Origin of the sequence: Thiorhodospira sibirica ATCC 700588 (genome assembly GCF_000227725.2) — a bacterium.
Taxonomy (GTDB): Bacteria; Pseudomonadota; Gammaproteobacteria; order Ectothiorhodospirales; family Ectothiorhodospiraceae; genus Thiorhodospira; species Thiorhodospira sibirica.
This window is the reverse complement of record NZ_MU255057.1, coordinates 103,483-161,153: the sequence shown is the minus strand read 5'-3', so window position 1 is coordinate 161,153 and position 57,671 is coordinate 103,483. Positions and strand designations below refer to the sequence as shown.

The following is a 57,671-nucleotide window of genomic DNA, read 5'->3' as shown; positions in this document are numbered from 1 at the left end:
GCCATAACCGGCAAATTTTTCCATCAGATCGAAGATGTAATTGGCATTGTCCTGCACAACCCCGTTCGCACTGGAACCGCTGACAAATATCTCGCGCTGCTGAGCCATCTCCTCGGGCTTCTTCTTTCCCATGGCCCGGCGCAGTAAATCCGCGCCGCCGAGGCTGTAGCCGGCGAGAACCTGGGCGATTTGCATGACCTGTTCCTGATACAAAATAATCCCGTAGGTAGGCTTTAGGATCGGTTCCAGGCTGGGGTGGGGGTATTCGACCTTGGCGCGGCCGTGCTTGCGATTGATGAAGTCGTCTACCATGCCCGATTGCAGGGGGCCGGGTCGATAGAGAGCCACCAAGGCGATGATTTCTTCAAAATTATCCGGTTGCAGGCGCTTGATCAGCTCTTTCATGCCGCGTGATTCCAGCTGAAAGACGGCGGTGGTTTCCTGGCGCTTGAGCAGGGCAAAGGCCTGTTGATCGTCGAGCGGAATATCGTCGATGCGCAGGGGGGGCAGTTGGGCCTGGGTGCGCTGGGCGTTGATGGCCTGGACGGCCCAGTTGATGATGGTCAGGGTGCGCAGGCCGAGAAAGTCAAATTTGACCAGACCGATGGCCTCGACATCATCTTTGTCAAAGTGGGTGACTACGCTTTGGCCATCCGCTTCACAATACAGCGGCGAGAAATCGGTAAGCTGTGAGGGGGCAATGACCACGCCCCCGGCGTGTTTACCCGCGTTGCGCGCCACGCCTTCAAGCTTTTGCGCCAGATCAATGAGGGTGTGTACTTCTTCGTCCTGTTCATACAGGCGCTTGAGTTCTTCTTCTTGGGCCAGTGCCTTGCTTAAGGTTATGCCCAGTTCAAAGGGAATCAGCTTGGCAATGCGGTCTACAAAACCATAGGGATGTCCGAGGACGCGCCCCACATCGCGCACCACGGCCTTGGCGGCCATGGTGCCGTGGGTGATGATCTGTGAGACTTTCTCCCGGCCATAGCGCTGTGCGACATAATCAATCACCCGATCACGCCCTTCCATGCAGAAGTCGATGTCAAAATCGGGCATGGAGACGCGCTCGGGGTTTAAAAAACGCTCAAACAGCAGCTCGTAGCGTAAGGGGTCCAGATCGGTGATTTTGAGGGCATAGGCCACCAGCGAACCGGCCCCGGAGCCACGTCCCGGCCCTACCGGGATGCCGTTGTCCTTGGCCCACTGGATAAAGTCGGCGACAATCAGAAAATAGCCCGGAAAGCCCATCTGACAGATGACATCCAGCTCAATCTCCAGCCGTTCTTCATAGGCCTGGCGGGGGATCGTCTGGGTAGGGTCTTGCAGCAGGCGTTCCAGGCGCTCGCTTAACCCCTGGCGCGATTGCATGCGAAAATACTCATCCACGCTCAGCGGTGGGGGCACCGGGTAATCAGGCAGTACACTTTTGCCCAAGGTGATACTTAGATTGCAGCGGGTGGCAATCTCCAGGGTATTTTCCAGGGCCTCGGGCAGATCGGCAAACAGCGCCGCCATGTCTTCGGTGCTGCGCAGATATTGTTCTTCGCTGTAGCGGCGTGGCCGTCTCGGATCATCCAGTACATGACCTTGATGAATGCACACCCGCGCCTCATGGGCCTCAAAATCCTCCCGGTCAAGAAAGCGTACATCGTTGGTCGCCACCACCGGCAAATCCAGGGCTTGGGCCATATCCACGGCGGCCTGCAGATAGCTTTCTTCGCGAGCACGCCCGGTACGCATCAACTCCAGATAGAAGCGATCCGGGAAGCAGCGCGCCCAGTGCGCCGCCAAAGCCTCTGCCTGGGCGGACTGACTGAGCAAGGCCCGCCCAATCTCGCCGCTGCTGCCTGCAGATAAGGCAATCAAGCCCTCCGTTGTGTGACCGAGCCAATCGCGGGCAATGATTGGTATGCCGCTGTGCTGATTCTCCTGATAGGCACGACTGAGCAAGACGCTCAAATGGCGATAGCCGACCTCATTTTGGCACAGCAACACCAGCCGGGAGGGCGGCTCAGACAGACGGGCAGCGCTGACCCAGACATCGGCGCCGATCAGAGGCTTGATGCCAGCTTTAAGGGCCGCTTTATAAAATTTCACCATGCCAAACAGATTGTGCTGGTCGGTGACGGCGCAGGCCGGTTGCCCTAGCTCCTTGAGGCGTTTGCACAGCGGCCCGATGCGTACCAGGCCGTCTTGCAGGGAGAATTCGGTGTGCAGATGGAGATGAACAAAAGGTATTTTCACAGATTTTTCAGTCGGCTGCGGCATCGCCAGCGGAGGAGCAGCGATGCCATAAGATTATCGTTTCAGGTGCGGGTCAAGCGCATCGCGCAAAGATTCACCCAACAGATTATAGGCAAACACGGTCAGAAAAATCGCACCGCCGGGAAAGGCCGCCATCCACCAATTAAATGTAGAAGACTGCACCGCCTGATTGAGCATCTGCCCCCAGGACGGATCATCCACCAGCCCCAGACCCAGAAAGCTTAAGGTGGCCTCCGCCAAAATGGCAGAAGCCACACCAAAGCTGGCAGCAACCAGCACCGGCGCCATGGCATTGGGGAGCATGTGACGAAATAACACCGAATGCAGCGGCAGGCCACAGGCAATCGCCGCCTGGACATACTCCTGTCCGCGCAATTTTAAAAATTCTGCGCGCACATAACGGGCATAGCCCGACCACGAGGTGATGCCGATGATAAACATCATCATGTACAGACTGCGCCCAAAAAAGGCCACAAAGGTCAGCAGCAAAAACAGGGTGGGGATGGCCTCAAAAATCTCCACCAGACGCATCCCCAGCATGTCCACAATCCCGGAAAAATAGCCCATCAGGCCACCAATCACCACCCCAATGGACAAGGCAATGCCGGTGGCAATAAAACCAATCGCCAGGGCGATGCGGGCGGCATGAATCATGCGCGAGAGCACATCCGCGCCGTTTTCCTCGGTGCCGAACCAATGACGCCGCTCGCTGCCGGTCAACGGCCCTTCCAGACCGGTGTCGCCGTAATCGCGCAGATAATCCTTGGGTGAGTAGGGAATCGGCGCATGAATCACCCAGTCATAACGCTGCTCGGCCTGTGCCTGGCGGTATTGCTCGTAAATCACCAAGGTCGGCGGACTCACCCAAAGATGGGTGAGCGTGAGCGTTGTCACTAAAAACCCCAGCACCCACAACAGCCGCGTTTTCCAGCGGCGCAGGCTCAGAGCGATCGGCAAAGCGATCAACACACACAGCAATAAACTCCAGTCCACGGGGCCAAGATGCGCCAACATGGGGCTGTGAATCACCCCCTGCTCGGAAAGCAACAAGGGGTGCGAATTGGCCAGCAGCGGGGCAAAAACCGCCAAAACGACCAACAGCCCAATCCACAGCAAACCGATGCGCGCCCCCCAGCGGATCAAGACATCCCCCAAAATCCGCCGGGCATAGCTTTGTGGCGCGTGTCGTTGTGTGCGCTCTGCCGAGAGGGGCGCAGGCATGGTCATCAGTTTCTCCTCCGAAGGTCGCGGCGGCTTCTAGCCGTCGCTTTATCAGCGAACGCAAGCTGCGTCCGCCACACGAATCGCCAAGATGGATCGCCGAGTTGCACTCAGCAGGTTTTTAATCTGTGTCCCGACAGGCCGAGTACAACTCGGCGCTCCAATTGGGCACATAGCGGCAAACCGCTTGCCCTGCGTGCCTTGCACAGATCGGTTGTCACGCAGCAAAGCGCGTGCTAGGCTCAAATGCAAAACAACGGGCCAACATGCCCCATTCACACACACCACACCCTGACTTGTTGAGTTCATGAACGCTGCACACGATAAACTTTGGGGAGGCCGCTTTGCCGAACCTACCGACGCCTTTGTTGAAGCCTTCACCGCCTCGGTGGCCTTTGATCAACGCCTGTATCGTCACGACATCGCCGGCTCCAAAGCCCATGCGCAGATGCTGGCCAAGGTTGGCGTGCTGAGCGAGGCCGAATGTCAGGCCATTGTGCAGGGGCTGGATGCCATTTTAGCGGAAATTGAGCAGGGTCAGTTCACCTGGTCGATTGCCCGCGAAGATGTGCATATGAATATTGAGGCGCGGCTGATTGAGCGCATCGGCGAGGTCGGCAAAAAACTGCATACCGGGCGCTCGCGCAATGATCAGGTGGCCACCGATATCCGCCTGTATGTGCGCGAGGCCATTGATCTTATCCGGGCGCAGTTGCAGCGTCTGCAGCAGGGTCTGCTGGATCTGGCCGAGCGTGAGGCCGACACCATCATGCCCGGCTTTACCCATCTGCAAACGGCCCAGCCAGTGACCTTCGGGCATCATCTGCTGGCCTGGTTTGAGATGCTCAAGCGCGATGATGCGCGTCTGGCAGACTGCCGCCGTCGGGTGAATATCCTGCCGCTGGGTTCTGCAGCGCTGGCCGGTACCAGCTACCCGCTGGATCGGGCGTATGTAGCGCAGCTGCTGGGCTTTGAGGGCATTTCCGATAACTCCTTGGATGCGGTCAGTGACCGTGATTTTGCCATTGAGTTTTGCGCCGCCGGGGCTTTGATCATGACCCATTTGTCGCGCTTTTCCGAGGAATTGATTCTGTGGACCAGCGCCCAGTTTGGCTTTATTGAATTGCCCGATCGCTTCTGCACCGGCAGTTCCATCATGCCGCAAAAGAAAAACCCCGATGTGCCCGAACTGGTGCGCGGCAAAACTGGCCGGGTCAACGGCAATCTGGTGGCCCTGCTGACGCTGATGAAAGCTCAGCCGCTGGCCTACAACAAAGACAATCAGGAAGACAAAGAGCCGCTGTTTGACACCATCGACACCCTCTTGGGCTGCCTGCGCGCCTTTGCCGATATGATGCCGCATCTTCAGGTACGCCGCGAGGTCATGTACGAAGCTGCGCGACGCGGCTTTGCCACCGCCACCGATCTGGCCGATTATCTGGTGCGCAAAGGTCTGGCATTCCGCGACGCCCATGAGGTGGTTGGCCGCGCTGTGCAACACGGTGTACACAGCGGACGCGATCTGGCTGACATGAGCCTGGAGGAATTACGCGGTTTTTGTGAACGCATTGAGGCCGATGTCTTTGAGGTCCTGACCTTGGAAGGCTCGGTCGCTGCGCGTAAGCTGCACGGCGGCACTGCCCCGGCACAGGTGCGCCAGCGCATCCAGGCGGCACGCCAAGCGTAGCGACACCTTCCAGGTGTCGCTTGATATAGGCTAACGCAAGGATGCGTCCGCCACGTCCCGACCAGCCGACGGCACGTCGGCGCTCCTCAACCCCTTGAATACTGGAGGTATTGCATGTCCACCCCCCGTTTACTCGCCCTGTGTGGCAGTACCCGTAAAGCATCCCTGAACCGCAAACTGCTCCTGGTCATGGCGGAAGGTGCGCGCACCCTTGGCGCTGAGGTTGAACTGATCGAGCTGGGTGATTATTCACTGCCCGTCTATGACGAAGAACTTGAACAACAACAGGGCTTACCCGCCAACGTCACCCGCCTGCATAGCCTGTTTGCCGAGCATGATGGCCTATTGCTGACCTGCCCGGAATACAACGGCTTTTTTACGCCGCTGTTGAAAAACACTTTTGACTGGATCTCCCGCCCGCTCGCCGATGGTTCCGGGCGCTTTGGCGGTGTGCATTTACACGGCAAACCGGCGGGCGTTGGCACCGCCTCACCTGGCGGCCTGGGCGGTATCCGTGCCCTGCAACACACCCGCCACTACCTGGCCAACCTGGGCTTTATCGTCGTCCCGGAACAAATGAGCCTGGGCAACGCCACCCGCGCCTTTGATGCCGCCGGACAGCTCACTGACGAAAACCAGCGCCGCAGCGCTCACAGCGTCGGCACCGCCGTCGCCCGCCTGGCCCAAGCGCTCAGACAGTAAGGCCGAACTGGAACTTGACAGGGTGACAGGCTATGGCAATAAGGCCTTAACGTTGCTGTGTAGGGTGAATGCGTTTTGCAAAAAAAACGGGCGCATGTCGCGCCCGTAAAGACCCACCACCTTGCAGGAGTTAAGGAGAAAACAACTGCATCTGTGTCATTTATTGGTAAATTCTGGATACGCTTCCAAACCGCATTCCGAGACATCCGCGCCGAGGTGTTCTTCTTCCTGGCTGATGCGTATGCCCATGGTGACTTTGATCAGCAGCCAGAAGATCAGGCTTAGGCTAAAGACAAAGCCGATGATGGCACCAAGTCCGGCGAGCTGTCCGATCAAGGTGGCCTCCGAGTTGGAGAGCAGCACCGCCATCACGCCCCAGATCCCTGCGGTACCATGCGCAGAAATGGCACCCGCCGGATCGTCGATACGCATCCGATCCAGAGCGACAATGGATAGCACGACCAATACGCCACCGACAACGCCAATGAGCATGGCCAGCCATGGATCAGGGGTGTGCGGTGAGGCGGTGATGGATACCAGTCCGGCAATGGCACCATTGAGGCCCATGGTCAGATCGGTTTTACCAAACATCAGACGCGAGGCCAGCAGGGCAGCGACAACACCACCCGCTGCGGAGAGATTGGTGTTGACAAAGACCATCGCCACCGCGTTTGCAGAATCCACATCAGAGACTTTGAGTTCAGAGCCGCCGTTAAAGCCAAACCAGCCCATCCAGAGGATAAATACACCGAGTGTGGCCAGGGGAAGATTAGCGCCCGGTAAGGCATTGATCTGGCCGCCGGAGCCGTATTTGCCGCGTCGTGCCCCAAGCAGCAAAACCCCGGCCAGTGCTGCCATCGCACCGCTGAGGTGGACAATGCCAGAGCCGGCATAGTCGCTAAAGCCCAGGCCATCCAGGAAGCCGCCGCCCCAGCTCCAGTACGCCTGGAAAGGATAGATAAAGCCGGTCATAACAACCGCAAACAATAAAAAGGCCCACAGCTTCATGCGTTCGGCAACGGCACCGGAGACAATCGACATCGCGGTGGCGACAAAGACCACCTGGAAGAAAAAGTCGGCGGATTTGGAGTAATAGTCGTCGCCACCACTGGTGATTACGCCTTCTACGCTGTTATCCGGATCAAGGAAAAAGCCGAATCCAGGAATGAAGCTGTTGAGACCTTCGCCGTACATGATCTGATAGCCCACCAGCATGTACATGATGCAGGCGGTTGAATACAGACCGATATTTTTCGTTAAAATTTCAACGGTGCTTTTGCTGCGTACCAGACCGGCTTCCAGCATAGTAAAGCCCGCTGCCATCCACATAACCAGCACCCCGGACACCAGAAAATAAAAGGTGTCCATGGCATATGCCAGCTCAATGACTTGACCTTCCACGATACAGATCCCCCGCTACAAATTGATCGACACAGTAAATAAACAACGCCGTGGCAGCATCTTCCAGATTTGGATCGCCGAGTTGTACTCGGCTAATTTTTAATCTATGTCCCGAGCAGCCGACGGCACGTCGGCGATCCACACGGCAGACGCCACCGCCACTTACAAGGCATCTGCACCGGTTTCGCCGGTACGAATGCGAATCGCCTGCTCCAGCGGGAAGACAAAGATCTTGCCATCGCCAATTTTGCCGGTGTTGGCCGATTTGGTGATGGATTCAATCACCTGCTCCAGCAAATCGTCTTCAACGGCAACCTCAATCTTGACCTTGGGTAGAAAATCCACCACATACTCGGCCCCGCGATATAACTCGGTATGCCCTTTCTGACGCCCAAAGCCCTTGACTTCCGTCACCGTGATGCCTTGTACGCCAATCTCAGAAAGGGCCTCGCGTACATCATCAAGCTTGAAGGGCTTTATAATCGCAGTAATCAGCTTCATCAGTTCCTCCGCAATGCCTCCCGAGGTGATCGGGAGAAAATAGCAAACCGCCCGCTTGGCGGTTGTGAAGATGCCAGAAAGGCTAGAAATTCATGGTGTAGGAAACGAGAAAGCGCGGATCATCGTCATCATCGAGATCGTTTTGCACATAGGCAAAACTGAAATCACCCATGGAGGTCGCCTTGTTCAGTGATAATGACCACCAGGTATAATTGGTATCATCGGAGGGATTGGGATCAACATAGCCAATCTGTGCGCCCAAAGACATATCTGCCGCCACCGGAAATTCAGCGCCTAACTCATAAGACAGCGTCTTTTCCCAGTCGCTGTCATCGGCATTGATGACATAGGCAACCCCGGCGCTAAACTGTGAAAAACTGAGATTGAGGTAGATCTCGCCGGCGTCGGAATCATCCGCACGCGGATAGGCGTAATACACATAGCCCAGATCATAGCCAAAGCCACTGCTTAGCTCATTGGCAAAGCCAAAATAGCCGTCGATTTCGTAATCACCACCACCGCCCAGGCTGGATACCCAGGTGCCCAGATACAAACCGCTGGCATGGTTATAATCCACGCCGCCTTGCACCGCTGCATCATCGTCGGATTCACTTAAGCCGCGAAAAATGTAATTGCTGGTAATGCCGATATTGGCACTGACTTCTGCCATGGCCTGACCCGAAACCCCCAGTCCGCCAATTGCCAGGATGCTGGCTACCGCACACGCTGTTGCCGTGCGTTGATATGCTTGCATGATGATCTCCTCAAAAAGTATTTAAATGGATGCACGATGATAACCTGTCGATGGATAGCACAATACATGCCATTTTTTCAGGCACGCCACCGGGCGAAACGCCATGTCCGCTCCCCTATTCCCGGCGCAAAATGCACCATAAAGCGATACCGGCAAGCGGACTTGCACTTTTTTAGTGCAAGTTGGCGTCAAGCCTGTTTGCACCCCCTTGGCCCAGACCCGCAGCAACACGCTGTCGCCACGCTCATGGATGCGGGAATGTGCCAGCGGTGCAGATTAGGTGTAGCCCCCTGCCCTGAGCAGGGCTACAATGTAGCCACCGCTGCATGCGGTATTCCTAAACTAAAATAATTTCATGCATTAGCACGCAGGAGTGTAGGTAAATGGCAAAAATGTATATCGGTACGACGCTGACCAATTACATCATTGAGGCACAGCGTACGATCGAGGGCGCAACCGGTGAGTTTACCGGTCTGCTAAACGACATCGCAGTGGCTTGCAAAAAGATCTCCGATCTGGTGAATAAGGGCGATCTGGTCGGTATTCTGGGCACGGCGGGTTCAGAAAATGTACAAGGCGAGCAGCAAAAAAAGCTGGATGTGATCTCCAACGAGATCTTTATCGAGGCCTTGGCACATAATGGCCATGTGGCGGCGCTGGCCTCCGAGGAGATGGACGAGATTTATCACCTCCCGGCAGATTATGTGCGGGGGAAATATCTGGTGCTGTTTGATCCGCTGGATGGCTCCTCCAATATTGATGTCGATGTTTCCGTGGGTACCATTTTCTCGATTCTCAAGGCCCCGCCGGGGGTTGAAAATCCAGGCACCGAGGATTTTCTCAAGCCGGGGGTGACGCAGATTGCGGCGGGTTATTGCCTGTATGGGCCGTCTACCATGATGGTGCTGACCACCGGCTCTGGGGTGAATATGTTTACCCTGGATCGGGATTTCGGGGAATTTTTGCTGACCCACGAAAACGTCACGATTCCTGAAGACACCCAGGAATTTGCGGTTAATGCTTCCAATATGCGCTTTTGGGAGCCACCCGTGAAGCGCTACATTGATGAATGTCTGGCAGGAAAAGACGGTGTGCGTGGCAAGGATTTCAATATGCGCTGGATTGCCTCCATGGTCGCTGAGGTGCATCGCATTTTGGTGCGTGGCGGGATTTTCATGTATCCCTCTGACAGCAAACTCAAGGCCAAGGGACAAGACGGCAAACTGCGCCTGATGTATGAGGCCAACCCGATGAGCTTCATTGTTGAACAGGCCAACGGCATGGCCACCAATGGGCGCGAACGGATCATGACCCTAACTCCTCAGGATATTCATCAGCGCGTCGCCGTGGTGCTGGGTTCCAAAAACGAGGTGGAACGCCTGACCAGCTATCACCAGGCTTAAAAAAACCGCTCACCGCCCCTTCTTTCTATACAGAAGGGGCTTTTGAACGCTTAACCGGTTTCGTTTTGATAGTGGCGGCGGCGGGGGCGGTTTAGGGTTTTGCTAAAGATTTTGGAGTTGCGTTGCCAGTTGTATAGCTCACGCCGGGCTATGGGCAGGGCATCGAGGGCGTCGGCAGTAAAGCCGCGCTCTAAAAACCAGTGGGCGGTATGTGTGGTCAGGACAAACAGGCGGCTAATGCCTTGGGTCTGGGCCTGGGTTTCGAGGTGTTCGAGCAGGCGATCCCCACGTCCGCCATCGCGGTAGTCACGATGTACGGCCAGGCAGGCCAGTTCCGCTACGCCATCGCTGGCGAAGGGGTAGAGGGCGGCGCAGGCGAGTATTTTGGCGTCGCGCTCAATCACCGTAAAGCGTTCGATTTCCAGTTCCAGTTGTTCCCGCGAGCGGCGCACCAGGATGCCCTGGCTTTCCAGTGGGCCGATCAGTTCCAATATCCCGCCGATGTCTTCAATACGCGCTGGCCGCAGTTGTTCAAAAGATTCTGCGGTGATCAGTGTGCCTACGCCATCGTGGGTATACAGCTCCAGTAATACTGCCCCATCAGCACGGCGATTGAGGATGTGTACGCGGGCAATGCCGTGCATGCAGGCATTAACCGCCTGGCTGAGCTGGCGCTGCAGCAGTGGGCATTGCCCGGCTTCGCACTGGTGTAGCAGTTGCTGGGCCTGGGCAACCGTCAATTGCCCAATGAGCGCACCGTGGGCGTCTTTTAATGGGCCGCTTTCGCTAAGGAAAATCAGTTTATCGGCGTTGAGGGCGACGGCGGCGGTGGTGGCCACCTCTTCGCTGCTGAGGTTAAAGACCTCGCCGGTGGGAGAATAGCCCAGCGGAGATAACAAGACGATCTGTGCCTGTTCCAGATGACGGTTGATGCGCGTGGCGTCAATGCGGCGCACCTCGCCGGTGTGCTGATAATCCACGCCATTGCGCACCCCCAGTGGGCGGGCGATCACATGGTTGCCGCTGATGACTTCGATTTGCGCCCCGGCCATCGGGGTATTTGCCAAGCCCTGGCTCAGCAGGGCCTCAATGTCTATGCGCAGTTGGCCGACCACGGCTTTTACCACGCTCAATGCCTGAGTGTCCGTGACTCGCAGGCCATTGACATAGCGCAATGTTTGCCCGGTCTGGCGCAGTTGCTGTTCGATTTGCATGCGCGCCCCATGCACTAAGACCAGACGCACGCCAAGACTGTGGAGCATGGCGATATCATGAATCAGCGCGGGGAAGCGGGGATCCTGCAGGGCCTCGCCCTCAAAGGCGATGACCACGGTGCGCCCGCGATGGGCGTTGATGTAAGGTGCGGCGGCGCGAAACCACGCCAGCGGGGAAGAATGGGGCAAGCCGTGCTCGTTAAATCAGTGCGATAATGGGTTTAATCCAGCGCCCCGGCATCTTGCAGCAGGCGATGGATGCGCGCTGCAAGGATCTGATAACCGTCAGCATTGGGATGAATGGGGTCGGCCTTGAGCGCATTTTTCGACAGGATGTAAGCCAGCGCGCCATCTTCCAGCGGGATTGCAAATTGCCTGGCCAGATCGTGATACAGCGGCGCGGTGCGCAGACGCAACAGCGCCGGGGTTGGCACCCCCAGCAAGACCACGGCAACGCCTTGGCTGTGCGCGTACTCAATCATGGCGGCCAGATTGGCTTGCACAGCTTGGGGTTCCATCCGGCGCAACAGATCATTGCCGCCATGCGTCAGAATCAGCAGATCCGGCTGGTGTTGTGCCAACAGTTCTGGCAGACGCGCCAGCCCCTGCTCGCTCAGTTCGCCCGGTACGCCGGCATTGATCACGGTGCGCCCGGTCAATTGGGCCAGTTGCGCGGGATAGCTTTGCTCAGGTGCGGCACCGGTGCCAAAGGTCAGGCTATTGCCAAAGGCGAGCAGGGTGGCATCCCAGGAAAGGGGTGCTAACGGCGGTGGCGCCTTGCTGCAGCCCCACAGCCCGAGCAGCAGCGCAAGCACCCACAGACCGCGTAACAGCGCCCACCTCGCCGGCAGGATTTTTTGATGTGACACACCAAGCCCTCTGCGGGTTATTTCAGCAGATCTTTTAAGGCGGCAAAGGGCTGGTAGGTCACATCCGCGCCTTTTTTGCTGCTCCCGCCACCATGACCACTGGCGGCTTCCAGCAGGCGCTGATGCTCATTGTCATGACAATACAGACATAACAGCTCCCAATTGCTGCCATCTTGCGGATTATTGTCATGATTATGGTCTTTGTGATGCACGGTGAGTTCATGCAGGTTGGTCCGGCTGAACTCGCGTGAACAGCGCCCACAAATCCACGGGTACAGCTCCAGCGCCCTGGCGCGGTAGCCACGTTCCTGCTCATCGCGATAACGACGGGCATCGGCAACAACTTGATCCAGCCGGGAGGTCGCAGGTTTAGTGATTTTGCTCATGGGATGAAGATCTCAAAGAAAGTGCACAATTTAGCATGATCATGGGCTAAATTTAGCAAATTTTTAGCCGGGTTCACAGTCAGGCGGGAACGTATGGGCTGGCTTGATAACACGGCAAGACTGCGGGTGCATGGCGCACCCGCAATATTAAAGAAGGGCAAAACAAGCAATGACGTGGGTTTAAACCTCGGAATCCGCATTTTTGGCAACGGATTTGCCGGAGGCCGGAGTCTTGTTGGCGGCAGGCTGTTCTGCTTTAAGCAGTAAAAGCCCGCTGTGCCGTTTGCGGCGACGTTCATTGTGGTATGCCAGACCGGTACCCGCAGGAATCAGACGCCCGACGATAACGTTTTCTTTCAGGCCACGCAGATCGTCTTTGCCGCCACGCACAGCGGCCTCGGTCAAGACGCGCGTGGTTTCCTGGAAGGAGGCCGCAGAGATAAAGGATTCCGTCACCAGCGAGGCTTTGGTGATCCCCAACAATACCCGGTCGTACTTGCAAGGATACTGATCGTCGGCCAGTCGTGTATGTTCTTCCAGCACGCGGGCACGATCAACCTGTTCACCGGCCAAAAAGCGGGTATCGCCTGGGTCGGTGATTTCCACCTTGCGGATCATTTGCCGATTGATCACCTCGATATGCTTGTCGTTGATCTTTACCCCCTGCAGACGGTAAACATCCTGAATCTCTTTGACCAGATATTCAGCCAGGGCAGAAACCCCGAGCAGACGCACGATGTCGTGCGGATTAAGCTCACCATCGACGATGATTTCACCGCGCTCCACATGCTCACCTTCAAAGACGTTGACCTGTCGCCATTTATGGATGAGCTCTTCGTACTCTTCACCGGATTTGTCATCTTTGATGATGATGCGCTGCTTGCCTTTGGTGTCCTTGCCAAAGCTGACGGTACCGGAACGCTCGGCCAGAATCGCCGGTTCTTTGGGTTTTCTGGCCTCAAACAGGTCAGCCACTCGCGGCAAGCCCCCAGTAATATCGCGGGTTTTGGAGGAGTCTTGCGGGATACGGGCAATCACGTCACCCACTTCCACCTGCGCGCCGTCTTCCATGCGGACAATGGCATTGGCTTGCAGCGCATACTGGGCCGGGATTTCTGTCCCCGCCAGGCATAGCTCTTCGCCTTTTTCCCCGAGGAGCCTCACCGTCGGACGCAGTTCCTTACCCGCACTGGGCCGCTGTTTGGGGTCGAGAATGCGCACCGAGGTCAGGCCGGTGGTTTCGTCGGTTTCTTCCTTGACGGTGACTTCTTTGATGAAGTCGATCAGATGCACCCGTCCGGCCACCTCGGTGATAATCGGGTGACTCAAGGGGTCCCAGGTGGCGATTTCCTGACCGGCTTCAACCGTCTTGCCTTCGCTGACCATAATGACCGCGCCATAGGGCAATTTGTAGCGCTCGCGTTCGCGTCCCTGCTCGTCAATCACCCCGATTTCACCCGAACGCGATACTGCTACCAAGTGGCCGTGGCGATTGGTCACGGTTTTGATGTTGTGCAGGCGAATCTGGCCTTTGGATTTAACGTTAATATTGCTGGTTGCCGCAGTACGGCTGGCCGCGCCACCGATGTGGAAGGTGCGCATGGTCAGCTGGGTGCCCGGTTCACCGATGGATTGCGCGGCAATGACGCCCACCGCTTCGCCGATATTGACCAGATGGCCCCGCGCCAGGTCGCGCCCATAGCACATGGCGCAGATGCCATAGCGGGTTTCACAGGTGATCGCTGAGCGCACCAATACCTCATCGATACCCGCCGCTTCCATCTGATCCACGGCTTTTTCATCCAGCAGAGTGCCAGCGGTCAGCAGCGGGTCATCCATACCGATGGCATAGACATCACGGGCCAGAACGCGCCCAAGCACCCGCTCGCGCAGCGGCTCAACCACATCGCCACCTTCGATGATCGGCTTCATGACAATGCCGTGTTCCGTGCCGCAATCGGTTTCGGTGACCACCAGATCCTGCGCCACATCCACCAGACGGCGGGTCAGATACCCGGAGTTAGCGGTTTTAAGGGCGGTGTCGGCCAGACCTTTACGCGCTCCGTGGGTGGAGATGAAGTATTGCAGAACGTTGAGACCTTCGCGGAAGTTTGCCGTAATCGGGGTCTCGATGATCGAGCCGTCGGGCTTGGCCATCAGGCCGCGCATCCCCGCCAGCTGGCGAATCTGCGCACTGGAACCACGCGCGCCGGAGTCGGCCATCATATAAATGGAGTTAAAGGAGGCCTGATCAACGGAATTGCCCTGAGCGTCGATCACGGTTTCTTTTTTGAGGCGATCCATCATCGCCTTGGCAATTTCGTCGTTGGTATGCGACCAGATATCCACGACCTTGTTATAGCGTTCGCCTTTGGTGACCAAACCGGATTCGTACTGGTCCTCGATCTCTTTAACCTGTGCCTCGGCAACGGCCAGAATATCGGCCTTTTGCGGCGGAACCACCATGTCATCAATACCGAAGGAGAAGCCCGCACGGGTGGAGTAGTAAAAGCCGGTATACATCAACTGGTCGGCAAAAACGACCGTTTCTTTCAGACCCACCTGCCGATAGCAGGCGTTGATAAGACCAGAGATGGCTTTTTTGTTAAGGTCCCGATCCACCAGTTTAAACGGCAGCCCATCAGGCAAAATCTTTGACAACAAGGCGCGTCCGACGGTGGTTTCGCGGCGCACGGTCTGCTCCCGGCGCTGGCCCTGCTCATCAAGCAAGACTTCCCGGATGCGCACGGTCACGCGTGCATGCAGATCGGCCTGCTTGTTTTCATAGGCGCGATGCACCTCATCAACATCGGCAAAGCGCATCCCTTCACCTTTGGCATTGATGCGCTCGCGTGACATGTAATACAGCCCCAACACGATGTCTTGCGAAGGCACGATGATTGGGTCACCGTTGGCTGGCGAGAGCACGTTGTTTGACGACATCATCAGGGCGCGGGCTTCCAGCTGCGCTTCCAGCGACAGCGGCACATGCACGGCCATCTGGTCGCCGTCAAAGTCGGCGTTAAAGGCCGCACAGACCAAGGGATGCAGCTGAATCGCCTTGCCTTCCACCAGCACCGGTTCAAAGGCCTGAATGCCGAGGCGATGCAAGGTGGGTGCGCGGTTGAGCAGGACGGGATGTTCGCGGATCACCTCATCAAGGATATCCCAGACCTCCGGGCCTTCACGCTCGACCAGTTTTTTGGCGGCCTTGATGGTGGTGGCTTGTCCCCGGCGATGCAGTTTGCCAAAGATAAAGGGCTTGAACAGCTCCAGCGCCATCTTTTTGGGCAGGCCGCACTGATGCAGGCGCAACGTCGGGCCAACCACAATCACCGAACGCCCCGAGTAATCCACGCGCTTGCCCAGCAGGTTTTGCCGAAACCGCCCCTGCTTGCCTTTGATCATATCGGCCAAAGATTTCAGCGGGCGCTTGTTGGTGCCGGTAATCGCCCGGCCACGCCGTCCGTTATCCAGCAGGGCATCAACGGATTCCTGCAACATGCGCTTTTCATTGCGCACGATGATGTCCGGGGCATTCAGCTCCAGCAGGCGCTTGAGGCGGTTGTTGCGGTTGATCACCCGGCGATACAGATCATTGAGATCTGAGGTGGCAAAACGCCCACCGTCCAGCGGCACCAGGGGGCGCAGATCCGGCGGCAACACCGGCAATACGGTCAGGATCATCCATTCGGGCTTGTTCCCCGAATCCAGGAAGGATTCAATGATTTTAAGCCGCTTGGCAATGCGCTTAATCTTGGTTTCGGAGTTGGTCTCATTGACCTCGCCGCGCAATTTGTTGGCCTCGGCCTGCAAATCCAGGGTGCGCAACAGTTCAAAGATGGCCTCCGCGCCCATGCGCGCATCAAACTCATCGCCATAGCTTTCGATGGCTTCCAGATACTGATCATCATTGAGCAGCTGATAGCGTTCCAGCTCCGTCAGACCCGGATCAATGACCACGAAGGCCTCAAAATACAAGACCCGCTCGATATCCCGCAGGGTCATATCCAGCAACAGACCAATGCGCGAGGGCAGGCTCTTTAAAAACCAGATATGCGCAACCGGACTGGCCAGTTCGATATGCCCCATGCGTTCGCGCCGCACCTTGGTCTGGGTCACTTCCACGCCGCATTTTTCACAGACCACGCCGCGATGTTTCAGGCGCTTGTATTTACCACACAGGCATTCATAATCCTTGATCGGGCCAAAGATTTTGGCGCAAAACAAGCCGTCACGCTCGGGCTTGAAGGTGCGATAGTTAATCGTCTCGGGCTTTTTCACCTCGCCATAGGACCACGCCCGCACCATGTCCGGGGATGACAGGCCGATGCGAATGGCATCAAATTCCTCGACCTGCCCTTGCTGGGTAAACAGCTGCAAAAGATCTTTCATCAATCCTGCTCCAATTCGATGTTAATGGCGAGCGAACGGATTTCTTTCATCAACACATTGAAAGATTCCGGCAAATTGGCTTCCATGCGATGATCCCCATCAACAATGTTTTTGTACATCTTGTTGCGCCCCTGCACATCATCGGATTTGACCGTGAGCATCTCTTGCAGGGTGTAGGCGGCACCATAAGCCTCCAAGGCCCAGACTTCCATTTCCCCGAAGCGCTGACCGCCAAACTGGGCTTTACCACCGAGCGGCTGCTGGGTAACCAGGCTGTACGGACCGGTCGAGCGGGCGTGCATCTTGTCATCTACCAGGTGATTGAGCTTGAGCATGTGCATATAGCCCACCGTCACCGGGCGATCAAAGGCCTCGCCGGTGCGGCCATCATACAAGGTGCTTTGACCACTGACGGGAAGTTCAGCCATGCGCAGCAAGGTCTTGATCTCGGCCTCCGTCGCCCCGTCAAACACCGGGGTGGCAATGGGTACACCGCCGCGCAGATTCTTGCACAGGGTGAGGATTTCCTCGTCGCTCAGTGTCTCCAGATGTACCTTGTCGATATTGCCAAGGTTATAGAAGCTGTCCAAAAAGCTGCGCAATTCATCCATCTTGACCTTGGCATCGACCATGCGGGCGATTTTTTGCCCCAGTCCTTTAGCCGCCCAGCCCAAATGCACCTCCAGCACCTGCCCCACGTTCATGCGCGAAGGCACCCCGAGCGGGTTGAGCACGATGTCTACAGGGGTGCCATCTTCCAGATGCGGCATATCCTCCTCGGGCACGATCATCGAGATCACCCCCTTGTTGCCGTGGCGTCCAGCCATTTTGTCACCCGGCTGCATGCGCCGTTTGACCGCCACGTAGACCTTGACCATCTTCAAAACCCCTGGTGCCAGATCGTCACCGGTGATCAGCTTGGCCTTTTGCTCCTTGAATTTATGTTCAAAGGCTTCACGCTGCTGCTTGACCTGCTCGGCAATGGCCTCCAGCTGGGTATTGGCGTCTTCATTGCGCAGATGCACCTCAAACCAGCGTTCGCGGGGCAGATCAGCCAGATAGGACTTGGTGATTTTGGCGCCATCGGCCAGGCCATTGGGGCCACCCCCGGCGACTTTGCCCAGCAGCAGCTTTTCCACCCGGTCATAGAGGTCTTCTTCGTAGATGCGCAGCTGATCTTTGAGATCCTTGCGCACTGCCGCCAGCGCGGTTTCCTCAATCTCCTGGGCACGCTTGTCTTTTTCCACCCCATCACGGGTAAACACGCGCACGTCAATCACCGTGCCTTCCATGCCAGAGGGCAGGCGCAGCGAGGTATCTTTGACATCGCTGGCTTTTTCACCAAAGATGGCGCGCAACAGCTTTTCTTCAGGCGTGAGCTGAGTCTCGCCCTTGGGTGTCACCTTGCCCACCAGAATATCCCCGGCGCGCACCTCGGCACCCACAAAGACAATCCCCGATTCGTCCAGCTTGGACAGCAGACTTTCCGAGACGTTGGGAATATCGGCGCTGATTTCCTCGGAGCCCAGCTTGGTATCGCGGGCCACACAGGTCAGCTCCTCAATATGAATCGAGGTAAAGCGGTCTTCCTGCACCACGCGCTCAGAAATCAGGATGGAGTCTTCAAAGTTGTAGCCATTCCAGGGCATGAAGGCGATCAGCATATTCTGCCCCAGCGCCAGCTCACCCAGATCCGTGGATGAACCATCAGCCAGCACATCACGCGCCGCAATCACATCGCCGACGTTCACCAGCGGTCGCTGATTGATACAGGTGTTCTGATTGGAGCGGGTGTATTTGGTGAGATTGTAAATATCCACCCCCGAGGTTCCGGCCTCAGCCTCATCATCATTGACCCGAACGACAATGCGCGCCGCATCCACGGAATCGACCACACCACCACGCCGCGCCACAATCGAAGAACCCGAGTCAATGGCAACGGTGCGCTCAATGCCAGTGCCCACCAGCGGCTTTTCGGCACGCAGACAGGGTACGGCCTGGCGCTGCATGTTGGAGCCCATCAAGGCGCGGTTGGCGTCGTCGTGTTCGAGGAAGGGAATCAGTGCCGCCGCCACAGAGACGATCTGCTTGGGCGATACGTCGATAAAATCGACCTTATCCGGGGTCGACAGGGTAAATTCATTTTGTTGACGGCAGGATACCAGCTCGTCAATCAGGCGCCCTTCCTCATCCAGGGTCGCGTTGGCCTGGGCAATCAGGAATTGCCCTTCTTCAATCGCCGACAGATACACAATGTCCTCGGTCACCCGCCCGTCAACGACGCGCCGATAGGGGGTTTCCAGAAAGCCGTAGTGATTGGTGCGGGCATACACCGCCAGCGAGTTGATCAGACCGATATTCGGACCTTCCGGGGTTTCAATCGGGCAGACGCGGCCATAGTGAGTGGGATGCACGTCGCGCACCTCAAAGCCGGCCCGTTCGCGGGTCAGACCGCCTGGCCCCAGGGCAGAGATACGCCGCTTGTGCGTGACCTCGGACAGGGGATTGTTTTGATCCATAAACTGCGAGAGCTGGCTGGAGCCAAAAAATTCCTTGATGGCAGCCGCAACCGGCTTGGCGTTGATCAGCTCCTGAGGCATCAGCCCTTCGCTTTCCGCCACGCTCAGGCGTTCCTTGACCGCCCGTTCAACCCGTACCAGGCCGACGCGGAAGGTGTTTTCTGCCATTTCACCGACGCTGCGCACCCGACGGTTGCCCAGATGGTCGATGTCATCCACCTGATTGTTGCCGTTACCGATGTCAATCAATACCTTGAGCACATCGAGAATGTCGCGGATTTCCAGGACGCCGGAACCTTCGGTTTCCTCACGCCCGACACGGCGATTGAATTTCATCCGCCCAACCGGGGACAGATCATAGCGATCTTCGGCGAAAAACAGGCCGTTAAACAGATTCTCGGCCGCTTCCTTGGTCGGCGGTTCACCCGGACGCATGACCCGGTAAATCTCGACCTGCGCCTCCAGCTGCGAGCGCGTTACATCAATATTTAAGGTGTTGGAGATGAAGGGTTTGTGATCCAGTTCGTTGGTGTACAGGGTACGAAATGACGTGACCCCGGCCTGGCGAATCTTTTCCAGCAGCTCCTGGGTCAGTGGTTCATTCGCCGGTGCCACCACCTCACCGCTGTCTTCATCAACGATGGCATGAGCCAGCAGCCGTCCTTCCAGATATTCACCGCTGACATTGAGCGAGCGCAGGCCAGCTTGTTCCATTTGCTGTACATGGCGGGCAGTGATGCGCCGCCCGGCAGGAATCAACACCTTATCTCCCAGCACAATATCAAAGGCCGCCGTTTCACCGCGCAGGCGTTCCGGGAGTAGCTCCAGATCGAAGCCTTCTTCGGTGAAGGTGACGGTATTGGTGGCAAAAAAGGTACGCAGAATTTCTTCGGTATCCATGCCCAGGGCACGCAGCAACACCGTCGCGGGAAGTTTGCGCCGACGGTCGATGCGCACAAACACGCAATCCTTGGGATCAAATTCAAAATCCAGCCAGGAGCCGCGATAGGGAATGATCCGCGCATTAAACAAAAGCTTGCCCGAGGAATGGGTCTTGCCCTTGTCGTGGTCAAAAAACACCCCAGGGGAGCGGTGCAGCTGGGACACGATGACGCGCTCGGTGCCGTTGATCACGAAAGTGCCGTTTTCGGTCATCAGGGGCAGCTCGCCCATATACACTTCCTGTTCCTTGACATCCTTGATCACGCGGGAGCCAGCCGGAGCTTCCTTGTCATAAATCACCAGCCGCAATAAAACGCGCAGTGGGGCGGCATAGGTCTGGCCGCGTAATTGGCATTCCTTGACATCAAACACCGGGGTGCCGAGGCGATAGCTCACATATTCAAGCTCGACATGACCGGAATAGCTCACAATCGGGTACACCGACTTGAAGGCGGCATGTAGGCCGACATCCTCACGCGTTTTGACGGGCGTATCGGCTTGCAAAAAACGGCGATATGATTCAAGCTGCGTGGTCAGCAGATAAGGGACTTCGAGGATCTGCGGACGCTTGCCGAAGTCCTTGCGAATGCGTTTCTTCTCGGTGTAGCTGTAAGCCATTGCAATTCCTCACACTAAGAACCCCCGATACACTCAACCAAAGCGATGGTGAGCCGGGACAAGCAAGAAAAGGCCGGGGGTGTAGCACCGCCGGCCTCCAAATAATGATCAATGCCAGTGAGCCTGGCAACTAACAAACTGTACAATCAAGCAAATATCTAAGCTGGCGCGTACAAAACGAATGCCGTGTCAGGCCAAGGCAAACGGCGAAACGCTGCCAGCAATGACAGCGCCCACCGCAATCCAGACAATAAACGCCTGGGCTTACTTAAGCTCAACGCTGGCGCCGGCTTCTTCAAGCTCTTTCTTGATCTTTTCGGCTTCTTCCTTATTCGCGGCTTCTTTGACCGTAGCCGGTGCCGATTCAACCATATCCTTGGCTTCCTTCAGACCCAGACCGGTGATCGCACGGATCACCTTGATCACGTTGACCTTGTTGGCACCAAAGCTGGTCATGACGACATCAAATTCGTCTTTGACTTCAGCAGCCGCTTCGGCAGCCACAGCCACCGGGGCAGCCGCCACAGCAGCGGCAGCGCTAACGCCAAATTTTTCTTCCATGGCAGAGATCAGATCAACGATCTCCAAAACGGTCATGTTGGAAATGGTTTCCAGGATATCTTCTTTAGAAACGGCCATGCTAAATACTCCTAAGCGAGACAGGTTTTCACCCGATTCATGTGGTGATGGGGATTAAGCAGCGGACTGCTTTTGATCACGAACGGCAGCAACGGTGCGCACCAGTTTGCCGGGAACTTCATTAAGCGTGCGAGCGAATTTATCAAGCGGCGCTTTCATGGTGGCCATCAAAATACTGATAGCTTGATCACGGGTCGGCATACTGGCCAGGCGCTCAAGATCAGCCGGACCAAGCAGTTGTCCACTGACGGACACCAGCTTGACCTGTAATTTGGCATGATCCTTGGCGAAGTCTTTAATCAGCCTTGCTGCAGCACCGGGATCGTCTTGCGAAAATGCCAGCACCAAAGGGCCGACCAATCCTTCCTGCATACATGCAAAGCTGGTTCCCTCGACCGCACGGCGGGCCAGGGAATTCTTCACCACCCGTAGATAGACGCCATTTTGACGCGCCTTGGCGCGCAGTTCGGTCATCTCACCTACGGTAAGTCCGCGATACTCAGCTGCAACCGCGGAATGCGCCTGAGAAGCCACCGCAGCCACTTCAGAGACAATGCGTTTTTTGTCTTCCAGTGTTAATGCCACGATTGAGTCTCCTTAAAACCGCAAAAACCTTATACACAGCGGTTTTTGCAAAAGAAAAACCATCTCATGCCTGACAACGGCACAAAACGGCTACCGAATACGGCACACCCACAACCACAGCCAATGACTGAATCGGGGGACACCGTCTGCGCAGGCATGATTTAAGTCACATCTAAGGTGCGTGACACCTGCGGTCTTGGACGGAAGGCTGCATCATCACAGCCGTCCTCCAACCTGCAAATGTGGCACCATCCGCAAGATGGCACCACAAAAAACGCTTACAGACTGCTTTGATCCAGCATGATCCCCGGCCCCATCGTCGTGGAGACAGTGATCCTTTTCATGTAAATACCCTTGGCAGCGGATGGCTTCATCTTGTTCAAATCCGCCAGCAGGGCATTGAGGTTTTCATGCAGCGCCTCTGGGGCAAAGCTGACCTTGCCGATGGTGCAATGAATGATCCCGGCCTTGTCAGTACGGTAACGCACCTGACCGGATTTGGCATTCTTCACCGCCGTGGCCACATCCGGGGTCACGGTGCCTACCTTGGGGTTCGGCATCAAACCACGCGGCCCCAGAATCTGGCCGAGCTGACCGACCACGCGCATCGCATCCGGGCTGGCAATGACCACATCAAAATCCAGTTGGCCGGCTTTGACCTGGGCAGCCAGATCATCCATGCCGATGATATCGGCGCCGGCCGCCTTGGCCGCCTCGGCATTGGCACCCTGAGCAAATACGGCAACTCTTACAGATTTACCCGTTCCGTTGGGCAGTACCGTAGCACCGCGTACCACCTGGTCGGATTTACGCGGATCAACCCCCAGGTTGACGCTGACATCTACAGATTCGGCAAATTTGGCCGCCGGCAGGGATTTGAGCAGCTCAAACGCCTCAATCACAGGATAGCTCTTGGTGGAGCTGACTTTTTCACGAATGGCCCGCATCCGCTTGCTTAATTTTGCCATCTCAGACCTCCTCGACTTCCAGACCCATACTGCGCGCACTGCCGGCAATACACCGCACGGCTGCCTCCAGATCGGCAGCCGTCAGATCAGGCTGCTTGACCTTGGCGATTTCTTCCAGCTGTGCCCGCGTCACCTTGCCAACCTTGTTGGTGTTGGGCGTTGCCGAGCCTTTGGCAAGGCCAACGGACTTTCTCAGCAATACCGATGCCGGAGGAGTTTTGGTGACAAAGGTGAAGCTGCGGTCGGAATAGACCGTGATCACCACTGGAATCGGCAGACCTGGCTCAAGGCTTTGTGTTTGCGCATTGAAGGCCTTGCAGAATTCCATGATATTGACACCGCGCTGACCGAGCGCGGGGCCCACCGGCGGGCTTGGATTGGCCTTACCGGCGGGAACCTGAAGCTTGACATACGCTTCGATTTTCTTAGCCATACGAAGAGAACTCCTGAGATATGGGTGATAGCGCCTGAACGGCTCCCCTGGGAAACAGCAATGTCTGACCCTAAGCAGGATCGCAAACAGTCAGAATCGCTAGACTTTTTCGACTTGATGAAATTCCAGCTCCACGGGTGTGGAACGGCCAAAAATCTGCACGGCAACCAAGAGACGGTTTTTCTCATAGTTGACTTCTTCAACGACGCCATTGAAGTCATTGAAAGGACCATCGGTTACACGCACCACCTCGCCCGGTTCAAACAAAACCTTGGGACGGGGTTTTTCAATACCATCCTGCATCCGCTGCAGGATATTATTGGCCTCACGGTCACTGATCGGCGCAGGTCGATCGGCGCTGCCTCCAATAAATCCCAACACCTTGGGCACATCGCGCACCAGATGCCAGGCTTCCTCGCTCATCTCCATCTGCACCAGCACATAACCGGGAAAAAACTTGCGCTCGCTTTTGCGCTTTTGGCCATCCCGCATTTCCACCACTTCCTCAGTGGGCACGAGAATATCACCAAACTTATCTTCCATATTAAAACGCTTGATGCGCTCCATCATGGAGCGCTTTACATGGTTTTCAAAGCCTGAATAGGCTTGCACAACGTACCAACGCAAGGCCATTTAGAGGTTCCTCACGCGCCAGTACCGATAATAGAACGCACGGACCAACCCAGGAACATATCCACCAGCCATAAAAATATGGCGACGATAATCACGACCAGAATAACGATCAAGGTCGTCTGCAGGGCCTCGGCACGGGTCGGCCAGACCATCTTGCGCACTTCATTGCGCGACTCACCCAAAAAGCCCCACAAGGCGCGTCCGGGCGCAGTCGTGGCAAAAATGCCCACAGCAACGCCGACAACCGCTAACAGGCCCAACACCCGAAACAATAACGACTCGGCGGCAAACCAATAAAACGCAAGCACGCCCGCAACCAGCAGCAACACAGCGGCTACCAGCTTCGCGGTATCAACCCCGGAGCGTTCTACTTCAGCTTTGCCTGTCATAGGATGAATTACTTAAAAGGTTATGCGACGCCCCAAAGGGCGTCGTTTTGAAGAGATATGGCAGGCCAGGAGGGACTTGAACCCCCAACCTGCGGTTTTGGAGACCGCTGCTCTGCCAATTGAGCTACTGGCCTAAAGCTTTTACTAACAACAACTTGATGGGCACTGCAAACCGGCAGCCAACTGCTGCCGATAAAAACAACTCTGAATCACTCAATGATTTTGGCAACAACGCCGGCACCGACTGTGCGGCCACCTTCACGAATCGCAAAGCGCAATCCTTCCTCCATCGCAATCGGGTTGATCAGCGATACCACAACTTTGACGTTATCGCCCGGCATGACCATTTCGATGCCTTCTGGCAGGTCTACTGATCCGGTCACGTCGGTGGTGCGGAAGTAAAACTGCGGACGGTAGCCGTTGAAGAACGGGGTGTGGCGTCCGCCTTCTTCTTTGGACAGGACGTATACCTCGGCTTCAAATTTAGTGTGCGGCGTGATGGAGCCGGTTTTGCACAGCACTTGTCCGCGTTCTACGTCGTCGCGTTTGGTGCCACGCAGCAAGACCCCAACGTTGTCTCCGGCCTGTCCCTGGTCGAGCAGTTTGCGGAACATTTCTACGCCGGTGACGGTGCTTTTCTGGGTGTCGCGGATGCCGACAATGGAGACTTCGTCGCCGACTTTGACGATGCCACGCTCAATACGACCGGTGACGACGGTGCCACGCCCGGAGATGGAGAAGACGTCTTCGACGGGCATGAGGAAGGCGCCGTCAATGGCGCGCTCGGGCTCCGGGATGTAGCTGTCGAGGGCGGCTATGAGTTTGTCGATGGCGGGCACGCCGATGTCGGAGGTGTCGCCTTCAAGTGCTTTGAGGGCGGAGCCTATGACGATGGGGGTGTCGTCCCCCGGAAATTCGTAGCTGGAGAGCAGGTCGCGGACTTCCATTTCGACCAGCTCGAGCAGTTCGGCGTCGTCTACCATGTCGGCTTTGTTGAGGAAGACGACGATGTAGGGCACGCCTACCTGACGGGCGAGCAGGATGTGTTCGCGGGTCTGGGGCATCGGGCCGTCAGCCGCGCTCACGACCAGGATGGCGCCGTCCATCTGCGCCGCACCGGTGATCATGTTTTTGACGTAGTCGGCATGGCCGGGGCAGTCTACATGGGCGTAGTGGCGGTTTTCGGATTCGTATTCGACGTGCGCGGTGGCAATGGTGATCCCACGGGCGCGTTCTTCCGGGGCGTTGTCAATCTGGTCGTAGGCACGGGCTTCGCCACCAAATTTTTTGGCCTGTACCACGGTCAGCGCGGCGGTCAAGGTTGTTTTCCCATGGTCTACGTGACCAATGGTTCCCACGTTGACGTGCGGCTTCTTACGCTCAAATTTTTCCTTGGACATGGCTCAATACCCCGTTGACGCTTGATATCTTGTTTTAACTGAATGAATAACGAGCAAAAGAAAATGGAGCCCATAACCGGATTTGAACCGGTGACCTCTTCCTTACCAAGGAAGTGCTCTACCGACTGAGCTATATGGGCTAAAACATCACAACACTGGAGCGGGTGATGGGAATCGAACCCACACCATCAGCTTGGAAGGCTGAGGTTCTACCATTGAACTACACCCGCAACATCTTAATATCGGGCATCCCAGCCTTCAGACAAGACCTGCTAAGCGGAGCATAGAGCGGCTCAACGCCTTAAAACACACATCAGACCGTTTGCATAACAACCATCTAATAAAAATCCTGGTGGAGGGAGAAGGATTCGAACCTTCGAAGGCTGAGCCAGCAGATTTACAGTCTGCCCCCTTTGACCGCTCGGGAACCCCTCCAAGATGAGAGCGCGCAATTTTAGTGAGCCGCTGAAAAAATGTCAAGACATTTGTTTTTACTGTTAGCCCAAAGCAGTAATGTCCCCTTCGTCCAATTCTAAAATGTCCCCTTTATATTTAAGCGGGAGGGGCACGCATGACGAAGGAGCACATTACGATGAGTCACAAAGAAATTGACCGACTAGAGATGATTCAGGCGGTGGCGAACAAGCATCTGCGGCAGGCCGAGGCGGCCCAGCGCCTGGGGTTGAGCGTGCGCCAGGTCAAGCGCCTGGTTCGCCGCTATCGTGAGCATGGGGCGACAGGGCTACGCAGTGGCCACCGTGGCCGACGTCCCAATAACGCCATTGCCGAGACAGTACGCCAGGAGGTGCTCGCCTTGGTCAAGACGCACTACACCGACTTTGGCCCCACCCTGGCCTGCGAAAAGCTGGCCGAGCGCCATGGTCATCATCTCTCGGTCGAGACCCTGCGCCAGTGGATGGTGGCCGATGGGCTATGGCAGCCCAAGCAACGCAAGCAAGCCCGCATTCATCAGCGCCGTCCACGCCGCCCCTGCCTGGGGGAGCTCATTCAAATCGACGGCTCGCCCCATGACTGGTTTGAGGTGCGCGGCCCGCGCTGTACCCTGATTGTGTTCATCGACGACGCCACAGGGCGCCTGATGGCCCTGCGCTTCGTGCCCGCCGAGACCACCCAGGCCTACATGGAGACCCTACAGCAATACCTGGATCAGCACGGACGTCCGGTGGCCCTCTACTCAGACAAACACAGCATCTTCCGTGTCAATCATCCTGAGCACGACGGGGAGCTGACCCAGTTTTCCCGCGCCCTCAAGACCCTCGACATCGCCGCCATTCATGCCAACACGCCTCAGGCCAAGGGGCGGGTGGAGCGGGCCAACCAGACCCTGCAAGACCGTTTGGTCAAGGAGCTGCGCCTGCGTGAGATCTCGGACATCGACGCCGCCAACGCCTTCCTCCCCACCTTCATGGCCGACTTCAACGCCCGCTTCGCCGTCGAGCCACAAAGCCCCCAGGATGCCCACCGACCGGTGCTGCACAGCCCCGAGGAGCAGGCCCTCATCCTTTGCCTGCACCATACCCGTAAGCTCTCCAAGAACCTTTGCTTCCAGTTCAAGAACCGGGAATATCAGCTTCAGGGACAGGGCAAGGGCTACCGCCTGCGGGGTGCCACCCTCACCGTCTGCGAGGCCTTCGACGGCACCATCACCCTCCTGCACCAGGGGCACATCATGCCTTACCGTCTGTTGGCTGAGGGCGAACCGCCCACACCGCTGGATGATGAAAAAAGTGTCCACCACAGCGTCGACCAGGCCAAGGCAAAACAGACCGCCAAGCCAACCTACAAACCGGCGCCGGACCACCCTTGGAGAGGTCGGGGCAACATCACTCCGGCACCAGCCCAAACACCATAACCACGCATTCTACGGGGGACACTTCTGCTTTGCACAAAAGGGGACTTTTCTGAATTGGGTTGACAGACATTTGTTTTTACAGAATTGGGTTGACAGACATTTGTTTTTACATCCCTGCCATATACCTCAATACTCCGCCTTCGCTTCATAAACGTGCGCATTTTTCGCCAGAAACACAGCCCTAAGCTTTTGATATTCAAGCCTCAAAAAATAAAAATCAGGCTTGCTTGGATCAACGGGAATTGTTGTGCCCAGCACAACTGCGTTTTACCACAAGAAGGCTTTATATCTGCCTGATCTGGAAGTGTTTGATGCAGTCTCTGCCTACGACAGCATGTCGGGGTTGAACAGGCGCTGGTATTCGCCGATGGCGAAGCGGTCGGTCATGCCGGCGATGTAATCGGCGACGGCGCGGGCGCGGCCGCTGCGTCCGTGTTCATGTTCCAGGGTGGTGACGTTGCGTTGGTGTTCATCGGGCAGCAGTTTGGGGTCATTGAGGTAGGCATCGAACAGCGCATGGACCAGGCGGTCGGCTTTTTTGGTCATGCGGTGTACCCGATAGTGTTGATAGAGGCGGCGGTGCAGGAAGCGTTTGAGTTCCCGGTTTGCTTCGCGGGTGGCGCTGCTAAATCCGATCAGGGGTTCGGGATATTGGCGCACTTCATCAACGCTGCCGACTCCGGACTGGCTGATGCGGGCCTGTGAGGTGCTGAGCAGGTCGCTGACCAGGTGGTTGATCATGCGGCGGATGACTTCGTGGCGAGTGCGCTTGGCGTCAAGCTGGGGGTAGCGGGCGCAGACGGCGTGGTAATGTTCGGCAAACAGCTCAATCTCGAGCAGGTCTTCTACGCTAATAATACCGGCGCGCAGACCATCATCAACATCGTGGTTGTTGTAGGCAATCTCGTCGGCAAGGTTGGTCAGTTGCGCTTCAAGCGAGGGCTGCAGGCCCAGGACAAAGCGCTCGCCCACTTCGCCCAGGGTGCTGGCATCTTTCAGGGCGCAGTGTTTGAGAATCCCTTCGCGGGTCTCAAAGCACAGGTTGAGTCCGTCAAACTCGGCATAACGCCGTTCCAGATGATCTACCACCCGTAGCGATTGCAGGTTGTGTTCAAAGCCGCCATCGTCGCGCATACAGGCATTGAGGGTATCCTGTCCAGCATGGCCAAAGGGGGTATGTCCCAGATCATGGGCCAAGGCGATGGCCTCGGTGAGGTCTTCATTCAGTCCCAGTGTGCGGGCGCAGGAGCGGGCAATCTGCGCCACTTCGATGGTATGGGTCAGGCGGGTGCGGAACAGATCGCCTTCGTGATTCACAAACACCTGGGTTTTGTATTCCAGGCGTCGAAAGGCCGTGCAATGCACAATGCGGTCACGATCCCGCTGAAATTCGCTGCGCTGCGTAGGCAGGGCCTCGGCATGGCGACGGCCTCGCGATTGTGCATCGCTGAGGGCGTAGGGGGCTAAGGGTTGGCTGTAACTGAAGGGCATGGCTGGATTACCTGCTCTAATGAGCGACGTTTCATAAAAAAGCGGCATCTGGAAGATGCCGCCACGAAAACACCGGCTCAGGACCCGGCCAGTACGGCCTCCAGCTCAGCGGGAGCAACCGCTGCAGTAACGATGGCCTCGCCGATGGCCTTTAACAAAACCAGTCGCAGCTGACCGCGCAAGACTTTTTTATCCACCGCCATCAGTTCACGCAGCCGTGTCGCTGACAGCGCCTGCGGTGGCCGGGTGGGCAGATCGGCGGCGGCAATCAGGGTCTGGATACGGGTGACCGTGGCCTGATCCAGCCAACCCAGGCGCTCAGACAGTTGCGCCGCCATGACCATGCCCGCCCCCACCGCTTCGCCGTGCAGCCATTCGCCATAGCCCAGGCCGGTTTCAATGGCATGACCGAAGGTATGACCGAGATTTAAAATTGCCCGCCGTCCGCCTTCGCGCTCATCTTCAGCCACCACGGCGGCCTTGGTTTCACAGGAGCGGCGGATGGCATGAATCAGCGCGGGGGTGTCTTTGGCACGCAGCTGGGGTAAATGCTGCTCCAGCCAGACAAAAAAATCCGCATCGGCAATCAGGCCGTATTTGATCACCTCGGCCAGCCCGGCGCTCAATTCGCGATCAGGCAGAGTCTGCAGAGTTTGGGTGTCAATCACCACGCAGCGCGGCTGATAAAAGGCCCCGATCATGTTTTTACCCAGGGGGTGATTCACGCCGGTTTTGCCGCCAACGGAGGAGTCCACTTGCGCCAGCAGGGTGGTCGGGATCTGGATGAAATCCACACCGCGCTGATAGGTGGCTGCCGCAAAACCGGTCATATCACCGATTACCCCGCCACCCAGGGCCAACAGCACCACGCCGCGATCATGCCGGGCCTCTAGCAAGGCGGTATAGATACGCTCCAGCGTGGCGAGGGTTTTGTATTGCTCGCCATCGGGCAAAATCAGCACATCAGGGGCATAACCGCTAAGCGTGGCCTGCAGTTGCGCCAGATACAGGGGAGCCACCACTTCATTGGTCACAATCAGGCAGCGGCGGCCATCACCCAGATAGGGCGCAAACAGCCGGACATCGTTGAGGGCATCAGCGCCGATATGAATCGGGTAACTGCGCTCGCCCAGATCAAGGGTCAAGGTGTGCATAAAACGGGCATTATCAACCGTGCAAAGTGATGGATCAGGCCAAGACGCGCCTATTGTGCATTGATACCCATGGAACGCATCAGCAAAATGGCGCCCAGCACGACCACGCCGATGGTGACGGCAATCAGGGTCATCTTGGTGATGGCGATGATAAAGGGGCGTATCCCGGTGGCGGCCAAGGTGGTCGGGATGACTGAGTCTTCCCGTTCCAGACGGGGTTGACTGGTCACAACGGCATAAGGTGCTGTGTCGGTGACGCGGAAATACTCCAGTCCCAGATCGCCGCCTTTTTCAATGACGATGATTTCCGTTCCCTGAGCAAGCTGCTGACTGCTGGCGTATTCCAGCGCAAAGGCCTCCATCTGCTCCGCTTCACCTTCATATTCCCACTGTTTGGGCGCTTCAGGCCATACGCGCTTGGCTGCATATTTCACAAATACAAACCCTCTTCAAAGATAGCTTAAAAAGCCGGGGCGTGTGCCGTGAGTACGCTGACACGACGGCACACGCTGGACCGGCCTGAGTCAAATCCGGAGGGGATTATATCCCAATAGCGGCTTTGCTACCGATGGTGAATGGGCCAGGCTGTGATGAAGCCTTACGCTAAAATACAAATCTGTCCGGGACTTTGACACCCTGCAATGCTGGAACATGCGTTTCAAGCAGCACCTCACGGGCAAATTCACCCTCACCCAGGCGCGTGATCAAGTGGGCCTGCATCGCATACCCTTCACCCGTGATTACAAATAAACGCCCACCGAGCGTAAGCTGTTGTTCAAAGGCGGGGTGATATTCCGGCAAAGAGCCCGTCACCGCGATCAGATCATAGCGCATCCGCATCCGCGTATACCCGTAGGCCGCATCGCCTTCGCGCACCTGGCAGTTTTCAATGCCCTGGGCTTTGAGCCGTTGTGTCGCGGCCTGCTTTAATGGGGCATGAATCTCAATGCTATCCACCTGCGCACATAAGCGCGCCAGGCAGGCCGTCAGATAGCCTGAGCCGGTGCCCACTTCCAGACAAATTTCGCTGGGTTGCGGGTCCAGGGCTTGCAGCAAGCGCGCCTCAAGCTTTGGCGACATCATGTATTCGCCGCAATCCAGAGGGATTTCCAGATCGGCGTAGGCAAGTTTTTGATGTGCGAGCGGCACAAAATGTTCACGCGGTGTTTGCTCAATGGCGGCAAGAATACGGGTGTTAAGCACATCCCAGGGACGGATTTGCTGTTCTACCATGTTAAAGCGGGCCTGCGCAAAATCCATAAAGCCTCCTGTTACATCAAAGGGTTAAGTTAGCGACCGCGTTTAAAAACCGTGGCGTGACATTTGGGGCAGGGCGGAATGCGCCCACTGTTTTTGAAATGCAGCTTTTCCCCGCAGCCTTCACAGCGCAACACCCCTGGCCCGGTAATCTCGCCGGTATGCCACAAAATAGCCACCTGGGCACGCGCCGCCCATTCGCTCAGTTCCAGTTTGGTGCGATCAGCCACCGAGGCGATCAAATCCAAAACCCGCGCCTCAATCAATTGCAGATCCATCTGCAGCCAGGCACGATAATCTTGCTGCGTCTGCTTGATGTAATCCCCCATATCGTGCAGGTCACGGCGCACATAATCACGCACCTTTTCAGCCTCTTCACGAGTGATTTCGTCAAGCTCAATAGCGCGGTGATAGGCCCGATCCAGGGCCTGTTCAATGGTATGCCCGACTTCTTCGGCACTGTCCAGCATCTGCTTGACCCGCTCCAGCATCGCATCATAGGCGTGTGCCAGGCGGTCTTTATCATCTGGTGAATCATGCGTGTGCATGGTTGCAGTCCTCACATGGTTGATGGCGTGCCGAGTTGTACTCGGCTGTTTTTAAACCAGGCTTTTACAGGTGGATGTGGTATTCCGACGGGCCAAGAGAAACTCGGCGCTCCACGGCCTTCCAGATTACTCCCGCGCCCCGAAAGCCTGTATTGCCGCCGCCAGTTCGGGGTGTTCGCGGGCATAGTCTGGCAAGGCGATGCCCTGACGAATGGCGTCCCAGGCCTGGCGGATGCTGGCGGCACCGCCACGCGGTCCTTGTGGATGACTGAAGACGCCGCGCCCCGGCACAAAACCAAAATCAATGGAGCCGACCTGCTCATAAACACCCGCCAGCGTGCCCGCCCAGTCACTGCCGCCAGGCACCGGCAGGGCGGGTTTGAGTGATGCACTGAGGTCATCGGTACAGGCTTGCACGCAGTCACATACCTCGGCATGTGGGGTCATCATGCGTGACCCAAAACCGGGCATGATGATCACATCAAAACCGGCGATACGCTGCAGGTGGGTAAATACGCGGCTGTGGATGCCATAATGTGGCAGACGGCTGAAGGCGGCAATCATCGGAAAATGCCCCACCAGCGGCACAGAGGTATGTTTGCGTAGCATCCGCACGGCGCTTAGGCCGGTGGTCAAGGCATTCACCATCAAGGCGTTGGCCCCATTGGCAACGGCGATATCATGCAGGGCCAACAGCCGGTCAACCTCGTCGGTGATATTGGCCAGATAGATTTTCGGCTCGCCGGTTTCCTGTTCGGCCTTCTGGCGTAGCGCACCCAGCAGACGCGAGCGGGTTTCGAGGGTAGACCAGCTGACATCGGCCAGCATTTCATCGTCTTTGGCAATATCCAGCCCGCCCAGCCAGCTTTCATAGCCCGCCTGGGCAAAGGGTTCTGGCGCGAGTCCGATGTTGGGCTTGATCACACCGAAAAAAATCGGTCGATCCTGCACCTTGAGTTGCTCGCGCAGACCCTGGATGCCGAATTTAGGGCCTGCAAAGGCCTCCAGATAGACGGCGGGAAATTCAATATCCAGCAGTTTGACAATGGGAATGCCGGGGGCAAAAAACACCCCTTCCCCACAGATGGCACTGAGCAGATTGGGCAGTTTGGGGCCAAAATTGGCGTGCGGGTGGGCAATTTTGAGGCGACAGGCGGTCAACGGCCCGGCAAACGGCGTATCCAGGGGATAGCTGGGGGCTTCCAGACGTTCCAGGATGCGCAGCTCAATGACCTTGGCGCCAAAGCGTGGGCGAAAATCCTCATCCACGCCCACGCGCTTCCATTGGGCAGTAGACTGCTCACTGCAAAAATGTGCCGCCGCCAGTTCGGGATCGCCCTGACACTCCAGATAGTAATCAAGGATTAAATAATCATCGCGGTTTAACTGTTCCAGCGAGGCAAAAAAGCCGCTAATGTCGTGCGGATGCAAGGGGGCTAATCTCCCATTAAGTGCAGGATCACCTGACGCGCCGGACGCGGGCCGTCAAGTTCAATAAAAAACACCGATTGCCAGGTTCCCAAGGCCAGCTTGCCGGCATACAGCGGGATGCTTTCTGAGGCATTCATCGACAGGCCCAGCAGATGGGCATGGGCATTATCGCGCCCGTCCGCAGGCTTGAGATTATGCTGATAATCCCCATCACGGGGTGCCTGACGTTTCAGAAAGGCCAGCATATCCTTTTCCAGCAGGGCCTCTTGTTCGTTAATGCTGATATAGGCGGTGGTATGGGTGGAGAAAATCGTCAGCAGGCCGTTTTGCAGCCCGCTGGATTGCACAAAGGCACGCACCGGCTCGCTCAGGTCGATGATTTGCAGTGGCGTAACGGTGCTTAAGCTCAAGGTTTCCTGCAGATATTTCATGATTTTTGTCTCTCATTCGGCCCGGCTGGGGCAAGGCTGCGCCATTAGTCCAAGAGCGCCTTGATGCGGGCACCCATATCCGCTGGCGAGGCCACCACCTCAACCCCGGCAGCGCGCAGGGCTGCAAATTTTTGTTCAGCAGTCCCTTTGCCACCGGCGATAATCGCCCCGGCATGACCCATGCGCCGCCCGGTGGGGGCGGTCGCCCCGGCCACATGTGCCACCACCGGCTTGCTGATATGGGCCTTGATATGTTCGGCGGCCTCTTCCTCAATGGTGCCGCCGATCTCACCGACCAGAATAATGCCCTCGGTCTGCGGGTCCTGTTCAAACAGATCCAGACAGTCAATGAAATCCATGCCGTGAATCGGATCACCGCCAATGCCTACGCAGGTGCTTTGCCCCAGACCGGTGTCGGTGGTTTGCTTGACCGCTTCATAGGTCAGCGTGCCTGAGCGCGAGACAATCCCGACACAGCCCGACTGATGAATATGTCCCGGCATGATGCCGATTTTGCAGGCGCCGGGAGTAATCACCCCCGGACAATTCGGGCCGATCAAGCGCACCGTGCTGCCCGAAAGCACTGCCGTGACTTTGAGCATATCCAAAACCGGAATGCCCTCGGTGATGCACACAATCACCCCGATCCCGGCATCAAAAGCCTCCAGAATCGCATCGGCGGCCAGGGCGGCGGGCACATAAATCATGCTGGCATTGGCACCGGTTTCGCGCACCGCCTCGACCACCGTATCAAAGACTGGCAGGCCCAAATGGGTCTGTCCGCCCTTGCCGGGCGTTACCCCGCCGACCATCTGCGTCCCGTAGGCCAGCGCCTGGGCGGCATGAAAGGTGCCCTGCTTGCCGGTAAAGCCCTGACAAATCACCCGCGTCTGTGCATCCACCAAAATGCCCATCACAGCCCCCCTTGCGCGGCGGTCACCGCCTTTTGCGCGCCATCGGTCAAATCGCTGGCGGTGATGATATTTAGCCCACTGGCCTGCAATAATTCCCGTCCCTGATCCACATTGGTTCCCTCCAGGCGTACCACTACCGGCACCTTAACCCCCACCTCACGCACGGCCTGAATAATCCCCTCGGCAATCAGATCACAGCGCACAATCCCGCCAAAGATATTCACAAACACCGCTCGCACAGCCGGATCCTCAAGAATCAGCTTAAACGCATAGGTCACCCGTTCAGCCGTCGTGCCCCCGCCCACGTCCAGAAAATTGGCCGGTTCGCCGCCGTGCAATTTGATCAGATCCATGGTGGCCATCGCCAGCCCGGCGCCGTTGACCATACAGCCGATATTGCCGCCCAGATGGATATAATTGAGCGCCTGCTCACGCGCCTTGACCTCACGCTCATCTTCTTGCGAGACATCGCGCAAGGCGGCCAGTGCCGTTTGCCGATACAAGGCGTTATCATCCAGGGTAATCTTGGCATCCAGGGCCATCAGCGTGCCATCAGCATCCACCACCAGCGGGTTGATCTCAATCAGGGTCGCATCCACCGCCAAAAACAGCCGATACAGCTGGGTCAACAAGGTCACCAGGGCATTGATCTGTGCCCCCTGCAGATTCAGGCCAAAGGCCGCCCGCCGTGCCTGATAGGGCATCAATCCGGCAATGGGGTCCAAAAACAGGGTAATAATACGCTCCGGGGTCTGGGCCGCCACCTCCTCGATATCCGTACCCCCGGCATCGGAAACCACCAAGGTAATGCGTCCATGCGAGCGATCCACCAGCAGCCCCACATAAAGCTCGCGGGCAATGGCCACCGGCGTCTCCAGCAACACGGTATGCACCGGCAACCCCTCCGGGCCGGTTTGCGGCGTCACCAACTGACTCCCCAGCATGGCCTCAACAACCTCACGCAGCTCAGCGGTGCCCTTGGCCACCCTGATTCCCCCCGCCTTGCCGCGACTGCCGGCATAAATCTGCGCCTTGGCCACCCACTGATCCCCGCCCAGCTGCGCACAGGCCTGTGGCAATTCATCAAGGGAGCGCACCGCCACTGCCGGGGGCAGGGCAATACCATAATCACGCAGCAGCGCCTTGGCTTGGTATTCGTGTAGATTCATAGGGAAGTAAACGTCAAATCCTGGCTGATGAAGATGGAATGAACGACGCACATTGCACCGGAACAGGCGCAATGCTTGCTATCTGCCTGAGCTGAAAATATTGTAACCGTTCGCCACGCTGGGGGAAACACGCAACCGCGCATTTTTATGAATAAACGATTATATCTTTAGATTTTATTGTTCTTTAAAAGGCATACCCATAGACCAATACCTCGATGACACGCGCTGGCATGGCTAAAAATCTCATCAAAAAACTCTTTCCGGCCTATCAGCGCGTGCGCCATCATCCCTCGCTGCGCTTTTTTGGCACTCTGCTACAAGACCCCAACCTGTGGCACATGAATCGCCGCTCGGTGGCCAATGCCTTTGCCGTGGGGCTATTTTGCGCCTTTTTGCCCGTCCCGATGCAAATGGTGGTTGCCGCCACGCTGGCCATCATCCTGCGTGTCAACCTGCCGATCTCGGTGCTGCTGGTCTGGGTTTCCAACCCGCTAACCATGCCATTTATCTTTTTTATCGCCTACCAGATCGGGCGGCGCGTACTCGATGAACCCGCACGCGGCTTTGCCTTAACCCTCGACGCCCAATGGTTCAGCGAAGAACTGCTGTTTATCTGGAAACCCCTGCTCGTTGGCAGCCTGATCATGAGTGCCGTCGCCGCCATCCTCGGATACCTGTTCATCCGCATCATCTGGCGTTTGCATATTATCCGCCGTCTCAAGGAAAAACGCCGCCGCCTGCTCACCTTGCGCAAACAACACAAGGCATTGAAAAAATCCCATAGCGAGCCCCCCCCCGATCAGCGCCACCACTGATACACCGCGGCTACCAGAACGCATGCAGCGCTGCTCCATGATGGTTGCAGGGATGGCGGGATACCGCGTTGCAGTGCTAGAATCAAGCGCTTGTTTTGCGCGGTTTATTTTTTAAGGCTTTGTGCCCTGCTGCGCGCTGTTGCATAGACTCAATTATCTCCTTCTGCCCTTTGCCCTTTTAATAATAATGCGCCCATGATTGATGAATTTCCGAGAATTAAACGCCTTCCGCCCTATGTATTCAATATCGTTAACGATCTAAAGGCCAAGGCGCGTGCGCGTGGCGAGGATATCATTGACTTTGGCATGGGCAATCCGGATCAGCCGACCCCGCCGCATATTGTGGCTAAATTGGTGGAGGTTGCGCAGCGCGATGATACGCACCGCTATTCCATGTCCAAGGGCATTCCGCGCCTGCGCCGGGCGATTAGCCGCTGGTATGCCGAGCGCTATCAGGTCAGCCTTGATCCTGAAACCGAGGCGGTGGTAACCATTGGCTCCAAGGAAGGACTGGCACATCTGGCGCTGGCGACATTGGGGCCGGGGGATGCGGTGTTGGTGCCCAATCCGGCCTATCCGATTCATCCGTATGGCTGTGTCATCGCCGGGGCGGATATTCGCCATGTGCCGCTGACCCCAGGGGTGGATTTTTTTGCCGAGCTGGTAAAAAGCATTCAGGATTCCTGGCCGCGCCCCAAGATGTTGATTCTAAACTTTCCCGGCAATCCCACCACGCAATGTGTGGAGCTGGATTTTTTTGAGAAAGTGGTGGCGATTGCGCGTGAATACGGGATCTGGGTGGTGCATGATATTGCCTATGCCGATATTGTGTTTGATGGCTATGTGGCGCCGTCGATTCTGCAGGTGCCGGGGGCTAAGGAGGTGGCGGTGGAGTTTTTCACGCTATCTAAAAGTTATAACATGCCCGGCTGGCGGGTGGGCTTTATGTGCGGCAATCCGACCCTGGTGGCGGCGCTGGCGCGGATTAAGTCCTATCTGGATTATGGCACCTTCACGCCGATTCAGGTGGCGGCGATTGCGGCGTTGGAAGGTCCGCAGGAATGTCGCCATGAAATCTGCCAGCTTTATCAAAACCGCCGGGATGTGTTGTGTGATGGTTTGAACCATCTGGGCTGGACGGTGGATAAGCCCAAGGCGACGATGTTTGTCTGGGCGCCGATTCCTGCGCCGTATGTGGAGATGGGGTCGCTGGAGTTTTCCAAAAAGCTGTTAAAGCAGGCCAAGGTGGCCGTTTCGCCGGGGATTGGCTTTGGCAGTTATGGCGATACCCATGTGCGCTTCAGCCTGATTGAAAATGAGCACCGCACCCGTCAGGCGCTGCGCGGGATTCGCGCCATGCTGCGCGAAGACGGGCATTTGCTGGCGGGCTGAAAGGCCCCGATTTTCAATGCAACCATGCCGCATGATACGCAACGATAGCACGCCCTGCCTTAGCGACAGGCGGCGTGTTTATCATTCCAAGAATTGTTTTAAAATCAGGAGTATGTCTTGAAACCTGTCAAGGTAGGTCTGCTTGGATTGGGTACGGTGGGCTGCGGTACCGTCACCGTGCTGTATCGCAACCGTGAGGAAATTGCCCGCCGGGCCGGACGTGGGATTGAAATCAGTATTGCGGCGGCCCGCGATGTCAACTGTCTGCCACAGTGTCAGGCCAGCGGCATCCAGATCACACAAGACCCGGCGGCGGTGGTTAATGATCCTGAGGTCGCCATTGTTATTGAGTTGATGGGGGGCACCGGGCTTGCCCGCGAGATGGTGTTGCAGGCTATTGCCAATGGCAAGCATGTGGTTACCGCCAATAAGGCATTGATTGCCTTGCACGGCAATGAAATTTTCGCACGGGCGCAGGAGCGCGGGGTGATGGTGGCCTTTGAGGCTGCCGTGGCGGGTGGCATTCCGATCATCAAGGCGGTGCGCGAAGGCTTGGCGGGCAACCATATCCAATGGCTGGCGGGGATCATCAACGGCACCGGCAATTTCATTTTGACCGAGATGCGTGACAAAGGCCGTGCCTTTGCAGAGGTGCTGGCCCAGGCGCAAGCCTTGGGTTATGCCGAGGCCGATCCGACCTTTGATGTGGAAGGCATTGACGCCGCCCATAAGCTGACCATTCTGGCCTCGGTGGCTTTTGGTATTCCGCTGCAATTTGAAAAGGTGTATACCGAGGGCATTACCCACATCACCCGCGAAGATGTGGGCTATGCCACAGAGCTTGGTTATCGCATCAAGCATCTGGGTATGGCCCGGCGCACCCCGCACGGCATTGAGTTGCGGGTACATCCTGCCTTGATTCCCGCCAAGCGGCTGCTGGCCAATGTGGATGGGGTGATGAATGCGGTGCTGATCAATGGCGATGCGGTCGGTTCTACGCTGTATTACGGCGCAGGTGCCGGGGCTGAGCCCACCGGTTCTGCGGTGGTGGCTGATCTGGTGGATGTGGTGCGGGCGCTGACCGCTGATCCGGAAAACCGGGTGCCGCATCTGGCCTTTCAGGCCGATGCGCTGGCGGATTTGCCCATTTTGCCGATGGAGGCCGTGGAAACTGCGTTTTATCTGCGTCTGCGGGTGCTGGATCGCCCCGGCGTACTGGCCGACATTACCCGTATTCTGGGTGATCTGTCGATCAGCATTGAGGCCATTTTGCAACAAGAGCGCGATGAACAGACCACCGAGGCGGATGTGATCCTGCTGACCCATCGGGTGCGCGAGGGCAATCTCAATCAGGCCATCAGCGAGATTGAGGCCCTGGCCAGTGTGACCCAGCCGGTCACCCGGATTCGTCTGGAAACGCTGGCGCAATAGGTATTTTTAATGCCGGTCTGCTGACCGGTGTTCCCAACCCGCCGAGTACAGCTCGGCGCTGCATATCAGTTAGGAAATCGCATGTCTTTTCGTCCCCGCTACACCGGATTGATTGAGCGCTACCGCGACCGCCTGCCGGTCCATGATGACACCCGCCTGATCAGTCTGGGTGAAGGCAATACCCCGCTGCTGCGGCTCAATAATGTCCCGCGTCTGATCGGCAAGGAGGTCGAGATTTATGTCAAGTTTGAGGGCCTCAACCCCACCGGCTCGTTCAAAGATCGCGGCATGACCATGGCGGTGACCAAGGCCGTCGAAGAAGGCTCCAAGGCGATTATCTGCGCCTCCACCGGCAACACCTCCGCCTCGGCGGCGGCCTATGCGGCGCGTGCGGGAATTACTGCCTTTGTGGTCATCCCTGAAGGCAAGATTGCGATGGGCAAGCTGGCCCAGGCGATGATGCACGGCTCGGTGGTGATTCAGATTCAGGGCAACTTTGATGATGGCATGAAGCTGGTGAAAGAGGTGGCACAAAAAGCCCCGGTAACCCTGGTCAACTCGGTCAATCCCTATCGCCTGCAAGGGCAGAAAACCGCTGCCTTTGAGATCATTGAAGAGCTTGGCCGGGCGCCGGATTTTCACTGTCTGCCGGTAGGCAATGCGGGTAACATCACCGCCCATTGGATCGGTTATTGCGAATATTCCTCAAGCTCTGGGGAAAATGTCACCCAGGCCTGCGCCTTTTGCAAAGGCCGCTGCATGTATGCCGGCGGCGCGTTGGTCGGCAACCGCCCGAAAATGGTCGGTTATCAGGCCGCAGGCAGTGCGCCGTTTTTGCGCGGTCACATGGTGGATCAACCCGAAACCGTGGCCACCGCGATTCGCATCGGTCACCCGCAGTCCTGGGAGTTTGCCTGGAAAGTGCAGGCCGAATCCGGCGGCTGGTTTGATGAATGCAGTGATGCCGAAATTCTCGCCGCCCAGAAACTGCTGGCCGAACGCGAAGGCATCTTTTGTGAACCGGCCTCGGCAACCTCGCTGGCGGGGGCCTTGCGGGATATTCATTCCGGGCGCATCCCGGAGGGTTCCTGCGTGGTCTGCACCCTCACCGGCCACGGCCTCAAAGACCCTGACACCGCCATCGCCCAAAGCACCCGCCCGCTGATCAAGGCGCAAGCCAGCTATGCAGATGTGGAGCGGGCAATTTTGGATCATCTCAGCTAAGCTCACATTTATCTTTTCCCTTGGCTTTAACCGGAGTCCTGTATATGTACTGTGACCGTGTGACGCTTCCTGCGTATTCTGATATCCGCGCTCGCTTATCCGGCGTGACGCTGGCCGTGCTATTGTTAGGCGCTGCGGTGTTAAGCCCGCTGCAGGCCAAAGAGTTCAGCGCCTATATCAGCCGCGATACCGCACAACTGGGCGTGGTACTGGATACCGGCGCAGTGGGCGGACTGGGAGGGGCTGATTTTTCTGCGGCCGCTTTTTACAACGATAGCAGTGACTGGCTGTTTAGCCTCGGACTCAAGGCATCGGGCCGCCCGGCGGGCAATCAGCCAATGGTGTTCGGGGTGGGCGCAAAAGCTTATCTGGGCATGATCGACAAACCTGACAGCAATTTTCAGTCCCTGGCGCTGGGCGGGGATGTACGCCATGTGATTCCGGCCAATATGCCGGTAAGCCTGGGCCTTGAGGGCTACTATGCGCCACGGGTCACCAGCTTCAGCGATGGGCGCGAGTTGCTGGATCTGGGCGCCCGCATTGAGGTGGAAGTCACCCCCGGTGCGGCGGGCTTTCTCGGCTATCGGTACATCCAGGCTGATCTGAATCAGAAAAAACGCTATCGCATGGACGATAATGTGCATTTCGGTGTGCGGCTGGATTTTTAATGGGCCTGCTTGACGACATCCCCGCCGATCTGCCCGCCCTGGAGCGCGCCCGCTGTTTACAGGCGCGGGCCGCTACAGTGGGCTTTGACTGGGACAATCCCTGGCCGGTGCTGGACAAAATCGGTGAGGAGCTCAACGAGGTGCGCAGCGAAATGCAAAGGCCGCACGGCCCTGAGCAGGCGCAGCGCCTGTTTGCTGAAATCGGCGATCTGTTATTTGCCGTCAGCAACCTGGCCCGTCATCTAAATATCGACCCGCAGGCCGCCTTGCAGGGCACCAATGCCCGCTTTATGCAACGCTTTGCCTATATTGAGGCGCAACTGGCCGCACAGGGACAGCCACTGGCCACCCAAGATCTGGCACGCCTTGAGGCACTGTGGCAGGAAGCCAAGCAACACACCTAAACCCCCTATTCTGAGGCAAGATGCAACGTGTTTGAGCTAGTCAAAGCCGGGGGATGGTTAATGATCCCCATCATTGCATGTTCTATCCTGGCTCTGGCCATTGTGCTGGAACGCTTCTGGTCTTTGCAACGGCGCAGAATTATCCCCGCCGCGCTGGTGGTACAAATCTGGCAGTGGATTCAGGCTGGCAAACTCGACGGCCAGCGGATTCAGGCCCTGCGCAGCAGCTCGCCACTGGGGCGGGTGCTGGCGGCTGGGTTAATCAATCGCCATCATCCGCGAGAAATCATGAAAGAAAGCATTGAGGAAAGCGGACGGCAGGTAGCGCATCAGCTGGAGCGCTTCCTCAACACCTTGGGAACCATTGCTATGATCACCCCCTTGCTGGGACTTTTGGGCACCGTGGTCGGCATGATTCAGGTCTTTGCGGTTATCACCGACATCGGCGTGGGCAATCCCGGCGAACTGGCCGGCGGCATCTCCCAGGCCCTGATCACCACCGCTGCCGGCATCTCGGTTGCCATTCCTGCGCTGATCTTTCACCGTTATTTTCGCGGACGGGTGGATGAGCTGGTCTTGGAAATGGAGCAGGAAGCCATCAAATTGATCGAAGTATTACACGGTGAACGCGAGACCGTGGTTGAAAAGATCAACACTTAAAGGATAACCGTATGGAATATAAAGACTACTACAAAACCCTGGGGGTCAGCCGTCACGCATCCCAAGACGAGATTAAAAAGATCTATCGCCGCCTGGCGCGCAAATTTCATCCCGATGTCAGCAAGGAAGCCAATGCCGAGGAACGCTTCAAGGCGGTCAACGAGGCGTATGAGGTGCTGGGCGATCCCGAAAAGCGCAAGCTTTACGATCAACTCGGCAGTAACTGGAAAGCCGGTCAGGAATTTCGTCACCCGCCAGGCTTTGATCCCAGTGGCATGGGCGGTTTTCGCAGCAACAGCTCACACTTTAAAACAGAATTTGGCGACGGCGCGGCTTTTTCTGATTTTTTTGAATCCCTGTTTGGGGGCGGGCGCACACAAAGCAGCCGCAGCGGTTTTCGGGCCAAAGGCGCCGATCAGACCAGCACCATCGAGATTGATCTGCAACATGCCGCCCTCGGAGGACCGATCTCGGTGCGCCTGGCTTCAGGCAAAACCCTGGAAGTCAAGATTCCGCCGGGCGTCAGCCAAGGCCAGCGCATACGCCTGGCCGGACAGGGCGCGGCGGGCTTAGGCGGTGGCCCTGGGGGCGATTTATATCTGGAAATCAAAATTCGCCCGCACCGTTATTTTCGTCTGGAAGGGCGCGATATCTACCTGGATTTGCCCATCACCCCGTGGGAAGCCGCCCTGGGCAGCAGCGTGCAAGTGCCGACGCTCAGCGGTACTGTGGAAATGAAAATCCCTGCCGGCGCACAATCCGGCAACCGCCTCAGACTCAAAGGCAAGGGCCTGCCGGGCACCCCGCCGGGCGATCAATACCTGGTGTTGCAGATTCACACCCCGCCAGCGCAGACCGCCACCCAGCGCGAGTTCTATGAGCGCATGCGCAAAGACATGGCCTTTAACCCGCGCCATCAGTTCAACTAAGCGCGGCGAGCGCCATCAGGATACGCACATGGCCTATTGGCTGATGAAATCAGAGCCCATCGAGTTCAGTATTGACGATCTGGCCGCCCGGGATGTCGAAGCCTGGAACGGGGTACGCAACTACCAGGCACGCAACCTGCTGCGCGACCAGATCACAATCGGTGATCAGGCTTTTTTTTATCACTCCAGCTGCCCACAACCAGGCATCGTCGGCATCATGGACATTGTGCGGGCGGGCTATCCCGACCCCACCGCGCTTGACCCGAGCAGTCCCTATTTTGACCCACGCAGCGATCCACACACCCCGCGCTGGTATTGTGTCGATGTATGCCTGCACCAGCGTTTTCCTCAGACCATCCCCTTGCACACCCTGAAAGCCTGCCCACCCCTGCAAGACATGCCCCTGCTCCGGCGCGGCAACCGCCTGTCCGTCATGCCCGTCACCCCAGAACAATGGCAACACATCATCAACCTGATGCCCGGATAACGCATAACGCAGTGAACCATCATGCAAAATAAAGACTATGAGGCCCAAGCACTGGCTGCGTTGAAAAGGGCCGTTAATCAGGCCCTGGAACGTAAGCAGCAATTAGGTCAGTATGCCGTTGTGTGGCGGGATGGCAAGCCGCTGCGAATAATCCCAGAAGTGCTGACGCACCCAAAGAAAGCTACGGGGCGCGCAGAATAGCGCACCCCTCAGCGACGACAAAGCGTGTAACGATCAGAGCCTGTTGGACGTGTATTGATCGGCGACGATCTGGTCGCCCGGGATGTCGAAGCCTGAAGCAGGGTGCGCAATTACCAGCACGCAACCTGCTGCGCGATCAGGTCAAAATCGGTGCTCTGGCATTTTGCATCCTGGCTCGGTCTGAGAGACCCGCACGCTCAACGGCTCCGGACTGGCCAGGGCGAGCGTGTATAAAAGTTTTCAAATAGATGCAGTTGCGGCAATCTATCGAGAAACAACCGCAGGAGTTTCTCATGGCGGCCCGTTTGACAGAGTGCTTTGCCGGTCTGCGCGACCCCGGGTGGAGCGCAACCGATTGTATCCTCTCATGGAAATTTTGCTGCGGGTGATTTGTGCAACGTTGAGCGGTGCACAAGGCTGGGAAGCGATGGAGGACTTTGGCAAAGCGAAGCTTGATGGGTTACGCAAGTTCGCGCCCTTTGCCAACGGCATTCTCTCGCATGATCGCATCGCCCCTGTGATGTCGCGCTTGAATCCCAAAGCCTTTCAACAGGTGTTTCTCACGTGGACCCAAGCGGTCACTGAGGCCACCGAGGGCGATGTCATTGCCGTCGATGGCAAGACGGCGCACGGGTCTCGGGATCGGCGCAAAGGCAAAGCGGCGCTGCACAGGGTCAGTGCTTGGAGCCACCGCAACCGCTGGGTGCTGGGCCAAGAAGCCACCGAGGAGAAATCCAATGAAATCACAGCCATTCCCAAACTGCTGGAATTGTTGGCGCTGAAAGGCTGCATTGTGACCCTCGATGCGATGGGCTGTCAGACCAAGATCGCTGAGCAGATCATTGATCAGGGCGGCGATGATGTTCTCGGACTCAAGGGCAATCAGAGCACGCTGCACGAGGAGGTCAAAGACTTCTTCGAGACCGCACGCGCCGGGGAGTTTGCCCATGTTCCCCATGACTTCATTGAGGAGATCGACAAGGATCATGGGCGTCTTGAGGTGCGCCGTTATTGGATCACCGAAGAATTGGGCACGCTCTCACAGACCGAACGTTGGAAGGGGCTACGCAGTATCGGCAGGGTGGAGCGGGAATGCTGGATCGAGGAACGCCACAGCATCGAACGGCGGTTTTTCATCACGTCCATCCCGGCCCAGGCCGAGCGCTTCGCCCACGCCGTGCGCGGGCACTGGGGCGTGGAGAATCTCCTGCACTGGCGCTTGGATGTGGTGTTTCGCGAAGACGCGACCCGCATCCGCAAAGGCAACGCCCCGGCCATCCTGACCTCCATCCGACATCTCTGCATGAACCTGTTGGAACGAGATCCTTCCACGCTGCGTATGTCCAAGAAACGCCGCAAGGCCAACTGGGATGATGACTACCGCGCTAAGGTTCTATTTGGCTAAGGATTTATACGCGCTCGCCCTGTTAACCCGGTGATCAAATAGGTACGCATGTGTTAGGCTTTACGCATGAAACGAAATGTCTCATATGCGCAAGCTGCAGAAACTGCCCAAGCGGGTTGCCAGCTATTTCCAAGCCAAGATAATTCAGTACGCAGAAGCATAGCTATTTGATTGCCGGGTTAATAGCTTCCGCGCCTGCGATGGATAGGCAAGGCAAAATCTGCATCAGAAATCTTCATTGACGCAGCAGGTGTTTGTCTTGCCAGTTGGGGTCTGCAGCGACGCGGAGTTTGAGCATGATTTTGCGGCCAAGGAGTTCTTCGAGCGCTTTGCGGGAGCCGGTGCCGATGGCTTTGATCATGTGACCGCCTTTGCCGACGAGGATGCCTTTTTGGCTGGTGCGGGTGACAAAGATGGTGGCGTGGATCTCAAGGACACCGCCGTTGTCGCTGTCTTGATAGGCTTCGACTTCGACGTGGGTGTTGTAGGGGACTTCCTGGCCAAGGCGTTCGAGCAGTTGTTCGCGGATGATCTCGCTGGCGCGGAAGCGTTCGCTGCGATCCGTGATGGCGTCTTCGTCAAACAGGGGCGGGTTAGCGGGCAGCAGCGTGCTCAGGGCCTCCAATACCGGCTCAAGGTTGATGCCTTTAAGCCCGGAAAGCGGCACGATGTCTGCAAATTCATGCCGTTGGCTGAGGCGTTCGATATAGGGCAGCAGGGTGCGTTTGTCACTGATGCGATCGACTTTGTTGATGGCCAGCAAGATGGGACGGCGGCTGCCGATGGCCTGCTGCAGTATATGTTGGTCGGCATCGTCAAAGCGTCCGGCCTCGACCACGAGCAAGATGACATCTACGTCATTGAGGGTGGCCTGGGCGGTGCGATTGAGCACTTGGCCCAGGCGGTGGCGGTTGCCCAGATCAATGCCGGGGGTATCGACAAAAATCAGCTGGTCGTGGTTGGGGCGGGTGACAATGCCCAGGATGGTGTGGCGGGTGGTTTGCGGCTTGCGCGAGGCCGCCGCAATTTTTTCCCCGACAAAGCCGTTGAGCAGGGTGGATTTGCCGACATTGGGGCGGCCAATGATGGCGATGTAGCCACAGCGGGTGGCGGGTGTCGATGCAGTCACGGGTTGATGATCTCGGGGGCAATGCGTTGATGCTCGCGCCACAGGGCTTCCAGGCGGCGCTGGGTGAGGCGGATTTCCAGCCGCCAGCCACCGGCCTCGGTAAAGCTTTCGGCGAGGACGGCGTGCTGGGCAAACAGGGCGGCGCGCAATTTTCCGGCATGGGCGGGCAACTCGACGGTGCCGTGAAATACCGCCTGGCTGAAATGTTCAGCCAAAAGCTCACGCAGCTGTTCGATGCCTTCGCCGGTTTGTGCCGACAGCCAGACACGCGCCGGTTGGCCATGTGCGGCAGCTTCGCTGCGCACGCTGACCGATTCGAGCAGGTCGATTTTGTTATACACCAGAATTTGCGGAACCTCGGCGGCGTCGATCTCGGCCAGCACGGCGTTGACCTGTTCGATGTAGCGGTCGCGCTGCTCATCAGCAGCGTCGATGACGTGTAACAGCAACGCGGCCTCGCGGGTTTCGGTCAGGGTGGCCTTAAAGGCGGCCACCAGATCGTGCGGCAGGTGGCGAATAAAGCCCACGGTGTCGGCGAGGATCAGCGATTGCTGCAAGGGTAAATCCAGACGGCGCAGGGTGGGGTCCAGCGTGGCAAAGAGTTGATCTGCCGCGTAGACCTGTGCGCCGGTGAGCCGATTGAACAGGGTCGATTTGCCCGCATTGGTGTAACCCACCAGGGCAACCGTCGGGGTTTCGGCACGTTGCCGGGCCTGGCGGTTTTGCTCGCGGCTGCTGGCAACTTTGCTCAGACGGCGTTCGATCTGTTTGATGCGCGCCGCCAGCAGACGGCGGTCGGTTTCCAGCTGGGTTTCACCGGGGCCACGCAGGCCGATGCCGCCTTTTTGGCGTTCCAGATGGGTCCAGCCGCGCACCAATCGGGTAGAGAGGTGACGCAGCTGGGCCAGTTCCACCTGCAGCTTGCCTTCGTGCGAACGCGCCCGCTGGGCAAAAATATCCAGAATCAAACCGGTACGATCCAAAACCCGGCATTGCAACAGGCGCTCCAGATTGCGCTCCTGACTGGGGGAGAGCGTGTGATCAAAGATCGCCAGCTCAGCCTGATGCAAGGCCACCGCCTCGCGCAGTTCTTCTGCTTTGCCGCTGCCGATAAAATGGCGCGGGTCAATGCTGCGTAGCGAGCCGCCGAGACAGTCAAGAATCTGCGCCCCGGCTGAGCGCACCAGTTCGATGAATTCCTGGCGATCTTCTGCCAGGGCGCCGCTCAGTTCCATGTGGACCAGCAGCGCCTTTTCCCCGCTGCGTGGGCGTTCAAACACAAACAAAGGCGTTCTCGCGGGGCAGGGCGTCAGTCATCTGCGTGCTCATCACTTAAGGGCAGCCGGACCGGGCGCGACGGAACAATGGTCGAGATGGCGTGTTTATAGACCATCTGGCTGACGGTGTTTTTCAAAAGAATCACGAATTGATCAAAAGAATCAATCTGTCCTTGCAATTTGATGCCGTTGACAAGATAGATCGACACCGGGATGCGTTCCTTGCGCAGGGTATTGAGAAAGGGTTCTTGTAGCGTTTGCCCTTTTGACATGATGTGCTCCTAGAAAATGGGTTATTTTGGTTATAAAGCCATGCCAGTTTAGCATGATCAGGCCGCCCCCCAAGAGCAGCGCTGCCAGGGTGGCTACACCGGCGCTATTTGCGAATGCCATACCCCTTGTTCATAAGATACAGGGCAAAGAGATACAAAGCGATAATAAAGCCGATGATAATGGCGTATGAGATCCACAGATTCATGTCGCTGACCCCCAGCAGACCATAGCGAAAGGCGTTGACCATGTACAAAATGGGGTTGATCAGCGAGACATGTTGCCAGAATTCCGGCAGCAGGCTGATCGAATAAAACACCCCGCCAAGATAGGTCAACGGCGTCAGCACGAAGGTTGGGACGATGGCAATGTCATCAAAGGTGCGCGCAAACACACCGTTGATCAAGCCCGCCAGCGAAAACAAAATGGCGGTGAGCAGCACCACCGATAAGGTCACCGCAAGATTGTGTACGGCCAGCGGACTAAACAGCAAAGACACCAGCGTCACCGCCACCCCCACGGTCAGGCCGCGCAGCAGCCCACCACCGATAAAGCCGATGATGATCAAGCTGTTGGGGATCGGCGAAACCAGCATTTCTTCGATATGATGCTGGAACTTGGCACTGAAAAATGACGACACCACGTTGGAATAGGCATTGGTAATCACCGCCATCATGATCAGCCCCGGAACAATAAAGTCCATATAGCGAATGCCTTCCATCTCGCCGATGCGCGAGCCGATCAAGCCGCCAAAGATGATGAAATATAAAGACATGGTAATCATCGGCGGCAACACGGTCTGAATCCAGATGCGCGCAAAGCGCAGGGTTTCCTTGACCACGATGGTTTTGAGCGCAATGGCGTTAGCGTGCAGGTGCTTCATGCGGCGCGACTCTCCTCGACCATGTTCATAAACAGTTGTTCCAGGCGGTTGGTCTTGTTGCGCAGGCTAAGGACCTGGACCCCTTTTTGCGTCAAATCGATAAATAGCTGATTCAGGCCGGTCTGTTTGGCAATATCGACCTCCAGGGTCATATCGTCAATGCGCCGCAAGGTATGTCCGGGCAGACTCAGTTCTTCGTGTAAGGGTCTGGCCAGATCCAGCACAAAGGTCTCCATGCTCAGCTTGCTCAACAGGCCTTTCATGTGGGTGTTTTCGATGATCTCACCGTGGTCAATGATGGCAATGTTGCGACACAGGTTTTCCGCCTCCTCCAGATAATGCGTGGTGAGGATGATGGTGCGGCCTTCGCGGTTGATGGTGCGCAGAAAATCCCACATGGAGCGGCGGATTTCGATATCCACCCCGGCGGTGGGTTCATCGAGGATCAACAGCTGCGGCTCATGCACCAGGGCGCGGGCAATCATCAGGCGCCGCTTCATCCCGCCGGAGAGATTGCGGGCGATGTCTTTGCGCCGCTCCCACAGGTCAAGCTGCTTGAGGTATTTTTCCGCCCGGCGGCAGGCTTCCTTATAGGGGATGCCGTGATAACCGCCGCTGTTGACGACGATCTCAAGCACCGGCTCAAAATTATTGAAATTGAACTCCTGCGGCACCAGGCCGATACAGCGCTTGGCGGCGTTGAGCTCATGATCCAGATCATGGCCAAAGATCAACACCTGCCCGGCGCTTTTATTGATCAGCGAGGCAATGATGCCGATGGCGGTGGATTTGCCCGCGCCATTGGGTCCCAGCAGGGCAAAAAAATCCCCGGCCTGGACCTCAAGATCAATGCCTTTCAGGGCGTGCAGGCTGTGGTTATAGGTTTTGGTCAGTTTGCGCAGCGCAAGGGCACAGGTCATAAGCGTGAAAATATGCGGGAGGTGGGAATGGTTAAGGTCTTACATGATAGCACACGGGCGGATTGTGCAGCGCACAATTTTTTAGCGGATGCGTTGTAAAGCCCACAGCCCCACCGCAAGAAATAACAGCGTTGGCAAGGCGGCGCTTAGCAGCGGCGGCAGGCCATAAATCAGACCCAAGTGATTCAGGGTACGATTGAGCAGATGAAAGCCTGCCCCCACGACAATGCCGATGAACAGCCGCTGCCCGGCACTGCCAGAACGCAGCGAGCCAAACACAAAGGGCATGGCCAGCAGCAGCATGACCAGACTCGACAGCGGCAAAATCACCCGATTCCAGAAGGCCAGTTCATAAGGGGCGGCATCCAGGGCATTATCCTGCAGATAGCGGATGTAGCTAAGCAGGGTGAGCGCCGACATCTGTTGTGGCTCAATCACGATCACCGCAAACAGTTCCGGGGCCAGCAAGCGCGGCCAGGTCTCTTCGGCCACCCACTCGCTGCGCACGCCGTCGGTGTGGCTGATATGGCTGCGGGCAATGCCCTCAACCTGCCATTGACCATCAACATAGCGTGCCGATTCGGCCTGGGTGGCCCGGCTTAAGCGGCCCTGCGGATCAAATTCATACACCCGCAGATCCACCAGACGCGGCCCGGTCATGACCATACTGACATTGAGATAGCGGTTTTCATCCCGTGCCCACAGGCCACCAAAGCCCATCGACATCTGCTCGGAATGGGAAAAGGTGCGCAGGCTCTGGGCGCGGGCCTCGCTGGCGGGGGCGACCAATTCCCCCAGCAACACCGCCGCCAGCAGCATGATCACCCCGGCCTGCAACACCGAGCGCACAATGCGACGAATTGAGATTCCGGCAGCGCGCAGCGCAATCAATTCGCTGTGTGCGGCCAGCCCGCCCAGCCCTAGCAATGCGCCGAGCAAGACCGCGCTGGGGAAGAGATCATAAAGGCGTCTGGGAATGGTGAGCGCGGTGTAAACCAGTGCCTGAATCAGCCCATAATCACCGCGCCCAATATCATTGAGCTCGCCGATAAAGCTAAACACCACATCCAGCGCGGTCAGCATCAGCAAAGCCAGCAGGGTGCCGCCGATCACCGTGCGGGCAATATACAGATCAAGAATCTTGATCATCGGTGCCCCATCCCGCGCAGGGGCTGCCAAAAGCCGCCCTGTTGCTGATACAGCAGGGCCAGCATCAATAGCACGGGCAGTAGATGCACCCAGTTCATCCCCAGCCACGCCGGGGTATAACCGTCGGCATACCAGGACTTGGCTAAAATCAGCAGATTGGCATAGACCACATAGACTAAAATACCCGCCGCCAGCTTGGCATAGCGCCCCTTGCGCGGGCTGGTATGCGCCAAAGGCAAGGCCAGCAAGGACAAAACCAGCACAGAAAGCGGCACCGAGGCCCGCCACTGCCATTCCGCCCGCAGGGCCGGATCCTCACTGCGCCACAGTTGGTGGCTGGGCAGGGCATCGCGGTTCTGCCGCCGGTTTGCACCGCCGCTGGTTTCCGGCACCCGTACCCCATAGCGCTCAAAGGCCATGATCTGATAGGCCCCCTGCCCCGGGATGCCCTGATAACGATAGCCATCCAGCAACACCAAAAAGCGCTGTCCGGTGGTTTCATCCACATATTGCTCCGCCTGGCGGGCCACCACAATATCCGTGCCTTTGGCATCGCGGCGCTGGGTAAAGACCGCCTCCATGCGCCGACGATCTTCGCTCAGCGATTCAATATAAAACACCCGTGCATCCTGACGGGCTATCAGAAAACGCCCAGGGCTGATGCCGACCAGCTCAGAGCGTTGCAGCGCCTGTGTGCGCAGCTGCTCCATCAAGGAGACCACTGTAGGGGAAACCCAAAACACCAATACCGCCGCCAGCCCCATCGACGGTATGATCACCCAGGCAAAGGCCTGATATAAGCGCAGCGGGCCAACCCCACAGGCCCGCAAAGCACTCATCTCGCTGTCTTGATACAGCCGTCCCAGGGTGAGCATCAACGCCACAAACAAAGCAATGGGAAACAGCAAAATCAGTCCGCGCAGACTGCCAAACAGCAACAGCGGCATAATCAAATCGCTGGGAATACGCCCCTCTGCCGCCTCGCGCAACATGCGCGCCAGCACCCCGCCTAAAATAATCAGCAACAACACCAGCAACACCGCCAGCTGGGTACGCAGCAACTCACGCAGCAGATAACGATCCAGTACACCAGGAAGCACAGACAAAGCCCACAGCCTTTAAAATGAAGGATGTCCCGCCCGTTAGCGCACACAAACAGGCCGACCGATAAAATACACACGATTGGCACGGACCTGGCTTCAAAGCACCGCTGTCGGCGCAAAAGACCAAACCCGTCGCCACAAAGTGCTAGTATAGTGCAAATAATCCTCTGTCAGCAGCCAACGCGGCTAACGCCGCCCTGCTGGTATCCTCAACCTTTTTATGTAAAAGCGAGAAGTTATCATGTTAACGATTGATCCCGGTCTGGTGTGCTGGCTGATTGAGCGCATCCAGGAATTTCACGCCCAGGAAGACGTAGCCATTCATGAAGAACCGGAAATCCCCCACGATGACTGGGGGCTGGCGGGTATGGCCAGCGTTGCCGAATACGCCGATGACCCGGCCTATCAGGAAATCAAAAGCAATATCGACGAACTCGAACCCGAGCAGCAGGTGTGTCTGGTGGCCCTGATGTGGATGGGACGCGGTGATTTTGATGACAACGAATGGCAACTGGCCTTTGCTGAGGCCAAATCCAACTGGACTTCCCACACTGCAGAATACCTCATCGCCACGCCGCTGGTGTCAGATTACCTGGCCGAGGGGCTGTCCATGATGGGCTACTCCTGTGACGATGAAGATTAAGGCCGGCCTGTGTCCTGTGCATTAAAAATCCTAGCCATCGAAACCGCCAGTGAGCAGTGTTCTGCCGCCGTGTGGTATGACGGCACACTCTACCAGCAAAGCCAGCTCGCCCCGCGTGAACATGCGCGTCTGATTCTGCCCATGATGCAGGCCGTGCTGGATGAAGCGGGGCTATCCTTAAGCCAGCTTGACGCCATTGCCTTTGGCCGGGGGCCGGGGGCATTTACCGGAGTGCGGATTGCCGCCAGCGTGGCCCAGGGCAGTGCATTTGCAGCGGACTTACCAGTGCTGGCCATTTCGAGCCTGGCCGCCCTAGCGCAACAAGGGCTGGATCAAGGGAGCAGGGCGGTATTTGCCGCCACCGATGCGCGTATGCAAGAAGTCTACTGCGCCAGCTTTGGCGCAGACGCGCAGGGCCTGGCCCAGCCCTTGACAGAGGAGCAGGTATGTTCGCCACAGGCTGTCAGCTTGCCCGTTGAACCAGAACGGTTTAGCGGCATCGGCTCAGGCTTTGCCAGCTACCCCGACGCACTCCGCCAGGCCCTTGGCCCGCGCCTCACCCAATACCAGCCAAATGCCTTTGCCGAAGCCGCCTGCGTAGCCCGCCTGGCCGTGCGCGCATACCACAGCGGCCAGCAACTCCCCCCCGAACAGGCCATGCCGGTCTACCTGCGCGACCACGTCGCCGACCCACCCAAGCGCCCACCACTTGGCTATAGGTGACTCAGCAGAGCCTTGACGGCAACACCCGCACTGGATTGATTTTAGAAAGGTCTGATAGGGAGGACTAAAGTAGGGAAAATCAAGGGAATTTAAGAACGTGGTCGGAGTGAAAGGATTTGAACCTTCGACCCCCGCCTCCCGAAGACGGTGCTCTACCAAGCTGAGCTACACTCCGACAAAGATTAGTATTTAAACTTAAAATACCCCGCCTCACAGCGAATGCAAGCATTAAATGCACTCATTGCAAAACAGGCTGCGTATTCTGCAGCAAAATTGGCACAAAATGCAACTACGATAGCACCCAGGCCAGGGCGATCGCGCTATCAGGGTATTGACAATCATCAGTTGAGCAGGTGATCGAGGTGCCTTTTGTCGCGATGCCTGAGCTGCCGATGTCTCCGAAATTGGGTAGTCCTGTAAATGGTAGTGTTGAATGTGGTAAGATATAGAGGTGATGGGTTAGTAAAGAGTAAAAAACCATGCAGTGTCCTTCGTGTCATTCAGAGCATGTGATTAAAAATGGCCGTATCCATAACCACAAGCCGAAATTCGCGTGCAAAGCGTGTGGTCGGCAATTTGTCGAAAATCCCCAGAATCGAATCAGTGAGGATAAAAAAGCGCTCATTGATAAGCTCTTATTGGAAAGAATTTCACGGGCCGGTATCGCTCGGGTCGTTGGGGTTTCAGAGCGTTGGCTACAAAGCTATGTGAATCAAAAATATAAAGAAACACCTCGAAAGGTGCAGGTAAAAAACCAAAGGCAAGCGCGTGATCCCATGCGATGCGTGGTGGTCTTTTGTAGGAAATAAGCATCATAAACCCTGGGGTTGGTAAGCGATCGATCAGGATACGGGCGAAAGGGTCGGCGTGTGTGTCGGGGATCGAAGTCGGCAAGGGGCCCAAGGGCTTTGGGAGTCTTTGCCCGCAGTGTATCGTCAATGTGGTGTGTGTTACACCGATTTTTGGGACACCTGCGCTATCAGGGGGTATTACCTACACAACGCCATCGCGCCGTGGGCAAAAATGCCACATTAAGACAACGTGTATCTTGCTTCGTCAGAAAAACCCTGTCATTTTCAAAAAAGCTCGAAAACCACATAGACGCTATCTGGTATTTCGTTCACCATTACAATGAAACCTTGTTTTTCGCTGCTGATTGACTATTCACTATATTGTGCAGGAGTACCCAGTAAAGATCTGAGTTTATTGGGAAGCGGATGACAAGGGGGTGCCCTATTTGCCTTGAGAAGGACTCAGGCGGGTGCTGGAGGCTTATTGCGTTTTCGACACCGGTTGATACAATGCAGGAGATGCAAAATTAGAGGCTTGCGTGAGGGAACGTCCTTTTACGCGAGTGAATTATGACTGAAGAGCCTGGTACGGGAAAACCGCACGCCGGGATCTGTGCAGGGGGCGTCGGGTAACCGGCATTCCTCTGCGATGAAAAGAGGAAAAGATATGGATGCAGTCAATACATTAAAAGAACCATTTTCAATCGAGGTGCTTCCGCTCCTTGATTTTGGCTCGGCTGATGAAAGGAAAGATGAATCACTGGAAAAGAACTTTGTATTAACTACCTCTGTCAAGCAATTCTTGCAAGATCGACATTCTGTAATTGTTGGGCAAATAGGCTCGGGTAAGAGCGCTCTGTTCGAGTTGTTGAAAAACAGAAGCAAGAAGCTTGGTACCTACAGAAATCGACTCATAATACCTATATAAGAGGCGATATCATTCCAGTTGTTGCGTTCATTTATTGCAGAATAATTTCCTGGTAATGATAATAAAATAATATAAAAATTAACTTGTAAATTCAAAATTATCAACAGAATATGCGAAGAGCTATATAAACTTTCAGATTTTCCAGATACCCCGCATGAAAAGGAAATTAATGAATGTCTCAGACAGATAAAATCCAAAGAATTCGATGATTCAGTTATTAAAAAGCTAAAGGGGCTTTTAAAGAGTTTAATTATTTTGATTAAAAAAATATTTTGAATTATCTTATATCAGTATAAGCAAATAAAAAAGAAATTATTGGAGGCGATTCGATAAAAACCAAACTTAATCTTGACCGAATTTATCGGTGTGTAGTAAGTTATATTGCTGAACGCAATGTTGAGAAACCTTTGGTAATTATTGACCGTATTGCCACCTTTGTGGCAGGTGAAAATTATGATACTCAAAGAGATTTTATCGAATCCTTGCTTGAGGTAGATGATGATATAGATGCTTCTTATTCATCTATTGGCCGCAAGGTGTTCTTGCGAGCTGATCTGTTTTGCACGATTGGATTATGAAGCGCTTGGATACGATAAGATTAAGGAACCTCTGATTAAGTGATCTCGGGCAGCTGGCGAATGCACATCAAGGACGACATGTCGTTTGCTCGGTCAATTGGGGTCTGGATTTCCGGTTCTTTTGAACGATTCGGGCCTATTCACGGCCCACGGCACGGACAGCGGACGCCCCTATCCTGGCGTACGCAACAACGGGCGCCTCGCCAGGTACAGATTCGACAGCGCAAACAGGGGGGTCAACGGGGCCGTGTTCCTGGTCAGACCCCGGTAGCGCCCCTTGGTATATCCAAACTGGCGCTTGATGACCCGAAACGGGTGCTCCACGCGTGCCCGAGGCGGGGACAGGCGATGATTGATCTCGTGCGTGTCCTCGGGCCGTTCCCGGCCCCTCACGCGCTTGAACGGGAAACACCACCAGCGGAGTGCTGGCCGGATCACTCGCCAAGCGCAGCGAATTGCATACCTTCAAGGTCATCCCCACGCGCTGGGTGGTAGAGCGCAGCTTCGCCTGGCTGGAAAAGCACCGGCGACTTTGGAAAAACGCTGAGCGCAAGCTCAACACCAGCTTACCATTTATTCACCTGGCCTTCCTGGGCATCTTGCTTAAGAGACTTTGAACAGATTCTTGGCCCATCCGTCGGCAGCACTCTTCGCGTTCGCCTGCGCAGTCATTACCTACAATGTGCTCTCCGTGGCCAAGGCGGCGTTGCGTGTAGCGCACGGCGAGGAGGCCGACAGCCTTTCTGGCTACTACATGGCCAGACACATCAGCAATACGGCAGAGAGCCTCTGTGAGATTGTCGATTCAGAGGACTGGACGGTCTTCCACACCTTGGCCGTTGTGGACTTCGCTGCCTGGCTCCTAGCGCAGGCCGAGCGGACCAAACTGAGCCGCTACCACAAGGCGAAGCGGGGTCCGAAGAAACCTGCACCGCAGCGATCCCACGATCGAACCAAGCCGCACGTCTCTGTCGCTCGCCTGCTGGCAGCAAGGGAGAAGAAGTCACCTTGAAAGCCCTGGGGTTAAGGGCAAAAATAAAGCCCCTTGAAAAGGGGCTTTATTGCGAAACTTGGCGGAGAGAGAGGGATTCGAACCCTCGATGGGCTTTTGACCCATACTCCCTTAGCAGGGGAGCGCCTTCAGCCGCTCGGCCATCTCTCCTAAAATTGAACTCGCGCACCTTCAGAGGATATCAAGCTTTTGATTTCCTTGAAGGCTATATAGAGAAGGACGATTATACACGGTTTGAAAACGCAGGTAAAGAGGGTGGCGCTCACACTGTTAGCCCAAAGCAGTAATGTCCCCTTCGTCCAATTCTAAAATGTCCCCTTTATATTTAAGCGGGAGGGGCACGCATGACGAAGGAGCACATTACGATGAGTCACAAAGAAATTGACCGACTAGAGATGATTCAGGCGGTGGCGAACAAGCATCTGCGGCAGGCCGAGGCGGCCCAGCGCCTGGGGTT

53 protein-coding genes, 6 tRNA genes and 3 pseudogenes (1 of these 62 running past the window's edge) are annotated in these 57,671 nt (G+C 56.7%); 22 read left to right on the top strand and 40 right to left on the bottom strand.

From position 1 onward, the window contains the following. Together dnaE and THISIDRAFT_RS14270 are read right to left on the bottom strand one after the other, a co-directional pair. Positions 1–2,268, bottom strand: the 5' portion of a protein-coding gene (gene dnaE / locus THISIDRAFT_RS14275) for a DNA polymerase III subunit alpha (protein ID WP_006786976.1). The gene continues 1,743 nt to the left of window position 1, outside the view; the window shows 2,268 of its 4,011 coding nt (coding positions 1–2,268); the start codon lies at positions 2,266–2,268; the stop codon falls past the left edge of the window. A gap of 30 nt (positions 2,269–2,298) precedes the next feature. After that, positions 2,299–3,492 (bottom strand): ABC transporter permease, encoded by a 1,194-nt coding sequence (locus THISIDRAFT_RS14270; protein WP_006786975.1) that lies wholly within the window; start codon positions 3,490–3,492, stop codon positions 2,299–2,301. Between the two features lie 301 nt (positions 3,493–3,793). On the opposite strand from THISIDRAFT_RS14270, the gene argH reads away from it, so the two are divergent. After that, on the top strand, positions 3,794–5,173 hold the full coding sequence (argH, locus tag THISIDRAFT_RS14265; protein WP_006786974.1) for an argininosuccinate lyase: 1,380 nt from the start codon (positions 3,794–3,796) through the stop codon (positions 5,171–5,173). Between the two features lie 114 nt (positions 5,174–5,287). After that, positions 5,288–5,875, top strand: coding sequence for an NADPH-dependent FMN reductase (locus THISIDRAFT_RS14260; protein ID WP_006786973.1), 588 nt, complete (start codon positions 5,288–5,290; stop codon positions 5,873–5,875). Positions 5,876–6,031: 156 nt separating this feature from the next. Here the strand turns inward: THISIDRAFT_RS14260 and amt are convergent, their stop codons facing one another. The 3 genes from amt to THISIDRAFT_RS14245 form a co-directional block, all read right to left on the bottom strand. Further along, a complete protein-coding gene (gene amt, locus THISIDRAFT_RS14255; RefSeq protein WP_050984861.1) occupies positions 6,032–7,243 on the bottom strand; it encodes an ammonium transporter in 1,212 nt (403 codons plus the stop codon). A gap of 195 nt (positions 7,244–7,438) precedes the next feature. Then, a complete protein-coding gene (gene glnK, locus THISIDRAFT_RS14250) occupies positions 7,439–7,777 on the bottom strand; it encodes a P-II family nitrogen regulator (protein ID WP_006786971.1) in 339 nt (112 codons plus the stop codon). Between the two features lie 82 nt (positions 7,778–7,859). Further along, positions 7,860–8,531: a TorF family putative porin gene (locus tag THISIDRAFT_RS14245; RefSeq protein ID WP_006786970.1), complete on the bottom strand. Its 672-nt coding sequence runs from the start codon at positions 8,529–8,531 to the stop codon at positions 7,860–7,862. Positions 8,532–8,923: 392 nt separating this feature from the next. On the opposite strand from THISIDRAFT_RS14245, the gene THISIDRAFT_RS14240 reads away from it, so the two are divergent. Then, positions 8,924–9,934, top strand: a complete 1,011-nt coding sequence (locus THISIDRAFT_RS14240; protein WP_040851864.1) for a class 1 fructose-bisphosphatase — start codon at positions 8,924–8,926, stop codon at positions 9,932–9,934. A gap of 50 nt (positions 9,935–9,984) precedes the next feature. Here the strand turns inward: THISIDRAFT_RS14240 and argA are convergent, their stop codons facing one another. The 16 genes from argA to THISIDRAFT_RS14160 form a co-directional block, all read right to left on the bottom strand. Beyond that, complete coding sequence (argA, locus tag THISIDRAFT_RS14235; RefSeq protein WP_006786968.1) at positions 9,985–11,337, bottom strand: amino-acid N-acetyltransferase; 1,353 nt, start codon at positions 11,335–11,337, stop codon at positions 9,985–9,987. 32 nt (positions 11,338–11,369) lie between these two features. Continuing rightward, positions 11,370–12,017 carry an arylesterase gene (locus THISIDRAFT_RS14230; RefSeq protein ID WP_006786967.1) on the bottom strand — a complete coding sequence of 216 codons (648 nt, stop codon included), beginning with the start codon at positions 12,015–12,017 and terminating at the stop codon, positions 11,370–11,372. 17 nt (positions 12,018–12,034) lie between these two features. Continuing rightward, entirely contained in the window at positions 12,035–12,403 is a 369-nt protein-coding gene (locus THISIDRAFT_RS14225; RefSeq protein ID WP_006786966.1) for a YajD family HNH nuclease, read from the bottom strand. Between the two features lie 180 nt (positions 12,404–12,583). Next, complete coding sequence (gene rpoC / locus THISIDRAFT_RS14220) at positions 12,584–16,798, bottom strand: DNA-directed RNA polymerase subunit beta' (protein WP_006786965.1); 4,215 nt, start codon at positions 16,796–16,798, stop codon at positions 12,584–12,586. Next, positions 16,798–20,877 carry a DNA-directed RNA polymerase subunit beta gene (gene rpoB, locus THISIDRAFT_RS14215; protein WP_006786964.1) on the bottom strand — a complete coding sequence of 1,360 codons (4,080 nt, stop codon included), beginning with the start codon at positions 20,875–20,877 and terminating at the stop codon, positions 16,798–16,800. The genes rpoC and rpoB overlap by 1 nt, the downstream gene beginning before the upstream one ends. Positions 20,878–21,141: 264 nt before the next feature. Then, on the bottom strand, positions 21,142–21,516 hold the full coding sequence (rplL, locus tag THISIDRAFT_RS14210) for a 50S ribosomal protein L7/L12 (protein ID WP_006786963.1): 375 nt from the start codon (positions 21,514–21,516) through the stop codon (positions 21,142–21,144). Between the two features lie 54 nt (positions 21,517–21,570). After that, positions 21,571–22,101, bottom strand: a complete 531-nt coding sequence (rplJ, locus tag THISIDRAFT_RS14205) for a 50S ribosomal protein L10 (RefSeq protein ID WP_006786962.1) — start codon at positions 22,099–22,101, stop codon at positions 21,571–21,573. 278 nt (positions 22,102–22,379) lie between these two features. After that, the gene (gene rplA / locus THISIDRAFT_RS14200; RefSeq protein WP_006786961.1) at positions 22,380–23,069 is read right to left on the bottom strand and encodes a 50S ribosomal protein L1; all 690 of its coding nucleotides are present in this window, start codon (positions 23,067–23,069) and stop codon (positions 22,380–22,382) included. A gap of 1 nt (position 23,070) precedes the next feature. Then, complete coding sequence (gene rplK / locus THISIDRAFT_RS14195; RefSeq protein WP_006786960.1) at positions 23,071–23,502, bottom strand: 50S ribosomal protein L11; 432 nt, start codon at positions 23,500–23,502, stop codon at positions 23,071–23,073. Positions 23,503–23,601: 99 nt separating this feature from the next. Further along, positions 23,602–24,135 carry a transcription termination/antitermination protein NusG gene (gene nusG / locus THISIDRAFT_RS14190; protein ID WP_006786959.1) on the bottom strand — a complete coding sequence of 178 codons (534 nt, stop codon included), beginning with the start codon at positions 24,133–24,135 and terminating at the stop codon, positions 23,602–23,604. An 11-nt stretch (positions 24,136–24,146) separates the two neighbouring features. Then, entirely contained in the window at positions 24,147–24,524 is a 378-nt protein-coding gene (gene secE, locus THISIDRAFT_RS14185; RefSeq protein WP_006786958.1) for a preprotein translocase subunit SecE, read from the bottom strand. A 58-nt stretch (positions 24,525–24,582) separates the two neighbouring features. Then, positions 24,583–24,658: transfer RNA gene (locus THISIDRAFT_RS14180), tRNA-Trp, on the bottom strand. Between the two features lie 75 nt (positions 24,659–24,733). Further along, positions 24,734–25,924, bottom strand: a complete 1,191-nt coding sequence (gene tuf, locus THISIDRAFT_RS14175; RefSeq protein ID WP_006786957.1) for an elongation factor Tu — start codon at positions 25,922–25,924, stop codon at positions 24,734–24,736. 64 nt (positions 25,925–25,988) lie between these two features. Further along, positions 25,989–26,064, bottom strand: a tRNA-Thr gene (locus tag THISIDRAFT_RS14170). A 16-nt stretch (positions 26,065–26,080) separates the two neighbouring features. Continuing rightward, a tRNA-Gly gene (locus THISIDRAFT_RS14165) sits at positions 26,081–26,154 on the bottom strand. Positions 26,155–26,274: 120 nt separating this feature from the next. After that, positions 26,275–26,359: transfer RNA gene (locus THISIDRAFT_RS14160), tRNA-Tyr, on the bottom strand. 136 nt (positions 26,360–26,495) lie between these two features. Here THISIDRAFT_RS14160 and THISIDRAFT_RS14155 point away from each other — a divergent pair. Then, positions 26,496–27,797 carry an ISNCY family transposase gene (locus THISIDRAFT_RS14155; protein ID WP_006786022.1) on the top strand — a complete coding sequence of 434 codons (1,302 nt, stop codon included), beginning with the start codon at positions 26,496–26,498 and terminating at the stop codon, positions 27,795–27,797. A gap of 324 nt (positions 27,798–28,121) precedes the next feature. Here THISIDRAFT_RS14155 and THISIDRAFT_RS14150 read toward each other — a convergent pair whose 3' ends face one another. The 9 genes from THISIDRAFT_RS14150 to sucC form a co-directional block, all read right to left on the bottom strand. Further along, entirely contained in the window at positions 28,122–29,288 is a 1,167-nt protein-coding gene (locus THISIDRAFT_RS14150) for a deoxyguanosinetriphosphate triphosphohydrolase (RefSeq protein WP_006786956.1), read from the bottom strand. Positions 29,289–29,365: 77 nt separating this feature from the next. Beyond that, positions 29,366–30,442: a 3-dehydroquinate synthase gene (gene aroB / locus THISIDRAFT_RS14145; protein ID WP_006786955.1), complete on the bottom strand. Its 1,077-nt coding sequence runs from the start codon at positions 30,440–30,442 to the stop codon at positions 29,366–29,368. Between the two features lie 50 nt (positions 30,443–30,492). Then, positions 30,493–30,876, bottom strand: a complete 384-nt coding sequence (locus tag THISIDRAFT_RS14140; protein WP_006786954.1) for a hypothetical protein — start codon at positions 30,874–30,876, stop codon at positions 30,493–30,495. A gap of 169 nt (positions 30,877–31,045) precedes the next feature. Then, the gene (locus THISIDRAFT_RS14135; RefSeq protein ID WP_006786953.1) at positions 31,046–31,702 is read right to left on the bottom strand and encodes a protein-L-isoaspartate O-methyltransferase family protein; all 657 of its coding nucleotides are present in this window, start codon (positions 31,700–31,702) and stop codon (positions 31,046–31,048) included. Between the two features lie 29 nt (positions 31,703–31,731). Next, positions 31,732–32,247, bottom strand: coding sequence for a zinc ribbon-containing protein (locus tag THISIDRAFT_RS14130; protein WP_006786952.1), 516 nt, complete (start codon positions 32,245–32,247; stop codon positions 31,732–31,734). A gap of 126 nt (positions 32,248–32,373) precedes the next feature. Continuing rightward, the gene (locus THISIDRAFT_RS14125) at positions 32,374–33,678 is read right to left on the bottom strand and encodes a RuBisCO large subunit C-terminal-like domain-containing protein (protein WP_006786951.1); all 1,305 of its coding nucleotides are present in this window, start codon (positions 33,676–33,678) and stop codon (positions 32,374–32,376) included. 5 nt (positions 33,679–33,683) lie between these two features. Next, positions 33,684–34,109, bottom strand: coding sequence for a secondary thiamine-phosphate synthase enzyme YjbQ (locus THISIDRAFT_RS14120; RefSeq protein WP_006786950.1), 426 nt, complete (start codon positions 34,107–34,109; stop codon positions 33,684–33,686). Between the two features lie 44 nt (positions 34,110–34,153). Continuing rightward, positions 34,154–35,023 carry a succinate--CoA ligase subunit alpha gene (gene sucD / locus THISIDRAFT_RS14115; RefSeq protein ID WP_006786949.1) on the bottom strand — a complete coding sequence of 290 codons (870 nt, stop codon included), beginning with the start codon at positions 35,021–35,023 and terminating at the stop codon, positions 34,154–34,156. After that, positions 35,023–36,192: an ADP-forming succinate--CoA ligase subunit beta gene (gene sucC / locus THISIDRAFT_RS14110; protein WP_006786948.1), complete on the bottom strand. Its 1,170-nt coding sequence runs from the start codon at positions 36,190–36,192 to the stop codon at positions 35,023–35,025. Before sucC ends, sucD begins: the two co-directional genes overlap by 1 nt. Positions 36,193–36,422: 230 nt before the next feature. Between sucC and THISIDRAFT_RS14105 the strand changes: the two genes are divergently transcribed. The 11 genes from THISIDRAFT_RS14105 to THISIDRAFT_RS14055 all read left to right on the top strand — a co-directional run bounded on the left by THISIDRAFT_RS14105 (position 36,423) and on the right by THISIDRAFT_RS14055 (position 45,808). Next, positions 36,423–37,007 (top strand): DUF2062 domain-containing protein, encoded by a 585-nt coding sequence (locus tag THISIDRAFT_RS14105; protein WP_050984860.1) that lies wholly within the window; start codon positions 36,423–36,425, stop codon positions 37,005–37,007. 195 nt (positions 37,008–37,202) lie between these two features. Continuing rightward, positions 37,203–38,399 (top strand): alanine transaminase, encoded by a 1,197-nt coding sequence (gene alaC, locus THISIDRAFT_RS14100; RefSeq protein ID WP_006786946.1) that lies wholly within the window; start codon positions 37,203–37,205, stop codon positions 38,397–38,399. Positions 38,400–38,516: 117 nt separating this feature from the next. Further along, a complete protein-coding gene (locus tag THISIDRAFT_RS14095; protein WP_006786945.1) occupies positions 38,517–39,830 on the top strand; it encodes a homoserine dehydrogenase in 1,314 nt (437 codons plus the stop codon). A gap of 81 nt (positions 39,831–39,911) precedes the next feature. Then, the gene (gene thrC, locus THISIDRAFT_RS14090) at positions 39,912–41,054 is read left to right on the top strand and encodes a threonine synthase (protein ID WP_006786944.1); all 1,143 of its coding nucleotides are present in this window, start codon (positions 39,912–39,914) and stop codon (positions 41,052–41,054) included. Between the two features lie 44 nt (positions 41,055–41,098). Then, positions 41,099–41,722, top strand: coding sequence for a YfaZ family outer membrane protein (locus THISIDRAFT_RS14085; protein WP_006786943.1), 624 nt, complete (start codon positions 41,099–41,101; stop codon positions 41,720–41,722). Next, positions 41,722–42,126, top strand: a complete 405-nt coding sequence (locus THISIDRAFT_RS14080; protein WP_006786942.1) for a MazG nucleotide pyrophosphohydrolase domain-containing protein — start codon at positions 41,722–41,724, stop codon at positions 42,124–42,126. Before THISIDRAFT_RS14085 ends, THISIDRAFT_RS14080 begins: the two co-directional genes overlap by 1 nt. Positions 42,127–42,153: 27 nt before the next feature. Further along, positions 42,154–42,786, top strand: a complete 633-nt coding sequence (locus THISIDRAFT_RS14075) for a MotA/TolQ/ExbB proton channel family protein (RefSeq protein ID WP_006786941.1) — start codon at positions 42,154–42,156, stop codon at positions 42,784–42,786. Between the two features lie 11 nt (positions 42,787–42,797). Next, positions 42,798–43,715: a DnaJ C-terminal domain-containing protein gene (locus THISIDRAFT_RS14070; RefSeq protein ID WP_006786940.1), complete on the top strand. Its 918-nt coding sequence runs from the start codon at positions 42,798–42,800 to the stop codon at positions 43,713–43,715. 28 nt (positions 43,716–43,743) lie between these two features. After that, positions 43,744–44,202, top strand: a complete 459-nt coding sequence (locus tag THISIDRAFT_RS14065; protein WP_006786939.1) for an EVE domain-containing protein — start codon at positions 43,744–43,746, stop codon at positions 44,200–44,202. A gap of 21 nt (positions 44,203–44,223) precedes the next feature. Beyond that, complete coding sequence (locus THISIDRAFT_RS14060) at positions 44,224–44,403, top strand: hypothetical protein (protein ID WP_006786938.1); 180 nt, start codon at positions 44,224–44,226, stop codon at positions 44,401–44,403. 355 nt (positions 44,404–44,758) lie between these two features. Then, on the top strand, positions 44,759–45,808 hold the full coding sequence (locus tag THISIDRAFT_RS14055) for an ISAs1 family transposase (RefSeq protein WP_246585434.1): 1,050 nt from the start codon (positions 44,759–44,761) through the stop codon (positions 45,806–45,808). Positions 45,809–46,043: 235 nt separating this feature from the next. On the opposite strand, the gene era is transcribed toward THISIDRAFT_RS14055, so the two are convergent. The 7 genes from era to lptF form a co-directional block, all read right to left on the bottom strand. Next, entirely contained in the window at positions 46,044–46,937 is an 894-nt protein-coding gene (era, locus tag THISIDRAFT_RS14050) for a GTPase Era (protein ID WP_006788679.1), read from the bottom strand. After that, positions 46,934–48,217, bottom strand: a complete 1,284-nt coding sequence (gene hflX / locus THISIDRAFT_RS14045) for a ribosome rescue GTPase HflX (protein ID WP_040853283.1) — start codon at positions 48,215–48,217, stop codon at positions 46,934–46,936. Before hflX ends, era begins: the two co-directional genes overlap by 4 nt. Positions 48,218–48,246: 29 nt before the next feature. Continuing rightward, positions 48,247–48,486 (bottom strand): RNA chaperone Hfq, encoded by a 240-nt coding sequence (hfq, locus tag THISIDRAFT_RS14040; RefSeq protein WP_006788677.1) that lies wholly within the window; start codon positions 48,484–48,486, stop codon positions 48,247–48,249. Positions 48,487–48,590: 104 nt separating this feature from the next. Continuing rightward, positions 48,591–49,367 (bottom strand): ABC transporter permease, encoded by a 777-nt coding sequence (locus tag THISIDRAFT_RS14035; RefSeq protein WP_006788676.1) that lies wholly within the window; start codon positions 49,365–49,367, stop codon positions 48,591–48,593. Beyond that, complete coding sequence (locus tag THISIDRAFT_RS14030) at positions 49,364–50,287, bottom strand: ABC transporter ATP-binding protein (RefSeq protein ID WP_006788675.1); 924 nt, start codon at positions 50,285–50,287, stop codon at positions 49,364–49,366. Before THISIDRAFT_RS14030 ends, THISIDRAFT_RS14035 begins: the two co-directional genes overlap by 4 nt. Positions 50,288–50,368: 81 nt before the next feature. Then, positions 50,369–51,436, bottom strand: coding sequence for an LPS export ABC transporter permease LptG (gene lptG, locus THISIDRAFT_RS14025; protein ID WP_006788674.1), 1,068 nt, complete (start codon positions 51,434–51,436; stop codon positions 50,369–50,371). Next, a complete protein-coding gene (gene lptF / locus THISIDRAFT_RS14020) occupies positions 51,433–52,536 on the bottom strand; it encodes an LPS export ABC transporter permease LptF (RefSeq protein ID WP_040853281.1) in 1,104 nt (367 codons plus the stop codon). The genes lptG and lptF overlap by 4 nt, the downstream gene beginning before the upstream one ends. A 244-nt stretch (positions 52,537–52,780) precedes the next feature. On the opposite strand from lptF, the gene THISIDRAFT_RS14015 reads away from it, so the two are divergent. Together THISIDRAFT_RS14015 and tsaB are read left to right on the top strand one after the other, a co-directional pair. Continuing rightward, positions 52,781–53,182, top strand: a complete 402-nt coding sequence (locus tag THISIDRAFT_RS14015) for a DUF3775 domain-containing protein (protein WP_006788672.1) — start codon at positions 52,781–52,783, stop codon at positions 53,180–53,182. Positions 53,183–53,191: 9 nt separating this feature from the next. Continuing rightward, complete coding sequence (tsaB, locus tag THISIDRAFT_RS14010) at positions 53,192–53,905, top strand: tRNA (adenosine(37)-N6)-threonylcarbamoyltransferase complex dimerization subunit type 1 TsaB (protein ID WP_006788671.1); 714 nt, start codon at positions 53,192–53,194, stop codon at positions 53,903–53,905. Between the two features lie 98 nt (positions 53,906–54,003). Here the strand turns inward: tsaB and THISIDRAFT_RS14005 are convergent. Further along, positions 54,004–54,080, bottom strand: a tRNA-Pro gene (locus THISIDRAFT_RS14005). A 304-nt stretch (positions 54,081–54,384) separates the two neighbouring features. Between THISIDRAFT_RS14005 and THISIDRAFT_RS14000 the strand changes: the two are divergent. From THISIDRAFT_RS14000 to THISIDRAFT_RS13990, 3 genes and pseudogenes are all read left to right on the top strand, one after another. Next, positions 54,385–55,065, top strand: a pseudogene (locus THISIDRAFT_RS14000) (IS1 family transposase). Between the two features lie 298 nt (positions 55,066–55,363). Further along, positions 55,364–55,624, top strand: a complete 261-nt coding sequence (locus tag THISIDRAFT_RS13995; protein ID WP_006788786.1) for a hypothetical protein — start codon at positions 55,364–55,366, stop codon at positions 55,622–55,624. Positions 55,625–56,031: 407 nt separating this feature from the next. Beyond that, positions 56,032–56,202 carry a hypothetical protein gene (locus tag THISIDRAFT_RS13990; protein WP_159098545.1) on the top strand — a complete coding sequence of 57 codons (171 nt, stop codon included), beginning with the start codon at positions 56,032–56,034 and terminating at the stop codon, positions 56,200–56,202. Between the two features lie 171 nt (positions 56,203–56,373). Here the strand turns inward: THISIDRAFT_RS13990 and THISIDRAFT_RS13985 are convergent. Then, positions 56,374–56,538: pseudogene (locus tag THISIDRAFT_RS13985) on the bottom strand (transposase); the annotation flags it as partial. A gap of 101 nt (positions 56,539–56,639) precedes the next feature. On the opposite strand from THISIDRAFT_RS13985, the pseudogene THISIDRAFT_RS13980 reads away from it, so the two are divergent. Together THISIDRAFT_RS13980 and THISIDRAFT_RS13975 are read left to right on the top strand one after the other, a co-directional pair. Beyond that, positions 56,640–56,819: pseudogene (locus tag THISIDRAFT_RS13980) on the top strand (transposase); the annotation flags it as partial. Between the two features lie 8 nt (positions 56,820–56,827). Beyond that, positions 56,828–57,214 (top strand): hypothetical protein, encoded by a 387-nt coding sequence (locus tag THISIDRAFT_RS13975; protein ID WP_006788788.1) that lies wholly within the window; start codon positions 56,828–56,830, stop codon positions 57,212–57,214. 59 nt (positions 57,215–57,273) lie between these two features. On the opposite strand, the gene THISIDRAFT_RS13970 is transcribed toward THISIDRAFT_RS13975, so the two are convergent. Continuing rightward, a tRNA-Ser gene (locus tag THISIDRAFT_RS13970) sits at positions 57,274–57,364 on the bottom strand. Positions 57,365–57,671: the final 307 nt, after the last annotated feature.

Excerpts from the sequence above, each read along its gene's own strand:
- THISIDRAFT_RS14105 (WP_050984860.1), top strand. The coding sequence starts at position 36,423 with ATGGCTAAAAATCTCATCAAAAAACTCTTTCCGGCCTATCAGCGCGTG.
- THISIDRAFT_RS14245 (WP_006786970.1), bottom strand. The coding sequence starts at position 8,531 with ATGCAAGCATATCAACGCACGGCAACAGCGTGTGCGGTAGCCAGCATC.
- sucD (WP_006786949.1), bottom strand. The coding sequence starts at position 35,023 with ATGGGCATTTTGGTGGATGCACAGACGCGGGTGATTTGTCAGGGCTTT.
- nusG (WP_006786959.1), bottom strand. The coding sequence starts at position 24,135 with ATGGCCTTGCGTTGGTACGTTGTGCAAGCCTATTCAGGCTTTGAAAAC.
- alaC (WP_006786946.1), top strand. The coding sequence starts at position 37,203 with ATGATTGATGAATTTCCGAGAATTAAACGCCTTCCGCCCTATGTATTC.
- THISIDRAFT_RS14130 (WP_006786952.1), bottom strand. The coding sequence starts at position 32,247 with ATGCACACGCATGATTCACCAGATGATAAAGACCGCCTGGCACACGCC.
- THISIDRAFT_RS14260 (WP_006786973.1), top strand. The coding sequence starts at position 5,288 with ATGTCCACCCCCCGTTTACTCGCCCTGTGTGGCAGTACCCGTAAAGCA.
- hfq (WP_006788677.1), bottom strand. The coding sequence starts at position 48,486 with ATGTCAAAAGGGCAAACGCTACAAGAACCCTTTCTCAATACCCTGCGC.
- rpoB (WP_006786964.1), bottom strand. The coding sequence starts at position 20,877 with ATGGCTTACAGCTACACCGAGAAGAAACGCATTCGCAAGGACTTCGGC.
- rplK (WP_006786960.1), bottom strand. The coding sequence starts at position 23,502 with ATGGCTAAGAAAATCGAAGCGTATGTCAAGCTTCAGGTTCCCGCCGGT.
- THISIDRAFT_RS14030 (WP_006788675.1), bottom strand. The coding sequence starts at position 50,287 with ATGACCTGTGCCCTTGCGCTGCGCAAACTGACCAAAACCTATAACCAC.
- THISIDRAFT_RS14085 (WP_006786943.1), top strand. The coding sequence starts at position 41,099 with ATGTACTGTGACCGTGTGACGCTTCCTGCGTATTCTGATATCCGCGCT.
- THISIDRAFT_RS14270 (WP_006786975.1), bottom strand. The coding sequence starts at position 3,492 with ATGACCATGCCTGCGCCCCTCTCGGCAGAGCGCACACAACGACACGCG.
- rplL (WP_006786963.1), bottom strand. The coding sequence starts at position 21,516 with ATGGCCGTTTCTAAAGAAGATATCCTGGAAACCATTTCCAACATGACC.
- rpoC (WP_006786965.1), bottom strand. The coding sequence starts at position 16,798 with ATGAAAGATCTTTTGCAGCTGTTTACCCAGCAAGGGCAGGTCGAGGAA.
- thrC (WP_006786944.1), top strand. The coding sequence starts at position 39,912 with ATGTCTTTTCGTCCCCGCTACACCGGATTGATTGAGCGCTACCGCGAC.
- THISIDRAFT_RS14240 (WP_040851864.1), top strand. The coding sequence starts at position 8,924 with ATGTATATCGGTACGACGCTGACCAATTACATCATTGAGGCACAGCGT.
- THISIDRAFT_RS14080 (WP_006786942.1), top strand. The coding sequence starts at position 41,722 with ATGGGCCTGCTTGACGACATCCCCGCCGATCTGCCCGCCCTGGAGCGC.
- THISIDRAFT_RS14070 (WP_006786940.1), top strand. The coding sequence starts at position 42,798 with ATGGAATATAAAGACTACTACAAAACCCTGGGGGTCAGCCGTCACGCA.
- amt (WP_050984861.1), bottom strand. The coding sequence starts at position 7,243 with ATGGACACCTTTTATTTTCTGGTGTCCGGGGTGCTGGTTATGTGGATG.
- sucC (WP_006786948.1), bottom strand. The coding sequence starts at position 36,192 with ATGAATCTACACGAATACCAAGCCAAGGCGCTGCTGCGTGATTATGGT.
- glnK (WP_006786971.1), bottom strand. The coding sequence starts at position 7,777 with ATGAAGCTGATTACTGCGATTATAAAGCCCTTCAAGCTTGATGATGTA.
- THISIDRAFT_RS14060 (WP_006786938.1), top strand. The coding sequence starts at position 44,224 with ATGCAAAATAAAGACTATGAGGCCCAAGCACTGGCTGCGTTGAAAAGG.
- THISIDRAFT_RS14150 (WP_006786956.1), bottom strand. The coding sequence starts at position 29,288 with ATGCCCTTCAGTTACAGCCAACCCTTAGCCCCCTACGCCCTCAGCGAT.
- secE (WP_006786958.1), bottom strand. The coding sequence starts at position 24,524 with ATGACAGGCAAAGCTGAAGTAGAACGCTCCGGGGTTGATACCGCGAAG.
- aroB (WP_006786955.1), bottom strand. The coding sequence starts at position 30,442 with ATGCACACCTTGACCCTTGATCTGGGCGAGCGCAGTTACCCGATTCAT.
- lptG (WP_006788674.1), bottom strand. The coding sequence starts at position 51,436 with ATGATCAAGATTCTTGATCTGTATATTGCCCGCACGGTGATCGGCGGC.
- THISIDRAFT_RS14065 (WP_006786939.1), top strand. The coding sequence starts at position 43,744 with ATGGCCTATTGGCTGATGAAATCAGAGCCCATCGAGTTCAGTATTGAC.
- THISIDRAFT_RS13995 (WP_006788786.1), top strand. The coding sequence starts at position 55,364 with ATGGATGCAGTCAATACATTAAAAGAACCATTTTCAATCGAGGTGCTT.
- THISIDRAFT_RS14155 (WP_006786022.1), top strand. The coding sequence starts at position 26,496 with ATGACGAAGGAGCACATTACGATGAGTCACAAAGAAATTGACCGACTA.
- THISIDRAFT_RS14120 (WP_006786950.1), bottom strand. The coding sequence starts at position 34,109 with ATGAAATATCTGCAGGAAACCTTGAGCTTAAGCACCGTTACGCCACTG.
- THISIDRAFT_RS14015 (WP_006788672.1), top strand. The coding sequence starts at position 52,781 with ATGTTAACGATTGATCCCGGTCTGGTGTGCTGGCTGATTGAGCGCATC.
- rplA (WP_006786961.1), bottom strand. The coding sequence starts at position 23,069 with ATGGCAAAATTAAGCAAGCGGATGCGGGCCATTCGTGAAAAAGTCAGC.
- THISIDRAFT_RS14135 (WP_006786953.1), bottom strand. The coding sequence starts at position 31,702 with ATGGATTTTGCGCAGGCCCGCTTTAACATGGTAGAACAGCAAATCCGT.
- THISIDRAFT_RS14225 (WP_006786966.1), bottom strand. The coding sequence starts at position 12,403 with ATGAGCAAAATCACTAAACCTGCGACCTCCCGGCTGGATCAAGTTGTT.
- tuf (WP_006786957.1), bottom strand. The coding sequence starts at position 25,924 with ATGTCCAAGGAAAAATTTGAGCGTAAGAAGCCGCACGTCAACGTGGGA.
- THISIDRAFT_RS14035 (WP_006788676.1), bottom strand. The coding sequence starts at position 49,367 with ATGAAGCACCTGCACGCTAACGCCATTGCGCTCAAAACCATCGTGGTC.
- argH (WP_006786974.1), top strand. The coding sequence starts at position 3,794 with ATGAACGCTGCACACGATAAACTTTGGGGAGGCCGCTTTGCCGAACCT.